The sequence below is a fragment of the Limnohabitans sp. 15K genome (assembly GCF_002778285.1).
Lineage (GTDB): Bacteria > Pseudomonadota > Gammaproteobacteria > Burkholderiales > Burkholderiaceae_C > Limnohabitans_A.
This window is the reverse complement of sequence record NZ_NESM01000001.1, coordinates 169555-227225: the sequence shown is the minus strand read 5'-3', so window position 1 is coordinate 227225 and position 57671 is coordinate 169555. Positions and strand designations below refer to the sequence as shown.

The following is a 57671-nucleotide window of genomic DNA, read 5'->3' as shown; positions in this document are numbered from 1 at the left end:
CAGCTTCGACGAAGCCATTTCACGCAACTTGGGCATCATGGACGCCACAGCTTTTGCCTTGTGCCGCGACCAAAAATTGCCGATCAAGGTGTTTTCGATCATCAAGAACGGCGCATTGAAGCGTGTGGTCTTGGGTGAAGACGAAGGCACCTTGGTCCATGCTTGAGACTGTTCTGACGAGGAGAACCCCATGACCATTCCAGACATCAAGAAAACCAGCGAAACCAAGATGGAGCAATCCATTGCGGCTTTCAAAAACAACCTGACGCGCATTCGCACAGGGCGGGCCAACCCGGCTTTGCTTGACACCATTCATGTTGATTACTACGGCTCGCTGGTCCCCTTGTCACAGGTGGCCAACGTGTCTTTGATGGACTCGCGCACGATCAGCGTCCAGCCTTGGGAAAAAAGCATGGCCGCCAAGATTGAAAAAGCCATTCGCGAAAGCGAGTTGGGCCTGAACCCTGCTTCTCTGGGTGAGTTGATCCGTGTTCCGATGCCCGCCATGAGTGAAGAGCGCCGCAAGGAAATGACCAAGTTGGCCCGGACCGAAGGCGAGAACGCCAAGATCGCGATCCGCAATTTGCGCCGCGATGCCAACGAATCGGTGAAAAAGCTGGTGAAGGACAAAGAGGCTTCCGAGGACGACCAAAAGCGTGCTGAAGCCGATATCCAAAAATTGACCGACAAACGCATGACAGAGATCGACCAATTGGTGACTGCCAAAGAACAAGAGATCATGGCGGTTTGAGCTTGAATCCCATGCCGTGGCGACCCACGGCCTGACAGGCCGCCCTTGGCGGCCTTTTTTTCTGGAGAAACCATGCTCAAGCAAAGAGTGATCACCGCGCTGATCTTGCTGGCCCTGTTGTTACCGGCTTTGTTTGCCACGAATCCTTGGCCTTTTATGGGTTTGACGGTGGTTTTTATTGCCGCAGGCGCTTGGGAATGGGGGCGCTTGAATGGCTTACCTGCTGGGATGGCTTGGGGCGGAGCCTTGCTGTGTTTGTTGGCTTGCGTTTTGGCCGAGCAACTGGGTTGGGTTCAAAGTACGCCGCCCTTGGTGTGGTTGATGGCCGGTGCTTTCTGGGTACTTCTGGGTGGCTGGATGATTCAGCGGGGGGTATCGGGCTGGGTGCTTTGGCCGCGCATGCTGCGTTGGGTGGGGGGCCTGTTGCTGCTGGCATTGGCGTGGCTGGCCATGGCCCAGGCCCATCAACGGGGCGTCAATTTTCTGCTGTCCGTTCTGGTGCTGGTGTGGGCGGCCGATGTGTTTGCCTATTTTACTGGCAAGGCCGTGGGTGGTCGTTGGATCAAAACCAAACTAGCGGGCAGCATCAGTCCTGGTAAAAGCTGGGAAGGTGTGATGGGTGGCATGCTCGGCGTTGTGCTGGTGGCGCTTGTCTGGGTCGAGGTTGACCGCCGTTGGGCCTTGCCTGAGGTGAGTTTTTACTCGTTGCTGTTCGCCAAAGGTTGGTGGGTCGCCTTGCCTGCTTTGCTGTTCATGTCGGCCATGAGTGTGGTGGGTGACTTGGTGGAGTCTTTGGTCAAGCGAAGTGCCGGCATGAAAGACAGCTCAGGCTTGTTGCCTGGGCATGGCGGCGTGTTGGATCGGGCGGATGCCTTGCTACCGGCCTTGCCTTTGGCGATGATGCTGGTTTTCTGGATTTGAATTGGGAGCGCAAAACATGCAAACACACCAACGCATCACCATCTTGGGTTCCACGGGCTCGATTGGCAAAAGCACTTTGGATGTCTTGGCCCGTCATCCTGAACAGTTCTCAGTTTTTGCCTTGACCGCATCCACCCAAGTGGACTTGATGCTGGCGCAATGCGCGCAGTTCAAACCCGAAGTTGCCGTCATGGTCGACGAAGGTGCCGCCCGAATATTGACAGACAAAATCAAGGCCGAAGGTTTGAAGACCGAGGTTCGCTGGGGTGCTGCCGCTTTGGATGAAGTCGCTTGTGCGCCGCAAGTCGATGCTGTGATGGCCGCCATCGTGGGGGCAGCCGGTTTGGCCTCCTGCTTAGCGGCTGCACTTGCAGGTAAGAAACTGTTGCTGGCCAACAAAGAGGCCTTGGTCGTCGGCGGTGAGGTCTTCTTGGCCGCTGTGCGCCAAGGTGGTGCGGTGGTCTTGCCGATCGACAGTGAGCATTCCGCCATTTTCCAATCGCTTCCGGACAATCCGGCCACTTGGTCTCGTCGGGTCGATAAGATCATTTTGACGGCCTCGGGCGGTCCGTTTCGCAGTCGTGAACCGGCCACGCTGCGAGAGGTCACACCCGATCAAGCCTGCGCCCATCCCAATTGGGTGATGGGGCGAAAAATTTCGGTCGACTCGGCCACCATGATGAACAAAGCCTTGGAAGTGATCGAGGCGCGTTATCTGTTTGGCTTGGAACCCGATCGGCTAGAGGTCGTGATTCACCCACAAAGCGTGATCCATTCCATGGTGCAATACAAAGACAACTCAGTGGTCGCCCAGTTGGGCACGCCCGATATGCGTGTGCCGATCGCCTATGGTCTGAGCTGGCCAGAACGCATGGCGTCCGGCGCCGCGGCGCTCGACTTTCATGCTTTGGCGGCCATGACGTTTGAATCCATGGATGGCCACGGTCATCCAGAGCGGTTTCCGGGTTTGAGCTTGGCTTGGGCGACTTTGAAGGGGGCCCCTGGCAGCTGCGCGGTGCTCAATGCCGCCAACGAAATCGCGGTGGAGGCATTTTTGAATCGGCAAATTCGGTTTGACCAAATTCACCATGTGAACGATGCGACCCTGAACGCAGTGAGTGCGATGAGCCCCCAAAACTTGGCCGACTTGCTGGACATTGACCGCCGCAGCCGCGAGGCTGCAAGGCAGTGGGTAAATGAGTGCAAATGACGCATTTATGGATGAAAGCGCGAACGGGTATACCTGTGATTGACCTGCTTGTGAGGTGTATTATCTTGTCTTTGCATCCGTATCCATTTGACGCGGAGTTTTCTGGCGAACATGCCTTGTGAACCGATCCGATGCGGGCTGAAGGTTGGTTTTTTCAACAGGTCAATGGTGACACTTTGTTTCGGACTTTGAACCGTTGACCTTTAAATGGTTGCTCCATGAATCTTTTAGACATTCGATCGCACCTTCAACCCGCTGCAATGACCTTGGCAGCGACTTTGATGGCGTGCATGCCCGCTTGGGCTGTCGATCCTTTCACTGTGCGTGACATCCGTGTGGAGGGCTTGCAGCGGATCGAATCTGGTACCGTCTTTGCTTCCATGCCTTTGCGAGTGGGTGATCAATACTCCGACGAAAAAGGGGCTGCCGCCATTCGTGCTTTGTTCGCCTTGGGCTTGTTCAAAGATGTGCGCTTGGAAACTCAGGGCGACATCTTGGTGGTGGTGGTGGAAGAGCGTCCATCGGTAGCCGTGGTCGAGTTCATTGGCCTCAAAGAGTTTGACAAAGATGTGTTGATCAAAGCCCTTAGAGAAGTTGGCTTGGCCGAAGGACGGCCCTATGACAAAGCATTGGCCGACAAAGCCGAGCAGGAACTCAAGCGCCAGTACATCAGCCGAAGCCTTTACGGCGCTGAAGTGGTCAGCACCGCCACACCCGTGGACCGTAACCGTGTGAATTTGAGTTTCACCATCACCGAAGGCGGACCCGCCAAAATCAAACAAATTCAGATCGTGGGCAACAAGGCCTTTACCGAATCGGATTTGCGTGACCAATTCAATTTGGACACAGGTGGCTGGATGAGTTGGTACACCAAGTCTGACCGCTATGCCCGCACCAAGCTCAACGCCGATTTAGAAGCGCTGCGTTCCTACTACCTGTCTCGTGGCTTTTTGGAGTTCCGGATTGACTCTACCCAAGTGGCCATTTCGCCAGACAAGCAGGAGATGGCGATCACGATCAACGTCTTTGAGGGTGAGCGATTCGTGGTTTCAGGGGTCAAGTTGGAAGGCAACTACCTGAACAAAGACGATGAGTTCAGGGCATTGGTCAAAATTGGGCTAGGCCAACCTTACAACGCTGAAACCGTTGCAGAGACCACCAAAGCTTTCACGGATTACTTTGGCACCTTTGGTTTTGCTTTTGCCCGTGTGGAAGTCAAGCCTGAAATCGACCGTGCAAGCAACCGTGTGCAGTTCGTACTGCAAGCGGAACCTTCGCGCCGAGCTTACGTCAGGCGCATTTTGGTGTCAGGCAACAACCGAACCCGTGACGAGGTGATTCGTCGAGAATTCCGTCAGTTTGAGTCCGCTTGGTACGACGGTGACAAGATCCGTTTGTCGCGCGACCGGGTCGACCGTTTGGGCTTTTTCACCAGCGTCAATGTGGAAACCGTTGAAATTCCAGGGGCGCCCGACCAAGTGGACTTGGCCTTCACCGTGACTGAAAAGCCCACGGGCAGTATTTCTTTGGGCGCTGGATTCTCGTCTGCAGAAAAAGTGACTTTGAGCTTCGGTATCCGTCAAGAAAACGCTTTTGGTTCGGGCAACTATTTGGCTGTTGAAGTCAACACCAGCAAATACAACCGAAATTTGGTGTTGAGTACCACCGACCCTTACTTCACGCAAAACGGCATTTCAAGGACCTTTGACGTGTTCAGTCGGACCACGCGGCCTTACCTCACCACCGATTTGAGCAGCTACAGCCTGGTCAACACCGGCGCAGGTATTCGTTTTGGTGTGCCTGTCACTGAACGTGACACGGTCTTTTTGGGTGTCACCGCAGAGCAGACCACCGTTAACAAAGGCACGGCGGGCAACTTGCCTTATGAATATGACCAATATGGTCAAGTGTTTGGTTTCCGGAGCACGGCTTTGCCCTTCACCTTGGGTTGGGCCAGGGACGGCCGTGACAGCGCCTTGGTTCCCTCAAAAGGCCAATTCCAGCGTGTTAACGCTGACCTCAGCTTGGCAGGTGATGTCCGTTATGTACGGACCAATTACCAGCACCAGTACTATTACCCTTTGAGCAAAAAATACACCCTTGCGCTCAACGCGGATCTGGGATGGGGCCAAGGCTTGAATGGCCAGCCATACCCGCTGTTCAAGAATTTTTACGTGGGTGGTTTGGGCAGTGTTCGTGGTTTTCAACAATCCACGCTTGGACCCGCTTCACAAACCGCAGGCATCTATCTTGGTGGCTCGAAGAAGATCGTCTTGAATGCCGAGTTCATGGTGCCCTTTCCTGGTGCGGGCAATGACAGAACATTGCGTCTATTTGGCTTTACTGACGTTGGCAGCGCTTTTGGTGATTCGGAAAAGGTATCGATGAGCGCATTGCGAGCCTCTGCCGGTATTGGCCTGAGCTGGATTTCACCCATGGGACCTCTGCGCTTTTCTTATGCAACGCCGATTCGCCAACAGACTGGCGATAAAATCCAGAAACTCCAATTCCAGATCGGAACCTCCTTCTAATGAAAACGATTCGCAAGAACCTTCTCGTCGCTTTGCTGGCGGGAACATCGGCTTTGACGGGTTTCGTGCAAGCCCAAGATTTTAAAATTGGCATTGTCAACACGGATCGCATTCTGCGTGACTCCAACGTCGCCAAAACCGCTCAAGGCAAGCTGGAATCTGAGTTTTTGAAGCGTGAAAAAGACCTCAACGATGCCATCAACGCATTCAAGAGCGCCGCTGATAAGTTTGAGCGTGACGCGCCTACCTTGTCCGAAGCGCAGCGGGTGTCCAAACAAAAGCAGTTGGTTGAACAAGACCGTGATTTGAAGCGCCGCCAGCGCGAATTTCAAGAAGATTTGGGCGCGCGAAAGAACGAAGAGAACCAAATGCTTTTTGAAAAAGCAGGCCGTGCCGTCAAACAAGTGGCTGAGTCCGAAAAGTACGACCTGGTCTTGCAAGACGCGGCCTACTTCAACCCGAAGCACGACATCACTGAAAAAGTCATCAAGGTGCTCAACGCCTCGGTGGGCAAATAACAGGCTTGAGCCTGTTTGAGACCGTGCCGCTGACCCTGGGTGCAATCGTTGAGGCTTTGGGCGGCCGCTTGTTGGGTTCGCCTGACACACAGGTGTCTGGATTGGCACCGTTGCAGACGGCTAATTCTGGACAAGTCAGTTTTTTAAGCCAAGCGCGGTATCAACACCAGTTGAGCGGCAGCCTCGCCGGCTGCGTGATTGTGGCCCCTGCCTTGGAGGCCCAAGTGGCGCATCGTTCGGCGGCGATCATCACCGACGATCCTTATTTGTATTTTGCCCGCTTGACCCGGTTATGGAAGCACCACCACCGTCAGCCAACAGGGCCAAGGATTCACCCCAGTGCGGTGATCGATGTCGACGCCGTGATTGCCGACGACGCCGTGATTGGCCCTTTGTGCGTCGTTGAACGGGGTGCGCAGGTGGGTTCTGGCACTTGGCTGAAGTCCCGTGTCACGGTGGGTGAGGACTGCAAAATTGGCGCGCGTTGTTTGATTCACTCTGGCGTTGTGATCGGTGCCGATGGTTTTGGCTTTGCCCCTCATCAAGGTCAGTGGGAAAAGATTGAACAACTGGGGGCTGTGCGCATCGGTGACGATGTGGAAATCGGTGCCAACACCTGCATCGACCGTGGTGCCTTGGACGACACGGTGATTGAAGATGGCGTCAAACTCGACAACCTGATTCAGATTGGGCACAACGTGCAGATCGGCAAACACACCGCCATGGCCGGATGTGTGGGTGTGGCAGGCAGTGCCCGTATCGGCGCTCATTGCACCGTAGGTGGTGGTGCGGTGGTGCTCGGGCATTTGAGTTTGGCAGACCATGTCCACATCTCTGCAGCTTCGGTTGTGACGCGCTCGATTTCTCAACCCGGAAACTACACCGGCATGTTCCCCTTGGATACCAATGCGAACTGGGAAAAAAATGCGGCCAGCCTCAAACAATTGTTCCGCTTGCGTGAACGCATCAAAGCCCTCGAGGCGGACATTCAGAACAACAAGGAAACCTGAACATGATGGACATTCATAAAATTCTCAAGCAATTGCCGCACCGTTACCCTTTCTTGTTGGTGGACCGGGTGCTGGAAATTGAAAAAGGCGTTCGCATCAAAGCTTTGAAAAACGTCACCATCAACGAGCCTTTTTTTACCGGTCATTTCCCGCACCGTCCGGTCATGCCAGGGGTGTTGATGTTGGAAGCGCTGGCCCAAGCTGCGGCCTTGTTGTCTTTTGACACTTTGGATGCGGCGCCGGACGACAACACGATTTATTACTTCGCAGGCATCGATGGTGCGCGTTTCAAGCGCCCGGTGGAGCCTGGCGATCAGTTGACCTTGGAAGTGCAGCTTGACCGCATGAAAGCCGGCATTTTCAAGTTCAAAGCCCAAGCCAAAGTGGGTGACGAGTTGGCTTGTGAAGCCGAATTGATGTGCACGATGCGCAAAATTGCGTGAGGAATTATGGCGACTATTCACTCTACCGCTTTGGTCGATCCGGCCGCCCAACTTGACGCTTCCGTGACCGTCGGCCCTTTCACCATCATTGGCCCGAACGTGGTGATCGGTGCAGGCTCTACGGTGGGCTCGCATTGCACGATTGAGGGTCACACCAGCATCGGGCAGAACAACCACATCCACAGCTACACCTCTTTGGGCGCTGCGCCACAGGACAAAAAGTACGCCGGTGAACCCACCCGCTTGGTGATCGGCAATGGCAACACCATTCGGGAGTTTTGCACTTTCAATGCTGGAACCGTGAACGGTGGCGGTGTGACCCGAGTGGGTGATGACAACTTGTTCATGGCTTATGTCCATTTGGCGCACGATTGCCAAGTAGGCAGCCACACGATTTTTGCCAATAACTCACAGCTGGCGGGGCATGTTGTGGTGGGTGATTGGGTCATCTTGGGTGGTTTTACGGTGGTGCGTCAGTTCTTGAGACTGGGGGCGCACAGCTTCACGGCCATGTGCACGTTATTGTTTGCCGACCTGCCGCCTTATGTGACTTGCCAGGGCCAGCCGGCTTCTGCCCGAACGGTGAACGCCGAAGGATTGCGTCGGCGTGGTTATTCGCCTGCCCGAATCACTGCAGTACGGGCCATGCACAAAGCGCTGTACCGCGAAAACCTTACATTGGAAGCATCCAAAGAGCGCATCTTGCAAATCGCCAAGGACAAACCTGAAGTTCAGGCAGATGTGGACATGATGCTGGACTTTTTATCCGGCGTTTCGCCCAAAGTGGGCATCGTTCGTTCGCGTCGCCGCTCGGTCGATTGAGCAAACCCTGGGCCAGGTCTTGCCTGGCCCGAGCATGAAAGGAGGGCCCCATGGCCCTGTTGCGTTGCGCCGTGATTGGCGTTGGTTATCTGGGCAAATTCCATGCTCAAAAGTACGCCAAAATTCCTGAGTGTCAACTCGTCGCGGTCGTGGACAGTCGGCAGGAACAGGCAGAGGCTGTCGCCGGCCCCTTGGGCTGTGCGGCTCTGACGGATTACCGTGCATTGATTGGTCAAGTCGATGCGGTCAGTATTGTGGTGCCCACACAAGGTCATTACGAGGTGTGTGCCGAATTTCTTCGGGCGGGTGTGCACGTTTTGGTCGAAAAGCCCATGACCACCACCTTGGATCAGGCCGACGAACTGATCCGCTTGGCCAAAGAGAATAAATGTGTCTTGGCTGTGGGCCATTTGGAGCGCTTCAACCCAGCCGCTTTGGCCTTGGAGCCCTTGTTGTCCAATCCCCGGTTCATCGACAGCTCACGCCTGGCGCCGTTCAAGCCACGCGCCACCGATGTGAGTGTGCTGCTCGATTTGATGATCCACGATGTGGATTTGATTTTGTCGCTGGTCGACAGCGAGCTTGAAAGTGTGGAGTGTTCGGGTGCACGCGTGTTGACATCCGACATTGACATTGCCAATGCCCGCATTCGCTTTGCCAATGGCTGTGTGGCCAATGTGACCGCCAGCCGCGTGAGCGCCAAGAGCGAGCGCAAAATGCGCGTTTTCCAAGAGAAAGCCTGTCACTCTTTGGATTTTCAGGCCCGCACATTGACCACTTACAAGGGCTCCAGCTTGCCCGTGGCCGATACCGAGTTGGCCATTGAGCGCCAAGAACAGTCGTTTGGCGAGGCCGACCCCCTGTTTTCCGAAATCCTCGACTTTGTAGAGAGCATTCGAGATGGCCGCCCACCCAAGGTGAGTGGTGAGGCCGGACGCCGTGCCCTGGAGGCTGTTCAGCGCATCACCGAAGCCACCCGTCTGATTTCCTGATTTTTTTGAACATTTGAAAGGACCGCCATGCCCATCCCTATGGTCGATCTGGTCGCTCAGTACCGCGATCTCCAACCCCAGTTGGAACCCGCATTTTTGAAAGCCTTGACGGCTGCCCAGTTCATTTTGGGTCCCAACGTTCAAGCCTTTGAGAAAGAGGCGGCCGAGTACCTCGGTGTGGCCCATGCCATCACTTGTGCCAATGGCACCGATGCCTTGCACTTGGCCTTGCTGGCAGCGGGCATTGGGCCTGGCGACGAAGTGATCACCACGCCGTTCACATTCATCGCCACCGCAGAGGCGATTGCTTATGTGGGGGCCAAAGCCGTATTTGTTGACATCGATCCCTGCACCTTCAATATCGACGTGGCGCAGGCCCAGCGCGCCATCACCGCCAAGACCAAGGCCTTGTTACCGGTGCATTTGTTTGGACAGCCCGCCAATATGGCGCCTTTGATGGCGCTGGCCAAAGAACACCAGCTTCAATTGGTGGAAGACTGCGCCCAATCTTTTGGTGCCAACATCGGTGGCATCCAGACTGGCGCGATGGGTGATGTGGCCGCTTTCAGCTTTTTCCCCAGTAAAAATTTGGGCTGTTTTGGCGATGGCGGCATGATCACAACGCAGTCGGACGAGATGGCGGAAACCCTGCGCATGCTTCGCAACCACGGCAGCAAGGTGCGTTATTACCACGACATCGTGGGTTACAACAGCCGACTGGATGAACTGCAGGCCGTGGTGCTGCGGGCCAAGCTGCCGTTGATTGACCATTACAACCAAGAGCGTCGCCGTGTGGCTCACCGGTACAACGCTGTCTTGTGTTTGCTGAACTTGCAAACGCCTTGCGAAGATGGCGTGGGCTTGCATGTGTTCCACCAGTACACCTTGCTGACCGATCACCGCGAGGCCATTCAGCAGGCTTTGGCTGAGCACAAAATTGCCAGCGCTGTTTATTACCCCGTGCCTTTGCACCAACAAAAGGTGTTTGCCGACATTTCCGCAGGGACCCATTTCCCAGTCACCGAATCGGTGGCGCAGCGTTGCTTGTCGCTCCCAATCTATCCAGAGTTGAGCAACGAAGCCGTTGACGAGGTGTGCGGTGTGATTCGTCAGGCTTTGAAGGCGTGATGGATTTGTCAGGCCCAGAGCCTTCATTGCTTGTGGCCAAGCCAGACTTGCGCCTGAGCATGGTGGCGGCAGAGCGTTCGGGCGACATGCTCGCAGCCTTGCTCTTGAAAGGCCTGCAAAAAGCTTGGCCCGGCTTGCAAGCTTCTGGCATTGGCGGGCCGCAGATGTCGGCCACCGGTTTTGTGTCGCGCTGGTCCTGTGACGAGTTGTCCGTCAGGGGCTTGGTGGAAGCGCTTTGGCGTTACCGCCACATCAACGGCATCCGCCAGACCTTGATCCAGGATTTGTTGGCTGCGCCCCCAGACTTGTATGTGGGTGTCGATGCGTCCGACTTCAACTTGCCCGTGGAGCGTTTGTTGCGTCAAAAAGGCGTTCCCACGGTTCAACTGGTGTGTCCCTCCATTTGGGCCTGGCGGCCTGAGCGAGTGCAAAAAATCCGCGACAGCGTTGACCATGTGCTGTGCATTTACCCTTTCGAGCCTGACTTGTTGGCCCAGCACGGCATCGAGGGCACTTTTGTGGGCCACCCCGTCGCTGATGTCATCCCCCTTGAACCTGATCGCTTGAAGGCGAGACTATCCCTGGGTTTGCATGCAGAGGCCCCCATCGTGGCCTTGTTGCCTGGCAGCAGACCCTCGGAGGTGAAAGCTTTGGCTTTGCCGTTTTTGCAAGCGGCTCAGTTGATGCGCCAGCAAAGGCCTGAATTGAAATTTGTGTTGCCCACGCTTGAACTCTTGAAGCCTGTGATCGATGCAGCCATGGCCCAGACGGGTATGCAATCACATGTGCAGGTGGTGATGGGCCGTTCGCACGAGGTTCAGTCGGCTTGTGATGTGGCGCTGGTGGCCAGTGGTACGGCCACTTTAGAAACCGCTTTGCACAAACGCCCCATGGTCATCGCTTACAAAATGCAATGGTTGTCTTGGCAGATCGCCAACCGCCAGCGTTTGTTGCCTTGGGTCGGTTTGCCCAATATTTTGTGCAACGAAAGCTTGGTACCCGAATTTTTGCAAGAGCAGGTTCAGCCCAAAGCCCTGGCCCAGGCGGTCATGGGGTGGCTGGACGATCCTGGCGCAGTGACCCGAATACAAGCGCGATTCACCGATCTTCACCACCAACTGCGTCAGGACATGCCGGCGCTGGCGACCCATGCAATCCAAAAAGTCTTGGCCGCTTGAGCAATCCAAGTTGAATTGGGATACCGATGGCCTGACGGCTGGGGTGGACGAGGCTGGGCGTGGCCCCTTGGCTGGCCCTGTGGTCGCGGCCGCCGTCATCTTGGATGAGCTGAACCCGATTCACGGATTGAACGATTCCAAAAAACTCACGGCCAAGCGACGCGAGGCCCTATTTGACGAAATACGCGCGCGTGCCCTGTGTTTTGCCATCGCTGAAGCAAGCGTGCAGGAAATCGATGAGATCAACATCTTGCAAGCCACCCTGTTGGCCATGAAGCGTGCAGTGGAGGCCTTGCGCTTGCCTCCTAAATTGGTGCTGGTGGACGGTAACCGCCTGCCCACCTTGTCCATTCGGGCTGAAGCCATTGTGCAGGGTGATGCTTTGGTTCCAGCCATCTCGGCCGCCTCCATTTTGGCCAAGGTGCACCGCGACCGCCTTTGCGAGGCGATGCACCAACGCTATCCCGTGTATGGATTTGACCAGCACAAAGGCTATGGCACGGCTCAACACATGGCTGCATTGCAAGCCCATGGCCCGGCAGATTGCCACAGAATGACATTTGCCCCAGTGGCCAGGAGTGTGCGGTGCATCTGATCACGTCCCGAGATAACCCCCAGGTCAAAGCCTGGCGTCGTTTGGCCCAAGAAACCACCGCTTACCGCAAAGCCGGGCAATTTTGGTTGGAGGGCGATCACTTGTGTCGTGCTGCGCTTGAGCGCGGTGTAAGACCGCAGCAGGTGGTGTTGACCGAGTCGTTTCACACCGAGCAGGGCGAGCAATGGGTGGGTTTGACGGATCAGACCTTTGTTTTGCCCGATGCCTTGTTTGCCAGCCTGAGCGGCTTGGAGTCGCCTGCCCGCATGGGTTTTGTTGTGGCTTGGGCGGCTGAAAAACAGGTCTTGCCCGATGTGTCGACCATGGTTTTGGACCGTCTACAAGATGCAGGCAATGTGGGGGCTATTTTGAGATGCGCTTCTGCTTTCGGTTACCGCCAAGTCTTGGCAGTCAAGGGTACGGCGGCGCTGTGGTCTCCTAAAGTGCTCAGAGCGGGCATGGGGGCGCATTTCGGTTTGAAGCTGGTGGAGTCTGTCAGCGAAGCGGATGTGGCGGCTTTGCAGGTGCCTGTTTTGACCACCAGTTCGCATGAAGGGCCTTTTTTGCACGAACTGTTGCAACGCAAGGAATTGCCTTCAAGGTGCGCCTGGGTTTTCGGCCACGAAGGGCAGGGCGTCAGCGAGAGCTTGATGGCTTTGGCGCAACAAAAAGTCAGAATTGCCCAGCCCGGTGGGGAAGAGTCCTTGAATGTGGCGACTGCGGCGGCCATTTGCCTGCATGCCAGCGCTACCGCCGCCTTTTGACCTTGAGCAGGCGTTTTTCAGGTCGTTTTACGCTGCATTTGTCAGGGTTTTCGAGCAGTCCTCGGCTACAATGGTGGGCTTTCCCGCATCAACCTGTACGCCACAGTCCATCCCAGGCCCAATCCTCGAACAAGCAGCCAAAAAGAGATCACATCTCTGGTGAGTGCTGAGGCGTACCCGAACTATTCCGGAGAACCCAGTGCTTTTGTCTCTTCAGGGAACCTTCCCGCCCGCCATCTTGGCGCTCGCAGACGGCACGGTCTTTATCGGCAACTCGATTGGAGCTACAGGCTCCACTGTCGGCGAAGTGGTGTTCAACACCTCTCTCACCGGCTACCAAGAAATCCTCACCGACCCCAGCTACTGCCAGCAGATCGTCACCTTGACGTACCCGCACATCGGTAACTACGGCGTCAACGTGGAAGACATCGAAGCTGACAAAGTCCATGCCGCTGGCTTGATCATCAAAGACCTGCCTTTGATCGCCAGCAACTTCCGATCCAGCCAAACCTTGTCGGCCTATTTGGCGGATGCAGGTACCGTGGCCATTGCCAACATCGACACACGCCAACTCACACGCATTTTGCGCACCAAGGGCGCGCAAAATGGCGCGATCGTGGGCTTGGCCAAAGGCCAAGAAGTCACACAAGCGGTGATCGACCAAGCGGTGGCAGCCGCCAAAGGCGCGCCCAATATGGCTGGCCTCGATTTGGCGCAAAAAGTCACCGTGTCGCAGCCCTATGAGTGGACACAAACCGAGTGGACATTGGGCGAAGGCTACGGCAACTTGGCCGCGCCTCAATTCCATGTGGTCGCGTATGACTTCGGCGTGAAGAAAAACATCTTGCGCATGTTGGCCGAGCGGGGCTGCAAAGTCACCGTGGTGCCTGCCAAGACACCCGCAGCTGAGGTGCTCAAGCACAAGCCCGACGGCATCTTCTTGTCCAACGGCCCTGGCGACCCTCAGCCTTGCGACTACGCGATTGCAGCGGCTGCAGAGTTGATTGAAACCGGTATTCCGACCTTCGGCATTTGCCTGGGTCACCAGATCATGGCCTTGGCCAGCGGTGCCAAGACTTTCAAGATGAAGTTTGGCCACCATGGCGCGAACCACCCTGTGAAAGACCTCGACTCAGGTCGTGTGTCCATCACCAGCCAAAACCACGGTTTTGCGGTGGACGAGAAGTCATTGCCCGCCAACTTGCGTGCCACACACGTTTCTTTGTTCGACGGCACCTTGCAGGGTTTGGCCCGCACCGACAAGCCCGCGTTTTGCTTCCAGGGTCACCCCGAAGCATCGCCTGGCCCCCACGACATTGCTTACCTCTTTGACCGCTTCATCCACCTGATGGAGGCGAAATAACATGCCAAAGCGCACCGACCTCAAAAGTATCCTCATCATTGGCGCCGGCCCGATCATCATTGGTCAGGCCTGCGAGTTCGACTACTCTGGCGTGCAGGCTTGCAAAGCCTTGCGTGAAGAGGGCTACAAAGTCATCTTGATCAACAGCAACCCTGCCACGATCATGACCGACCCGGCCACGGCCGACGTCACCTACATCGAGCCCATCACTTGGCAAACGGTCGAAAAAATCATTGCCAAAGAGCGTCCTGATGCCATCTTGCCCACCATGGGTGGCCAAACAGCGCTCAACTGCGCTCTGGACTTGTGGCACAACGGCGTGCTTGAAAAGTACAAGGTCGAGTTGATTGGCGCGACGCCTGAGGCGATCGACAAAGCCGAAGACCGCCTGAAGTTCAAGGACGCCATGACCAAGATTGGTTTGGGTTCGGCCCGTTCCGGGATTGCCCACAGCATGGAAGAAGCCTGGGACGTGCAAAAGACTTTGGGCTTTCCCACCGTCATTCGCCCCAGCTTCACACTGGGCGGTACGGGCGGTGGCATTGCCTACAACCCCGAAGAATTCGAAGTCATTTGCAAGCGCGGCTTGGAAGCTTCGCCCACCACCGAGTTGTTGATTGAAGAATCGCTGCTCGGTTGGAAAGAGTACGAGATGGAAGTGGTGCGCGACAAAGCGGACAACTGCATCATCGTCTGCTCGATCGAAAACCTGGACCCTATGGGCGTGCACACGGGTGACTCCATCACCGTGGCCCCAGCTCAGACGCTGACCGACAAGGAATACCAAATTTTGCGCAACGCCTCTTTGGCCGTTTTGCGCGAGATCGGTGTGGACACGGGCGGCTCCAACGTGCAGTTCTCGATCAACCCCAAAGACGGCCGCATGGTCGTCATTGAGATGAACCCACGCGTGTCGCGTTCATCTGCGTTGGCTTCCAAAGCCACTGGTTTCCCGATCGCCAAAGTGGCTGCCAAGTTGGCTGTGGGCTACACGCTTGATGAGCTGCGCAACGACATCACAGGCGGTGCCACGCCTGCTTCGTTCGAGCCATCGATCGATTACGTGGTCACTAAGATCCCACGTTTCGCATTTGAGAAGTTTCCGACAGCCGACAGCCGCTTGACCACCCAAATGAAATCGGTGGGCGAGGTGATGGCCATGGGCCGTACCTTCCAAGAGTCCTTCCAGAAAGCCCTGCGCGGTCTGGAAGTCGGCGTGGACGGCATGAACGAAAAAACCCAAGACCGCGAAGTGCTCGAAAAAGAACTGGGCGAGCCCGGTCCTGAGCGCATCTGGTACGTGGGCGATGCATTCGCCATGGGCCTGAGCGTGGACGAGGTGTTTGCCTTGACCAAGATCGACCCTTGGTTCTTGGTGCAGATCGAAGAGATCGTCAAGATCGAGCTGGAATTGGAAACCACCACGCTGGAAGCCATCACGGCAGACGAGTTGCGTGCGCTCAAAAAGAAGGGCTTCTCCGACCGTCGCTTGGCCAAGCTTCTCAAGACCACAGAGCATGTGGTTCGCGCCCGTCGCCATGCCCTGAATATCCGTCCTGTCTACAAACGCGTGGATACCTGCGCGGCCGAGTTCTCGACCGATACCGCTTACATGTACTCTTGTTATGAAGGTAACGGTGACACCTTTGGCGTGGGCGACGCCGAGTGCGAAGCCGAACCCACGACCAACAAGAAAATCATGGTACTGGGTGGTGGTCCTAACCGCATTGGCCAAGGCATTGAGTTCGACTACTGCTGCGTTCACGCGGCTCTCGCCATGCGCGAAGACGGTTACGAAACCATCATGGTCAATTGCAACCCTGAGACCGTGTCGACCGACTACGACACCTCAGACCGTTTGTATTTCGAGCCCGTCACGCTCGAAGACGTGCTCGAAATCGTCGACAAAGAAAAGCCGACCGGCGTCATCGTGCAATACGGCGGTCAGACACCTTTGAAATTGGCGCTGGACTTGGAAGCCGCTGGCGTGCCCATCATCGGCACCAGCCCCGACATGATCGACGCGGCCGAAGACCGTGAGCGTTTCCAGAAATTGCTGCAAGACCTTGGCCTGCGCCAGCCCCCCAACGCCACCGCTCGCACCGAGCCAGAAGCTTTGGAAAAAGCCGCTGCGCTGGGTTACCCCTTGGTGGTGCGCCCCAGCTATGTGCTGGGTGGCCGCGCCATGGAAATCGTGCACGAGCAACGTGACCTCGAGCGCTACATGCGTGAAGCGGTCAAGGTGTCGCACGATTCGCCTGTACTGCTGGACCGCTTCTTGAACGATGCCATCGAGTGCGATGTCGATTGCCTGCGTGACCCTGAAGGCCAAACCTTCATCGGTGGCGTGATGGAGCACATCGAACAAGCGGGTGTGCACAGCGGTGACTCGGCTTGCTCGTTGCCACCTTATTCTTTGTCGGCTGAAACCGTCAATGAACTCAAGCGCCAATCGGCTGCCATGGCCGGTGCTTTGAACGTGGTCGGTTTGATGAACGTGCAGTTTGCGATCCAAAACATCGATGGCCAAGACGTCATCTATGTGCTGGAAGTGAACCCCCGCGCTTCACGCACCGTGCCTTACGTGTCTAAAGCCACCGGCATTCAGTTGGCCAAGGTGGCTGCGCGCTGCATGGCTGGCCAGACTTTGGCATCACAAGGCATCACCAAAGAAGTCACGCCGCCTTATTTCAGCGTGAAAGAAGCGGTGTTCCCATTCGTGAAGTTCCCAGGCGTGGACACCATTCTGGGCCCCGAGATGAAGTCAACCGGTGAAGTCATGGGCGTGGGCAAGACCTTCGGTGAAGCCTTCGTGAAGAGCCAACTGGGCGCAGGCACCAAGTTGCCACGTCCGACCAAGGCCGATGGCACGCCTTCTGGCAAAGTGTTCATCTCGGTGAAGAACAACGACAAAGCGCGTGTCATTGAGGTGGCGCGTCAATTGGCAGCTCAAGGTTTTGCGTTGATTGCCACCAAAGGGACAGCCAATGCGATCACGGCTGCAGGTGTGGCTTGTGCCATCGTGAACAAGGTTACCGAAGGTCGTCCCCACATCGTGGACATGATCAAGAACAACGAGATTGTTCTGGTCATCAACACGGTCGAAGAGCGGCGCAATGCGATTGCCGATTCGCGCCACATCCGGACATCGGCTTTGCTCAACCGCGTCACGACCTTCACAACCATCGCTGGTGCAGAAGCGGCTGTGGAGGGCATGAAGTACATGGACCAGTTGGATGTGATTTCTGTGCAGGAGATGCACGCACAGCTGTTGGCCTGAACCTGCTTTTAGCCTAGCCCCGCCTCTCAGGCAGGGCATAATGCACTGAAAGACCGCCGAGTTCCAACACTCGGCGGTTTGTTTTTGGAGAACCCCACATGTCCACCATCCCGATCACCAAACGCGGTGCTGAAAAGCTCAAAGAAGAGTTGCATCGCCTCAAAACCGTCGACCGTCCTGGCGTGATTCAGGCTATTGCCGAGGCGCGAGCTCAAGGCGATTTGAGCGAAAACGCCGAATATGATGCAGCCAAAGACCGTCAAGGGTTCGTGGAAGGCCGTATTCAGGAAATTGAAGGCAAGTTGTCGGCTGCGCAAATCATCGACCCCGCATCGGTTGATGCTGGAGGCCGTGTGGTGTTTGGCACCACCGTAGAGTTGGAAGACGAAAGCTCTGGCGAAGCGGTTACATACCAGATCGTTGGAGAGGATGAGGCCGATTTGAAACTGGGCTTGATCAACATCAGCAGTCCGATCGCCCGCGCCTTGATTGGCAAAGAAGAGGGCGATGTGGCGGAAGTGCAAGCCCCCGGTGGTGTACGCCGTTACGAAATCGTGGGCGTTTCGTACATTTGAGACATGAAAAAGGCCGTTGAAAAACGGCCTTTAAACAATTGCAAAGGCCTGTGATGGGCCCATGTCTTGTCAGTCGTGGCGGCCCTTTTTGACCGATTTTTGCTTGGGCTTGGCCCGCTTGATCTGTCCGCCCGCAGCCAAGCGCTGGTTGCCCAGCACGCGCACGGTTTTGACTTCAGGGCGCTGACCGCCGCGTGAGCTGTATTTCAGAATTTTGAAATCGCGAGGACCCGCTTTGCGGTCTTCGTCGGTTTCTTTGATCTTCTCGGGCTGTGGACGCCAAAGGATCAGCAATTTGCCGATGTGCTGGATGGGGGCTGCATTCAATTGGTCAGCCAATTGGGCAAACATGGCTTCTCGTGCGGCGCGGTCGTCGCCGAGCACGCGGATCTTGATCAGGCCATGGGCGTTCAAGGCGGCTTCGGTTTCCTTGACGACGGCGGGGGTCAGGCCATCGCCGCCGATCATGACGACCGGATCAAGGTGATGGGCATCGGCGCGAAAAACTTTGCGCTCGGCAGGTGTAAGTTGTATTTGGGGCATCCCCGTATTATCCCCGCAAGGACGCGAAAGAATGAAAGTCAAAACCAAAAGTAAAAAAGTCAACAAAGCATGGTTGAACGACCATGTGAATGACACCTACGTGAAACTGGCCTTGAGAGAGGGGTATCGCTCACGCGCGGCTTACAAGCTGAAGGAAATTGATGAGACCTTGGGGCTGATCCGTCCTGGGGACTTGGTGGTTGATTTGGGCTCTGCCCCAGGGGCTTGGAGCCAGTATTTGCGTCGCCGCTTATCGCCCGAGGGCGCGGCAGTGGGTGAGCTCAATGGCCGGATCATCGCCCTGGACCTCTTGCCCATGACGCCGGTCGAGGGCGTGGAGTTCATTCAAGGCGATTTCCGTGAAAACGAGGTGGCTGCCTTGCTGGAAGCGGCCTTACAAGGTCGGCAGGCTGATGTGGTGGTCTCTGACATGGCCCCCAATTTGTCGGGCATCGAATCGTCGGATGCGGCTCGGGTCCAGCATCTGATCGAGCTGGCGGTGGAATTCGCCCAAAGTCACATGAAGCCCCAGGGCGCTTTGGTGGTCAAGGTCTTCCATGGCAGTGGCTACAGCCAGATTGTGAAAATGTTCAAAGAAACGTTCAAAGTGGTCAAACCCATCAAGCCCAAGGCCTCGCGCGACAAGTCTTCGGAGACTTTTTTGATAGGCATGGGTCTGATCTCAGGCCTTTGACCCCCTAATTCCTCCATTTTTGAGGGCCAAGACCCTTTTGTGCTCCCCAAGGGCCTTGAGCAGGCCTAAAATAAGTTCAGTCATTTTTTTCGATTGGAGCCCCTCTTGAATAACCCCTGGTTTTCCAAAATTGCCGTCTGGATGGTGATTGCCATGGTGCTGTTCACCTTGTTCAAGCAATTTGATAACCGTGGCGTCGCAGGTGCGAATGCCGTTGGTTATTCCGATTTCCTGGAAGAGGTTCGCAGTAACCGGATCAAGAGCGCCACCATTTCCGAAAGCCCTGGTGGCACCGAAATTCTGGCCATCACGCACGACGAACGCCGCATCAAAACGACAGCCACTTACCTCGACCGGGGTTTGGTGGGCGACCTGATCAACAGCGGTGTCAAGTTTGATGTGAAGCCCCGTGAAGAAGCTTCCTTGCTCATGACCCTGTTGGTCAGCTGGGGTCCCATGCTTTTGTTGATTGGTGTGTGGGTTTACTTCATGCGACAGATGCAAGGCGGTGGCAAAGGCGGTGCTTTCAGTTTTGGCAAGTCCAAGGCCCGCATGATGGACGAAAACAACAACAACACCACTTTTGCGGATGTGGCCGGTTGTGACGAAGCCAAAGAAGAAGTTAAAGAGGTGGTGGATTTCCTGAAGGATCCTCAACGCTTTCAGAAATTGGGCGGTCGTATTCCCCGCGGTTTGCTGTTGGTGGGACCGCCTGGAACCGGTAAGACCTTGCTGGCCAAAAGCATCGCTGGTGAAGCCAAAGTGCCATTTTTCAGCATCTCGGGTTCTGATTTTGTCGAGATGTTTGTCGGTGTGGGTGCTTCCCGTGTTCGCGACATGTTTGAAAACGCCAAAAAGAACGCACCTTGCATCATTTTCATTGACGAAATTGATGCGGTTGGCCGTCAACGTGGCGCTGGCTTGGGCGGCGGTAACGACGAGCGCGAGCAGACCCTCAACCAGATGCTGGTCGAGATGGACGGCTTTGAAACCAATCTGGGTGTGATCGTCGTGGCGGCCACCAACCGTCCAGACATTCTGGACGCAGCCTTGCTGCGCCCCGGCCGTTTTGACCGTCAGGTTTATGTGACCTTGCCCGACATCCGTGGTCGTGAGCAAATCCTGAACGTGCACATGCGAAAGGTGCCGATCGCTCAAGACGTGAACGCAGCCGTCATCGCCCGTGGCACGCCCGGCATGAGTGGTGCCGATCTGGCCAACCTTTGCAACGAAGCGGCCTTGATGGCTGCACGCCGAAATGCCCGTGTGGTCGAGATGGTCGATTTCGAGAAGGCCAAGGACAAGATCCTGATGGGCCCCGAGCGCAAGAGCATGGTCATGCCTGAGGAAGAGCGCCGAAACACGGCTTACCACGAAGCAGGGCATGCCCTCATCGGTAATTTGCTGCCCAAGTGCGATCCGGTCCACAAGGTCACCATCATTCCCCGTGGCCGAGCCCTGGGTGTGACCATGAGCTTGCCCGAGAAGGACCGCTACAGCTACGACAAAGAGTTCATGCTCAACCAGATCAGCATGCTGTTTGGTGGGCGCATTGCCGAAGAGGTCTTCATGAACCAGATGACCACGGGTGCCAGCAATGACTTCGAGCGTGCCACCTCCATTGCCCGCGACATGGTCATGCGTTATGGCATGACCGATGCTCTGGGCCCGATGGTCTATGCCGAAAATGAAGGTGAAGTGTTCCTGGGCCGCTCGGTCACCAAGACCACGAACATGAGCGAATCCACCATGCAAAAGGTGGATCTGGAGGTGCGCCGCATCATCGACGAGCAGTACAGCCTGGCCCGTCGTTTGATTGAGGAACACAGCGCCCAAATGCACGCCATGGCCAAGGCCTTACTGGAATGGGAAACCATCGACAAAGACCAGATTGCCGAAATCATGGCGGGCCGTGAGCCTTTGCCTCCAAAGGACTGGACGCCCCGAACGCCCCCAACGGGTGGCGGCAGCGGTGGTGGCACCCCGGCTGTACAGCCGGAGCCAGCGACCACAGCGGCTTGATTCTTCAAGTTCGTTGTTCGAAAGAGCGGGGCCCTGGGCCCCGTTTTTCATGGAAAAATTCATGCCCATCACACCCTTGCCACCACCGTCCGTCAAGCATTGGCAAACCTCGCGCTTTGACTTGGATCTGAGCCAACCTTTGGTGATGGGCATTGTGAACGTCACGCCGGACTCTTTTTCCGATGGCGGTTCCCATGCAGAGACCTCGCAGGCGCTGCGGCACGCCGAGAAACTGCTGCAAGAGGGCGCTGATATTTTGGACATCGGCGCGGAATCGACCCGACCAGGCGCTGAGGCGGTGCCCTTGGCCCAAGAGTTGGCGCGGCTTGAGCCCTTGCTGCGCGAAGCGCTGCGCTGGCATGTGCCCATTTCTGTCGACACGTACAAACCGGAGGTGATGCAGGCCTGCCTCGACTGGGGTGTCGACATCGTCAATGACATTTGGGCTCTTCGCCAGCCCGGGGCCCTGCAAGTTGTGGCGGCCCACCCCAGATGCGGCGTTTGTTTGATGCACATGCACCGTGACCCCCAAACCATGCAAACCGAGCCCATGACTGGCGATGTGTTGTCCGAAGTGGGTGCGTTTTTGCAAGGCCGTCTGAACAGCTTGCTGGATTTGGGTGTGGCGGCATCGCGAGTGGTACTGGACCCTGGCATTGGATTTGGCAAAACCGTGGCACAGAACTTTCAGCTTTTGGCGAGGCAGTCCGAGTTGTTGCACTTGGGATTTCCTTTGTTGGCCGGATGGTCTCGCAAATCTGCTTTAGGGGCTGCACTGGCTGAGGAAGGCCAAGTGCCAGAGCCCGCCCAAAGGCAAGCGGCCAGCGTGGCCGCCGCCTTGATGGCGGTGGAGCGGGGCGCTTCCGTGGTCCGTGTGCACGACGTGAAAGACACGGTGGATGCCCTCAAAATTTGGCATGCCATGGAGCAGCCATACAGCATCCTTTGATGCCTCGATTCAACGTGGCTGTCAGTTTTTGAGCTGTGTTGATTCGCTAAAATTCTTTCAACCATTCATAACAAAAATCAGGAACAACCCCATGGCACGCCAATATTTCGGCACAGACGGCATTCGCGGCACGGTGGGCCAAAGTCCGATCACACCCGACTTCATCTTGCGTTTGGCGCATGCTGTGGGCCGCGTGCTGAAGGCCCAAGAGGCGCATCCCGTTGTATTGATCGGCAAAGACACCCGCATTTCTGGTTACATGCTGGAAAGTGCCTTGGAATCGGGTTTCAATTCTGCGGGCGTCGATGTGGTGTTGTTGGGGCCTGTCCCGACGCCCGCCGTGGCTTATCTGACCCGTGCCCAACGTGCCTCTTTGGGCGTGGTGATCAGCGCCAGCCACAACCCGTTTGCCGACAATGGCATCAAGTTTTTCAGTGCGCAAGGTAAAAAGTTGTCGGACGCCTGGGAAGAGGCTGTTGAAGCCACCCTGCTGGAAGACCCTGTCTGGGTGGACTCTGCCGCTCTCGGGAAAACCCGCCGTTTGGACGATGCTGCTGGCCGGTACATTGAATTTTGCAAGAGCACTTTTTCGAACGACTTGACCCTGAAGGGCCTGAAGATCGTGGTGGACGCCGCGCACGGCGCGGCCTACCAAATTGCCCCCAAAGTTTTTCATGAGCTGGGTGCTGAGGTGGTGGCCATCGGTTGCTCACCCGATGGCCTGAACATCAACAAGGATGTGGGTGCCACGCATCCGGCGGCATTGGTTCAGGCGGTCAAAGACCAACGTGCCGATTACGGCATTGCTTTGGATGGGGATGCCGATCGCCTGCAATTTGTGGACGCGACCGGTCGCTTGTTCAATGGGGATGAACTGTTGTACTTGATGGTGGCCGACCGCTTGGCCCGCGACGAAGCCGTGCCGGGTGCTGTCGGCACCTTGATGACCAACTTGGCTGTCGAAGTCGCTCTGAAGGCGCGTGGCGTTCAATTTGTGCGGGCCAAAGTGGGTGACCGTTATGTACTCGAGGTTTTGCACGACAAAGGCTGGTTGCTGGGGGGCGAGGGCTCTGGCCATTTGTTGGCGCTGGACAAACACACCACGGGCGATGGTCTGGTCAGTGCCTTGCAGGTGCTGCAAGCTTGCGTGGGCAGCGGCAAGACCATGGCGCAATTACTGGACGGGATCACGCTGTTCCCGCAAACCCTCATCAATGTCAGGTTGACGCCGGGCTTCGACTGGCAAGCCCACCAGCCTTTGTGGGACGCCACACGCATGGCCGAAGCTGAGCTGGGCGACTCGGGCCGCGTCTTGATCCGCGCCAGCGGCACCGAACCTCTGGTGCGCGTCATGGTCGAGGCGCGAGACGCTGTGCAATCGCGCGAATGCGCCGAACGCATTGCAGCAACTTTGCGCTGAAAGTGTTGATTCAGGCGCTGAATCCCGCCAAGCGCTTGATGCGGGCCCGAAACATGTCTTCAGTAAATCAGCCGATCCGGCTTGATCTCCTGCAAGATGGTGGTGGCAATTTCTTCGATCGATTTGGTGGTGGTGGACAGCCAGCGGATGCCCGAGCGGCGCATCATGGCCTCGGCCTCTGAGACCTCCATGCGGCAATTTTCAATGCTGGCATAGCGCGAGTTGGGGCGTCGCTCCGCACGGATTTCGGCCAGACGATCAGGTTGAATGCTCAGACCAAAAATCTTCTTCAGGTGGGGCAGCAAAGCCGGCGGCAACTGGCGGCGGTCAAAGTCTTCTGGAATCAAGGGGTAGTTGGCGGCTTTGAGGCCGTGCTGCATGGCCAAGTACAGGCTGGTCGGGGTTTTGCCGCTGCGGCTCACGCCGACCAAAATTACCTCGGCAGACTCCAAGTCGCGGTTTGATTGTCCATCGTCGTGTGCCAGCGAGAAGTTGATGGCCTCGATCCGGTCGTGGTATTCCTTGCTTTTGCTCACATCCGAAAAACGCCCCACCCGGTGGTGCGATTTGATGCCAAGTTCTGCCTCCAAAGGGTTCACAAAGGTGCCGAACATGTCGAGCAGCATGCCCTGGCAATTCTCTTGCAAGACCTTGAGGACATCCATGTTCACCAAAGTGGTGAAAACGATGGGTTTGGTCCCTTCGGTCTCTGCGGTGTGGTTGATTTGCCGGACCGCTTGGTGTGCCTTGTCGATGGTGTCGGTGAAGGGCAACCGCACATGGCGTGACTTCATGTCGAACTGAGCCAGGATGGCGTTGCCAAAAGTCTCGGCCGTGATGCCCGTGCCGTCGGAGACGAAAAAAACAGTGCGTTTTGACATACTTGGAATTAATTTCAAATGCCGGGATCAACAAGACCCCTAAAATCAGTCGATTATCCATCGCTGTCCAATTGGGGTTCCATTCAAAGAACAACAAAAACCCCGACCTGCGCACTGGAGCCCGGTTTTAACTTTGGAGCTTTGCATGTCTGATCTTTTCAGTGAGACCGCCCTGGTCGTTCCCTTCGAGTTGTTGCGCATGACCGACGTCGAGTCGGTCGGTGGCAAAAATGCCAGCTTGGGCGAGATGATTTCCCAATTGCCCTCGGGCGTGAGGGTGCCCACGGGTTTTGCCACCACCGCCCACGCTTTCAGGCAATTCCTGGCCTTTGGTGGTTTGACCGACCGCATCAACGCCCGTTTGGACGCTTTGGACACCGAAGATGTGCGCGCCTTGGCCGCAGCCGGTGCCGAAATCCGCGCCATGGTCGAAGCCCAACCTTTCCCCGACGATTTGGCCCAAGCCATTCGTGAAGAATTTGTGCGCCTGCAGGGCAGCAACCCCGAGGCTTCTTTTGCCGTGCGCTCCTCTGCCACCGCCGAAGACTTGCCCGACGCCTCTTTTGCAGGCCAACAAGAAACCTTTTTGAACGTGGTCGGCATTGAAGACGTGCTGCACAAAATGAAAGAGGTGTTCGCCTCTTTGTACAACGACCGCGCCATCAGCTACCGTGTGCACAAGGGCTTTGCCCACGCCGATGTGGCCTTGTCTGCAGGCGTTCAGCGCATGGTGCGGTCCGATCTGGGCGCTGCAGGCGTCATGTTCACCATCGACACCGAGTCAGGCTTTGAAGACGTGGTCTTCATCACCTCCAGCTATGGCTTGGGCGAGACGGTGGTGCAGGGCGCCGTGAACCCTGACGAGTTTTATGTGCACAAGCCCATGTTGGCTGCGGGCAAGCGCTGCGTGATTCGTCGCAACTTGGGCTCTAAACTCATTGAGATGGTGTTTGCCACGCCAGAAGAAAAAGCGGCTTCAGGCAAATTGGTCAAAACCACCGATGTGCCCACAGAGTTGCGTAACCGCTACAGCCTGACCGACGACGACGTCGAGCAATTGGCCCGCTATGCGGTGGTGATCGAGCAGCATTACGGCCGCCCCATGGACATTGAGTGGGGCAAAGACGGGACCGATGGCTTGTTGTACATCTTGCAAGCGCGACCTGAAACGGTGAAGAGCCAAGCCAAAGGCACCCCAGAGCTGCGTTACAAGCTCAAAGGCAAAAGCACCATCTTGGCCGAGGGCAGGGCGATTGGCCAAAAAATCGGCACGGGCCCGGTGCGCTTGGTGCACAACATCAGTGAGATGGACCAAGTCCAGCCCGGTGATGTTTTGGTGACCGACATGACCGACCCGAACTGGGAGCCGGTCATGAAGCGTGCCAGCGCCATCGTGACCAACCGGGGCGGACGCACCTGCCACGCGGCCATCATTGCCCGCGAGCTGGGCATTCCTGCCGTGGTGGGTTGCGGCAATGCCACAGAGCAATTGACCCAAGGCACTTTGGTGACCGTCAGCTGCGCCGAGGGCGACACTGGCCACATTTACGATGGCTTGCTGGAAACTGAGATCAGCGAGATCCAGCGTGGCGTGTTGCCCGAGATCAAGACCAAGATCATGATGAACGTGGGCAATCCCCAACTGGCTTTTGATTTTGCACAACTGCCCAATGCAGGTGTGGGCTTGGCCCGTTTGGAATTCATCATCAACAACAACATTGGCGTGCACCCCAAGGCCATCTTGGATTACCCTGCCATCGACGCTGACCTGAAAAAAGCCGTGGAATCGGTGGCCCGTGGCCACGCTTCTCCCCGTGCTTTTTACGTGGACAAAGTCGCCGAAGGCGTGGCCAGCATCGCCGCCGCTTTCTGGCCCAAACCGGTCATCGTTCGTTTGTCGGACTTCAAGAGCAACGAGTACCGCAAGCTCATTGGCGGCAGCCGTTATGAGCCGGAAGAGGAAAACCCGATGTTGGGTTTCCGGGGTGCTGCGCGGTACATCAGCGCTGACTTTGGCGAAGCCTTTGCCATGGAATGCGAAGCCCTCAAACGGGTGCGCGGCGAGATGGGCCTGACCAATGTGCAGATCATGGTGCCCTTCGTTCGCACCTTGGGTCAAGCCGAAAAGGTCACCCAGTTGCTGGCCAGCCAGGGTTTGCGCCGTGGCGAAGAGGGCCTCAAAGTCATCATGATGTGTGAAGTGCCCAGCAACGCCATTTTGGCCGAGCGCTTCCTGGAGTTCTTCGACGGTTTTTCGATCGGTTCAAACGACTTGACCCAGCTCACACTGGGCCTCGACCGCGACTCGGGCTTGGAGCTGTTGGCCGCCGATTTTGACGAACGCGATCCGGCGGTCACCGCCTTGATCTCGCAAGCCATCCAGGCTTGTTTGGCGCAGGGCAAGTACATTGGCATTTGTGGTCAAGGTCCCTCAGACCATCCTGATTTTGCCCATTGGTTGATGGCGCAGGGCATCAGTTCGATTTCGCTGAACCCGGACACGGTCATCGAAACTTGGACCAATCTGGGCAGCTGATTTTTCAGCTCCGGGCCTTGCGATGAATCCTCCCCTGGCGTCCCGTTCCGCAGCGGATTACCGCTGGCGTATTCACCGCAATGTGTTGATCTACATGGCCATTCTCATCAGCTTGATGGGGGCCGTGGCATGGGCTGAACAATGGGGTTTGTCACGCAACTTGATTGGCCCCATTTTTTTGTTCAGCACGGTGATGATTTATGCCTTGATCGGCATTTCCAGTCGCACCACCGACCAAGATGAGTATTACGTGGCCGGACGGCGCATCCCGGCCATGTACAACGGCATGGCCACGGCCGCCGATTGGATGAGTGCGGCGTCTTTCATCAGTTTGGCGGGGGCCCTGTATTTACAAGGCTTCTCTGGCAACGGGCAGCAGCCCGGTGGCTTGGCTTATGTGATGGGCTGGACGGGTGGGTTTTGTCTGGTGGCCTTGTTGATTGCGCCCAAGTTGCGGGCGATGGCGCTTTACACACTGCCGGACTATTTTGACCAGCGTTACGGTGGACGTTGGCCTCGCATCATTGCCGCCTTGGCGTCTGTTTTGTGTTCGTTCACCTATGTGGTGGCACAAATTTATGGCATTGGCTTGATCGCCTCGCGCCTGACGGGCGTGCAGTTTGAAATTGGTATTTTGTTGGGCCTCGGTGGGGTCTTGTTGTGTTCTTTTTTGGGGGGCATGCGCGCCATCACCTGGACGCAGGTGGCTCAATACATCATGCTGTTGTTGGCTTTCATGATTCCAGTGTCATGGTTGGCCTACAAGCAGATGGGCACCCCCTTGGCCCCATTGGCCTACGGGCAACAATTGGCCAAAATTGCGGCCATTGAGCAAAAACTGGTCAACGACCCGGCTGAAATGGAAGTTCGCCAAGTCTTTGCCCGTCGTGCCCAGACGTTTGAAGACCGCCTGAAAAATGTTGATGGCGCGATGGTCGCCCTGCGCCAAGAGTTGGAAGAAAAAATTCGCCTGCTCAAGGCGCAATCGGCCGATTACTCGGCCATTGCGCAAGCTCGGCGTGAGTTGTTGGCCGTTCCGCACGATGCTGCCACCGCCCGTGATCAATGGACGCGTGCCATGCAAGACAACCGGGAGCGGGCCAAGCCTTTGGGTGGCATGCCCCCGCATGCACAAGCTTTTGCCGGTAACCCAGAGGGGAGCCCTGAAGAGGTCAAGTTGTTTGGTGAATCTCGCCTCAATTTTTTGGCCTTGGTTTTTTGCCTCATGGTCGGAACTGCGGGCTTGCCGCATTTGTTGACGCGTTTTTACACGGTGTCCTCGGTGGCGCAGGCCCGCACTTCGGTGGCTTGGTCACTCTTCTTCATTGGTTTGCTTTATTTGAGCGTTCCCGCCTTGGCCGTGATGGTCAAGTTCGAGGTGCTGAACAATTTGGTGGGGAGCCGTTTTGAGGACTTGCCCAACTGGATGGCCCAATGGGCCCGTTTGGACTCGGCGCTTTTGGAGTTCTCTGATGTCAACGGCGATCGGATTTTGCAATTGGGTGAGATCAAACTGGGGGCCGACATGGTCATGCTGGCCACCCCCGAGATGGGCGGCATGCCTTTTGTGGTGTCAGGCCTGGTGGCGGCAGGTGGGTTGGCGGCGGCATTGTCAACGGCCGATGGCTTGCTTTTGACCATCAGCAATGCCCTGGTCCACGACATCGGGCCTGGTCGCGAGAACAAGCCCAAATCATCCGAAGGCCGTGTCATTTTGTCCAAATTTGCGTTGTTGGCGGTGGCCATGTTGGCGGCCGTGGTGGCCGCTTTCAAGCCAGCTGAATTTTTGGCCTTGGTCTCTGCATCGTTTTCGTTGGCTGCGGCTGCGTTTTTCCCTGGCATGGTTTTGGGCATGGTCTGGCACAAAGTGCATCGCCCAGCGGTGGTGGCTGGCATGCTGGCGGGTTTGGGTGTGACGCTGTATTACATGGTGATCAACGCGCCTGGTTTCCGTCACTTTTGGAATTTGGCACCCAGTGAGGGCTTGTGGTTTGGCATTCAGCCGCTGTCGGCGGGTGTATTCGGCGTGCCTGCTGGGTTTTTGGTGATGCTTGTCTTGACTGGCTTGATGCCCAGCGCCTGGGTCACCCCACGCGTGCCACTGGCAACTTCATCAAGGGTCAACAGCGACTATCCAGGGCTCTGAAACCACGCTATAATTTGAGGCTTCGCCTTGCCGCACCCCGACCAGACGCTGGGGGCGGCTTTTCCAACCTTTTGGGTTAACCGCAAGGAGTCTCAATGCGTCATTACGAAATCATTTTGCTGATCCATCCCGATCAGTCCGAACAAGTTCCAGCCATGCTGGAGCGTTACAAAGGCATGATCGTTGCCGGCGGTGGTGCTATCCACCGTGTTGAAGACTGGGGCCGCCGCCAGCTGGCATACCAGATCAACAAGTTGGGCAAGGCCCATTACCTGTGCGTGAACATTGAAGCCGATCAGGCTGTGATGGCCGAACTCGAGCACGCGTTCAAGTTCAACGATGCTGTTCTGCGTCACCTGACTGTGCTGAAGAAAAAAGCCGACGCCGGTCCTTCGTCCATGATGAAGACGGTCGAGCGCGAAGAAGCCCGCAAGTCACAACAAGCCGAATTCGCCGCTTGACACGTGCCTGTTGAGGAGTGAACCGTACCGAACTGAATGCCTGTATTGCCGAGCAAGCCGCTTTGCGATACACCCCCGCTGGTTTGCCTGCTCTCGATTTGATTTTGGAGCACGCCTCTGAAATCGAAGAGGCTGGGCAAATGCGCAAAGTCCAGTTGAAACTTCGTGCCTTGGCCTTTGGGTCACAGGCTGAAAGACTGGTGAAGCAAACGGTAGGCAGTGTTTGGACGTTCAAAGGCTTTTTGGCCACCCCTCGACAAGGCAAAAGTGTCGTGTTGCACATTCAAGAGTTTCAGCAAGATTAATTTCAGGAGGCCCCATGGCCACGTTCAAAAAATTCAACAAAGACAAGCGCCCTAAGCGCAACACCCAGTCACTGCTGTTCAAGCGCAAGCGTTTCTGCCGCTTCACAGTCACTGGCGTCGAAGAAATCGACTACAAAGATGTCGACACATTGCGTGACTTCATCGCCGAAAACGGCAAGATCATTCCTGCTCGCCTGACTGGTACCCGTGCCATTTTCCAGCGCCAGCTCAACACAGCCATCAAGCGTGCTCGCTTCCTGGCCATGTTGCCCTACACCGACCAGCACAAAGTCTAAGGAGTCCAACCATGCAAATCATTCTGCTCGAAAAGGTTGTGAACCTGGGTAATCTGGGCGATATCGTCAAAGTCAAAGACGGCTACGCTCGCAACTTCCTGATCCCACAAGGCCGCGCCCGTCGCGCCACCGAGACCAACAAGGCCGAGTTCGAAGCTCGCCGTGTTGAACTCGAAAAAGCAGCCGCTGCCAAATTGGCCGAAGCCCAAGCCCAAGGCGAAAAGCTGGCCGGCTTGGTCGTTAAGTTGTCTCAAAAAGCCGGTGTGGATGGCCGTTTGTTTGGTTCCGTGACCAACAACGACATCGCCGAAGCGCTGAACAAGCAAGGCTACAAACTGCTCAAGTCGCAGATCCGTATGCCTCTGGGTCCCATCAAGACCGTCAGCGAATCGACTGTGGCTGTGGCTTTGCACACCGACGTTGTGGTTGACGTGACGGTTGCAGTTCTCGGCGAAAGCGCCTGATCCTGCCTGACTTCGTCAGAAGCATCCAAAACCGCCGGGTTGATCCCCGGCGGTTTTTTTTCGTCTGAAATCAACGGCGTCGGCTTGATCCCAGCAAGCCACCCAGCACGCCGCGCACGATTTCACGGCCAATGGCCGATCCGACGGTCCTGACAGCACTTTTGACCACCATCTGGGCCACACCATCGCGTTGCCCACCACGCGGGCCCGTGCTGCCAAAGAGCAGGTCTGACAACCCGCCCATCAGGCCACCGCTGGCATGCTCGGCCGCAGCGGGTGACTGCCCAGGCAAGGGGGTAGTGGCGCTGCCTGGGCCGGTTGCAGGGGTTTGGCCTTTGATTTTTTCGTAAGCCGACTCTCGGTCCAGGGTTTGCTCATAAACCCCGGCCACCAAAGAGCCTTGAATGATCGCCTGGCGCTGCTCAGAAGTGATGGGCCCGAGTTGGCTGCCTGGCGGCAGCACAAACACGCGCTCGGTCTCACAGGGGCGCCCTTTGCTGTCCAGAAAACTCACCAAAGCTTCTCCTACCGCCAGCTCGGTGATGGCCGCCTCGATGTTCAAGCCCGACTTGGGGCGCATGGTTTGCGCAGTGGCCGCCACAGCTTTTTGGTCGCGTGGTGTGTAGGCCCGCAAGGCGTGCTGTACCCGGTTGCCCAATTGGCCCAGCACGCTGTCGGGAATGTCCAGCGGATTTTGGGTGACAAAGTAGACCCCCACACCTTTGGATCGCACCAAGCGCACCACCAACTCGATGCGTTCCACCAAAGCCGCAGGCGCGTCTTTGAAAAGCAAGTGCGCCTCATCAAAGAAAAACACCAGCTTGGGTTTTTCCGGGTCGCCGATCTCGGGCAAAACCTCAAACAACTCAGACAGCAGCCAGAGCAAGAAAGTGGCGTACAAGCGTGGTGAGTTCATGAGCTTGTCGGCCGCGAGGATGTTCACGACGCCCTGACCCTGCGGGTCGGTCTGCATGAAATCTGCGATGTTGAGCATGGGCTCACCAAAGAATTTGTCGCCGCCTTGGCTTTCAATTTGCAGCAGACCGCGTTGAATTGCGCCAATGCTGGCAGCGCTGATGTTGCCGTACTCGGTGGTGAACTGCTTGGCGTTGTCCCCCACGAATTGCAGCATGGCCCGCAGGTCTTTCATGTCCAGCAGCAGCAAGCCGTTGTCGTCGGCGATCTTGAACACCAAATTCAGCACCCCGGCTTGTGTGTCGTTCAAGCCCAGCATGCGGGTCAGCAGCAACGGCCCCATCTCCGAGATGGTGGCACGCACCGGGTGCCCCTGTTCGCCAAACACGTCCCACACCGTGGTGGGGCAAGCCAGCGACTCTGGCAGGGCCAAGCCGCGTTCTTTGATGACACCCGCCAGTTTTTCGCCGATCTTGCCGCGCTGGCTGATGCCGGTCAGATCGCCTTTCACGTCGGCCATAAAAACCGGCACCCCCAAGCGGGAAAAACTTTCTGCCAAGGTTTGCAAGGTCACGGTTTTGCCCGTACCGGTCGCGCCGGTGATCAGGCCATGGCGGTTGGCCAGACCCGGCAGCAATTGGCATTGGGCCTGGGAATTGAGTGCAATCAGCATCGGATCGGCCATGTTGTGATTTCTCCTGTCGGTGAAAAGTAAAATCCAAGCTCTAGGTTAAATCAACATTCAAGGAATTCCCGATGGCTGGCCACAGTAAATGGGCAAATATTCAGCACCGCAAGGGGCGACAAGACGAAAAACGCCAGCGCATCTGGACCCGGGTTGTCCGTGAAATCATGGTGGCGGCCCGCACAGGGGGCGGTGATGTCAACGCCAACCCCAGGTTGCGGTTGGCCATCGAAAAAGCCAAAGCGGCCAACATGCCGGCCGACACCATCAAGCGCAATGTGGACAAAGCGACAGGCAACCTTGAAGGCGTGAGCTACGAAGAAATCCGATACGAAGGCTACGGCATTGGCGGCGCGGCCATCATTTTGGACACCATGACCGACAACCGCGTGCGCACGGTGGCCGAAGTGCGACACGCTTTGAGCAAGCACGGTGGCAATTTGGGCACCGAAGGATCGGTGGCTTTCCAGTTCAAGCACTGTGGGCAGCTGATCTTTGCCCCTGGCACCAACGAAGACCAAGTCATGACCGTGGCACTGGAAGCGGGCGCGGAGGACGTGATCATGGACGATGACGGTGCCATCGAGGTGTTGACCGCTTATACCGATTTTGAATCCGTGAAAAATGCACTGGAGGCTGCTGGCTTGGTTGCTGAGATGGCCGAAGTGACCATGCGGCCTGAAAACAGTGTGACTTTGTCCGGTGAAGATGCTGCCAAAATGCAAAAATTACTGGATGTGTTGGAAGATTTGGACGACGTTCAAAACGTGTTCCATAACGCTGAAATTGAAGACTAAGGAAGTTGGATGAAAGTATTGGTAGTCGGCAGTGGTGGCCGTGAACACGCCATGGCGTGGAAATTGGCGCAGTCACCCAAAATCCAACAGGTTTATGTGGCACCTGGCAACGGCGGCACAGCCAAAGACGCACAGCTGATCAATGTGCCCATGACTGACCTGGTTCAGCTGCGGCAGTGGGCCATCGACAACCACATTGGCCTCACGCTGGTGGGCCCCGAAGCGCCCCTAGCCGCAGGCATCGTGGACGATTTTCGGGCGCATGGTTTGCGCATTTTTGGCCCCACACAAGCGGCGGCACAGTTGGAAAGCTCCAAAGCCTTTTCCAAAGCCTTCATGGAGCGCCACGGCATTCCTACCGCCGAATTTGAGACCTTCACCGATGCTGCGCTGGCCCATGCCTATGTGGACCGCAAAGGCGCCCCTATTGTGGTCAAGGCGGATGGCCTGGCAGCAGGCAAAGGCGTGGTCGTGGCCATGAGCTTGACTGAAGCTCACGAGGCGATTGATTTCATGTTGCTCGACAACACCCTAGGCGTCGCCCACAACGTGGGCGGTGCAAGGGTGGTGATCGAAGAATTTTTGATGGGCGAAGAAGCCAGTTTCATGGTGCTGTGTGATGGCAAGAACGTGGCGGCTTTGGCCACCAGCCAGGACCACAAACGATTGCTGAACGGCGATGAAGGCCCCAATACAGGCGGTATGGGCGCTTATTCTCCTGCGCCTGTGGTGACGGCCGAAGTGCATGCCCGCGCGCTGCGCGAAGTCATCTTGCCCACCATCCGTGGCATGGACAAAGACGGCATCAACTACACCGGATTTTTGTACGCAGGCTTGATGATCGACCCGCAAGGGCGCATCAAGACGCTGGAGTTCAATTGCCGCATGGGCGACCCCGAAACCCAGCCCATTTTGATGCGCTTGAAGTCGGACTTGCTGGAAGTGCTCTTGGCAGCCACCTCCGAAGGTCTGGACCAGCTGGAGATGGAATGGGACCGCCGTGTTGCTTTGGGCGTGGTCATGGCCGCAGCCGGTTACCCGATGAACCCACGCAAGGGCGACCCGATCACGGGCCTGCCCAAGGACCAGGACGACGCCATGGTGTTCCATGCGGGCACCACCGAAAAAGACGGTCAAATTTTGACTTCGGGTGGGCGTGTCTTGTGCGTCACGGCGCTGGCCGATTCGGTCAAACAAGCGCAGCAAAAAGCCTACCAAACCGCCCGTCCGATTGCCTTTGACGGCATGCAGATGCGCGAGGACATTGGTTACCGCGCCATCAAAAACTGAAACCCCGAACGTTCATGAGTACCTTGATCCGTAATCCAGTGACCTTCAAGGGCTCCCGTTTGGCACTTTGGATTTTGAAAATGCTGGGTTGGCGCGTGAACTTTGACGGCTTTCCCGCCCGACAAGGCGTGGCCATTGTTTACCCCCACACCAGCAACTGGGATTTTCCGATCGGCATGCTGGCCAAATGGGCGATGGGGATTCCGGCCCACTTTTGGGGCAAGGACTCGCTGTTCAAGTTTCCTTTGATCGGCGCTTGGATGCGCTGGGTGGGCGGTATCCCGATTGACCGCAGCTCGTCTCGCGGTGTGGTGGGCCAGATGGTGCATGTGTTCGAGCAGCACAAGCAAAATGACGAGTTGCTCTGGCTGGCCCTGGCCCCTGAGGGCACGCGCAGCCTCACGCCAGGCTGGCGCAGCGGTTTTTACCAATTGGCCTTGGGGGCGCAGGTGCCCTTGGCGCTGGTCAAGCTCGACTGGGGGCAACGCTGCTTCAGTGTGGTCGACTTTTACGACCTGACCGGACAAGTGGAACAGGATTACGCCCACATGGCACAGGTCTTTGAGGGGGTCAAAGGCTTCCACGAAGACCAGATGGGACCCATACTTCCTTGGAGCAAGGCCCAGGCCGTCGACTCCACCCGCCTGAAACCCTGAAGATTTACGGAACCTTTTTAACGGTCAAATCCACCATGAGCTCCAACTTTGAAATCGGCACCGTCAAAAACTATCTGTTGGGTTTGCAGTCCCGCATCACAGGCGCCTTGACCGAGCTGGATGGCACCCCATTCCTCACCGATGCGTGGCAAAAAGACCCAGGTGAAAAACTCCAAGGCAACGGCGTCACGCAGATCTTGGAAGGTGGCCCTATTTTTGAGCGGGCTGGTTGCGGTTTTTCCCATGTCACGGGACCGCAGTTGCCGCCCTCGGCCACCCAACACCGCCCAGAATTGGCCGGTTCGGCCTTCGAGGCCATGGGCGTGTCTTTGGTGTTTCATCCCCGCAACCCTTATGTGCCCACGGTTCACATGAATGTGCGCATGATCGCGGCCAAGCCTGAGGGCAGGGCACCCGTGGCCTGGTTCGGTGGCGGTATGGACCTGACGCCTTATTACGGCTTTGACGAAGACGCGGTGCATTTTCACCAAACGTGCAAAGACGCATTGGCCCCTTTTGGCGAGGCTTTGCACCCGCGTTTCAAAACTTGGTGCGACGATTACTTTTGCAACAAACACCGTCACGAGCAGCGTGGTGTGGGCGGCATTTTCTTTGATGACTTTTCTGAGCTGGGCATGGACCGGAGCTTTGCCATGATGCAAAGCGTGGGCGATGCCTTGCTGAGCGCCTACATGCCCATCGTGCAGCGCCGCATGGACACACCTTACGGTGAAAGCGAGCGCGATTTTCAGCTGTACCGCCGGGGCCGTTATGTCGAGTTCAACTTGGTCTGGGACCGAGGCACGCACTTCGGTCTGCAGTCGGGTGGCCGCACCGAGTCGATTTTGTTGTCCATGCCGCCTGAGGTGCGCTGGTCGTACCAGCGCAAAGACGAGGCTGGCTCGCCGGAGGAACGCTTGCTCAGCCACTTTTTGGTGCCCAAGGACTGGGTTTGAGTCTGCCGCCCAACGCATCCGCTGAAAACGCAGACGTCCGCCGTCTGGGGGTTTTCGGCGGCGCGTTTGACCCGCCACACCCGGCCCATGTGGCGCTGGTTGAGTCGGCCATTGGCCAATTGCACTTGGACCGTGTGCACGTTGTGCCGACTGGGCAGGCCTGGCACAAAACACGCGCTTTGACCGATGCCCACCATCGCGTGGCCATGGCCCGTTTGGCTTTTGAGCCACTGCCCCAAGTGGTGGTCGACGAACGCGAAGTTCTCCGTGCGGGTCCTAGCTACACGGTGGACACTTTGCAAGCGCTGCAAACCGAATTTCCGCAGGCGCAGCTGTATTTGTTGTTGGGTGACGACCAACGCCGGTCGTTGCCTTCATGGCACCAAATCGCTGAAATCGGTCGCATCGCTATAATCTGCGCCGCAGGCCGTGATATGGCCGTGCGAGCCTGGAATGAAGATTTGGACTCGCCCGCGTCACCAGCAAAGCTTTCTGACACGTTGCAAGCGCGCATTCTCAACTTGGACATGCCGCTGATGCCCCACAGTGCCACGGACATCCGTGTGCTGGCGGCCCAAGAGCAGACCTTGACCGGTCTGGTCACCCCCGCCATTGCGCGCTATATTCACGACCACCACCTTTACAGGCCCCATTGATGACCGAAAACGCAGCCAAAAAAGACATTCAAAAACTCCAGCGGGCCATTGTGGATGCCCTGGAGGACGTCAAGGCCCAAGAAATTCAGGTGTTTGACACCGAGCACCTGTCCTCGTTGTTTGAACGGGTCATCATCGCTTCGGGCACTTCGAACCGCCAGACCAAAGCGTTGGCCGCCAGTGTGCGAGACAAAGTGCGCAACGCAGGTTTTGGCAAGCCTCGCATGGAAGGCGAAGACAACGGCGAATGGATCATTGTGGACTGCGGCCCAGCTGTGGTGCACATCATGCAGCCGACCATTCGCACCTACTACAACCTGGAAGAAATCTGGGGCGGCACACCCGTGCGTTTGAAGTTTGGTGCGCCCAAGCCCTTGGCCACGGCCGAGGTCAAAGGCCACATCAAAAACTCGGTAGCCAAAAAAGCCACCGCTAAAACCGGCACGGCCAAAACTGGCACGGTCAAAACTGTGCCGGCTAAGACTGCTGCGGCCAAGCCGGCTGCTAAAGCCAAGCCTGCTTTGAAAGCCCCGGCCAAAACAGCCAAGCCAGCGGCCAAATCAACGGCCAAACCAGCAGTGAAGACCGCAGCCAAAACTGCGGCCAAGACCAGCAAACCCGCCGTGAAAACTGTGGGCAAACCTGCAAGCAAGCCTGCAGCCAAATCGGCCGCCAAGCCCGCAGCCAAAACTTCGGCAAAACCTGCTGCCAAGAAGGCTCCAGCGCGCAAGGCCGTGCAAGCCTCGACACGTCGCAAAGCCGATTGATCCTGCATGAAGCTGCTGATCGTGGCGGTCGGCCTGAGGGTGCCGGACTGGGCGCAAATCGCTTGGGACGACTACGCCAAACGCTTTCCACCTGAGCTCAAGGTCGAGCTCAAGGCGGTCAAAACCGAGCCCCGGGGCTCCAAAACTTTGCCCAACCTGTACGCGGCCGAGCGCCAGCGGATCGAAGCGGCTATCCCGCGTGGCACCCGTGTCGTTGCTTTGGACGAGCGCGGCACCAACCTCACGACCCAGGCCTTGGCCACCCGGCTGACCAGCTGGCAGCTGGGCGGTGACGATGTGGCCCTGGTCATTGGCGGCCCTGATGGGCTGGAGCCCGAGTTCCGGCAAGCAGCGCATGAACGCATCCGCCTGTCCGACATGACTTTGCCCCACGCGATGGCCCGAGTTTTGCTGATCGAGCAGCTCTACCGCGCATGGTCCATCAACGCCAACCACCCTTATCACCGCGAATGAGTGACTTCATTTACCTCGCGTCCCAAAGCCCTCGGCGCAGCCAGCTCCTTGACCAAATCGGTGTGGCCCATAAGCTGCTGCTGGCCTCGCCAGAAGAGGATGCCGAGTCTCTGGAAGAGGTGCGTGGCGCGGAAGCGCCCGCACGCTATGTGGCGCGGGTGACCGGGCTCAAACTCGATGCTGCGGTGCAGCGCTTGAAGCGCCAAGACCTGCCTGCAGCCCCGGTGCTGTGCGCCGACACCACCGTGTGTATGGGCCGCGAAATTCTGGGCAAACCAGCGAATGAGGTCGATGCGGTGCGCATGCTCCAGCGTCTGGCAGGCGAAAACCACCGCGTTTTGACGGCTGTGGCGGTGCAAAAGGGAAGCAAGCGGGTGTCGGCGGTGTGCGAATCCTGGGTGCGCTTTGCGCCCATGACGCCCGCGCAAATCAAGGCCTACGTCGCCACGGGCGAACCCATGGGCAAAGCTGGCGCTTACGGCGTACAGGGCAGGGCAGCTGCCCACATTGAACAGATCCGTGGCAGTTATTCAGGCATCATGGGTTTGCCGCTGTTCGAGACAGCAGCTTTGCTGCGCTCACTGGGTGTGCGCTGCTGAGGTTTTGCGCGCAGTACGCCTTTGACGGCGCTTTGCCCTGACCCGATTTGTTTTCACTTTCTACCCACTGATGCCCTCCATGCAACAAGATATTTTGGTCAATTGGTCGCCCCAGGAAACCCGCGTGGCGGTGGTGGAGTTTGCCGCGGTGCAAGAGTTGCATGTGGAACGCACCCTTGAGCGTGGTCTGGTGGGCAATGTTTATCTGGGCAAAGTGGCGCGGGTCTTGCCAGGCATGCAATCGGCCTTCATCGACATTGGCTTGGACAAAGCCGCTTTTTTGCATGTCGCCGACGTGTGGCAAAAGCATGCCGAAGGGGAGGCTGCGACCGCCCGCACGGGTCAGCCGCTGGTGCCGATTGAAAAACAAGTGTTTGAAGGCCGTGCCATCATGGTGCAGGTCATCAAGGACCCGATGGGCACCAAGGGCGCTCGTTTGTCTACGCAAATCAGCATTGCGGGCCGACACCTGGTCTTCTTGCCGCAAGACGACCACATTGGTGTGTCACAAAAAATCCCGGCAGACCAGCGCGACGCCTTGCGTCAAAGGCTGCAGGCCCTGGTGGGCCCGGCTGGAGGCGGTTTTATTTTGCGCACCAATGCCGAAGACTCCAGCGACGAAGAGCTGCAAGACGATATCGCTTACCTGCGCAAAACCTGGGCTCGCATCAAAGAGGCCTCGATGCGCCTGCCTCCCGCGTCGATTCTTCACCAAGATTTGACATTGCTGCAACGTGTTTTGCGTGATTTGGTGGGAGAGGCCACACAAAGCATCCGCATCGACTCGCAGGAACAGTTTGCCCAGTTGCAGGCTTTTGGCCAGGAGTTCATGCCCAAAGCGGCCGAGCGCTTGCAGCATTACAAGGGTGAGCGTCCGATTTTTGACCTGTATGCCATCGACGAGGAAATCGCCAAAGCACTGGGCAGAAGGGTGGACCTGAAATCGGGCGGCTACTTGATCATCGACCAAACCGAAGCGCTCACGACTGTGGACGTGAACACGGGCGGTTATGTGGGATCTCGTAATTTTGAGGACACGATCTTCAAGACCAATTTGGAAGCCGCCCAGGCCATCGCCCGCCAATTGCGTTTGCGTAATTTGGGCGGTATCGTGATCGCCGATTTCATCGACATGTCTCGTACCGAGCACCAAGATGCGGTGCTCGCCGAATTTCGCAAGCAGTTGGCGCGTGACCGCGTCAAGACCATGGCCGGTGGCTTTTCATCGCTGGGTTTGCTGGAGATGACGCGAAAACGCACCCGTGAGTCTTTGGCGCACATGCTGTGCGAGCCTTGTCCCAGCTGCCAAGGCAAGGGCATTGTCAAGACGCCGCGTTCGGTGGTCTACGACATCTTGCGCGAGATCCTGCGCGAAGCGCGGCAGTTCAACCCGCGTGAGTTCCGTATCGTCGCGGCCACAGCGGTCATTGACTTGCTGCTGGACGATGAAAGCCAACATCTGGCTGGTTTGTCCGACTTCATCGCCAAGCCCATTTCCTTGCAGGTCGAAACCGCCATGGGTCCTGAGCAATACGACATCGTTTTGCTCTGACAAGTCGCACGTTTTCAGCCTGGCTTGCGGGCGATCTTTCTCAGGTTTGTCCACACCTGCGGCCTACAGCTTGAATACTTTAAAGAGATCAAGCCTTTGAGGTCGTTGTTTCGCTGGTCCATTCGCCGCGGTGGTGCAGCCGCGCATAGGCACCACCTTGGGCCAGCAAGGCAGCGGGAGCGCCTTCCTCCACAATCCGGCCACCCTCCATCACCACCACGCGGTCAGCATGTTCGATGGTGGACAGGCGGTGCGCCACGATCAAGGTGGTGCGCCCTTGCATGAGTTGTTGCAATGCGTCTTGTACCAACCGCTCCGACTCGTTGTCCAATGCAGAGGTGGCCTCGTCCAGGATCAGGATGGGCGCGTCTTTGTACAAAGCCCTGGCGATCGCCAAGCGCTGGCGCTGCCCGCCAGACAGCTGGCTGGCGTTGTGGCCCAGCAGCGTGTCCATGCCTTGGGGCATTTGCGACACATGGGCCCAAAGGTTGGCCGCTTCCAAACTGGCCTGAATGCGCTGGCGATCGGCCTCATGTCCCAGGCAGACGTTGGCCGCCACGGTGTCATTGAGCATCACCACATCCTGGCTGACCATGGCGATCTGCCGGCGCAAGTTGTCCAAGTTCCAGGTTTGAAGGGGGACGCCATCGATGCAGACTTCGCCCGAGCTGTTCTGTACAAAGCGGGGCAGCAACTGGATCAGGGTGGTCTTTCCCGCCCCCGATGTGCCGACCAAAGCCACGGTTTCACCGGGGTTGACCTTCAGCGAAACGTCCGACAAAGCAGGCGGACCATCTGGGGAAAATTGCAAGTGCACATGGCGCCATTCAACCGATCCTTGGGCGCGGGTGCTGGTGTGAGTGCCCTGTGTTTCCTCATGCGCCTCGTGCAAAAGGGACAGACCTCGCTCGAGTGCAGCGAGTCCCCGGGTGATGGGGCTGGAAATTTCGGTCAAGCGTTTGATGGGTGCCACCAGCATCAGCATGGCGGTGATGAAGGCCACAAATCCGCCCACCGTGGCCCCTGAAGCACCATTTTGGCTTTGGTAAAGGGCGATCACCAGCACCATGGACAAGGACAAAGCCGCCATGATTTGGGTCAACGGTGACATGGCGGCCGAGGCGATGGTGGTTTTCAGGGCCAGGCGGCGCAGCACGTTGGCCAGTTGCCCAAAACGGTCTATTTGATGGTCCTGGCCGCCTTGTAACCGCACAACCCGGTGGGCCAGCACGTTTTCTTCGACCACATAGGCCAGATCGTCGGTCGCACTTTGGCTTTCCTTGGTCAACTTGTAAAGCCGCCGCGAAAGTGCTTTCATGATCCAGCTCAACCCAGGGGCCACGGTAAAGACCACCAAAGTGAGCTTCCAGTTGAGCCACATCAAGTAGCTGAGCAAGGCCATCAGGGTGAAGCCATCACGCGCCAGTGCGATGACCGCTGACACCAATTGAGAGGCCCCGTTTTGCACCTCGTACACGATGGTGTTGGACAAAGCGCTGGCCGATTGTTTGGAAAACAAGGACAAATCGGCTTTCATGAGCCGGGCAAACAGCTGGGAGCGCAGTTTTTCCATGCCGTCATTGGTCAGGCGCGACAGCGCGTATTGCGAGAGGAAACTGGCCATCCCACGCACTGTGAACAGGCCCACCACGACCACCGGAATGACCCACAGGGGCAGCTTGTTTTCGGCAAAACCCTTGTCCAAAAGGGGCTGGAACAAGGCGGGGATCATCGGCTCGGTCAAAGCGCCCATCAAGGTGGCCAAAACTGCCACAGCCCAGATTCCCTTTTGGTGGCCAAAATAAGGTGCCAGCTTGCGCAATCTGCTGGGAATGCTGTGGGGCGATGGGGAAGGCGGGGGCGTCTGACTCATGGGCTTGATTGTAAGTAAGACCGCTGTTGAACCGCCTTAAAATGCATTTTTTACGTGTACGATCACGGCTTTCGCACAACCAACGACCTTTTGACCTTCATGAAGCTTGTTTTTTTGCGCAACGTTTTGCTGTCCAGCTTCACTCAACTGCTGCTGTTGAGTTTCATGGCTTTGCCTGCCTGGGCGCAGTTTCGCGTTGAAGTCACGGGCGTCGGCATGACCCAGTTGCCTGTGGTGATGGTCCCTTTCAAAGGCGAGTCGGCTGCACCGCAAAAGCTGGCCAGCATCGTCCAAGCTGACTTGGAGCGCAGTGGTCAGTTCAAGGGCTTGGCTGCGGGCACAGCCGTGATGGACGAATCAAGTCGTCCCGATTGGTCGCCTTGGCGGCAACTGTCGGCCGAGGCGCTGTTGGCCGGGTCGGTCACGCGTTTGGCCGATGGCCGTTATGACGTGCGTGCCCGTTTGTGGGATGTGGTCAAAGGCCAAGACAAAGGCGATTTCAAGGACACCGTCAGTGCCGCTGAACTGCGCTTGTCGGCACACCGGATTGCGGATTGGGTTTATCTGCAATTGACCGGTACGCCTGGCGCGTTTGCTTCGCGCATCAGCTATGTGACCAAGTCGGGCGAACGCTATTCTTTGTGGATTGCCGATTCGGACGGCGAAAATGCCCAATCGGCCCTCACCAGCCCTGAGCCCATCATTTCGCCTTCTTGGTCTCCCAGCGGCAGTCAGCTGGCCTATGTGTCTTTTGAGCAGCGCAAACCCGTGGTGTATGTTCACGAGTTGGCGACAGGCCAACGCCGTGCTGTGGCGAATTTCAAAGGCTCCAACAGTGCCCCAGCGTGGAATGCAGACGGTAAATCCTTGGCGGCCACACTCAGCCGAGATGGCGGCTCACAACTGTTTCGCATTGACTTGCAAGGCGGCGAGCCGCGCCGCTTGACCCAATCGGGCAGCATCAACACAGAACCCGCTTTTTCGCCCGACGGCAGTGCGCTGTTTTTTGTCAGCGACCGGGGCGGCAGCCCTCAAATTTACCGCATGCCTGCGCAAGGTGGACCGGCTGAGCGCGTCACATTTTCTGGCACGTACAACATTTCGCCTGCATTGAGTCCAGACGGCCGTTGGTTGGCGTACGTCTCTAGAATGGGCGCAGGCTTTCGCCTTCACCTGATGGAATTGGCCTCTGGTCAAGTCACGGCGCTCACCGACACATCGGCCGATGAGCGCCCCAGTTTTGCACCCAACAGCCGCCTGTTGGTCTATGCGTCGATTGTCCAAGGCCGTGAGTCCTTGATGACCACCACCCTGGATGGCCGTGTCAAAGCCCGTTTGGCTGGACAGGGCGGTGACATTCGGGAACCCCATTGGGGCCCGGTACGCAAATGATTTTTGAATAGATGCTTTTTTAATTAACGAGGTAAATCATGAAGACTCAATTTTTGGCCAGCGCTTTGTTGGTGGCTCTTTTGGCAGGTTGCGCATCGGGCGTGAAGTTGGACGATGTGCCTGTGGAAGACAAATCGGCCACATCCTCTGGCGTGTCGACACAAGGCATTGGCAACAACCAAAGCGGTGCACAAACTGGCGTGGCCAGCGTGGTGGTGGACAAGGCCGGAGTCGGTATCGGCCCTGTGGGCATCGCGCATGTGGTCTTCTTTGATTACGACAGCTTTGTGGTGCGCGCTGAAGCCCGCCCGGTCATTGAAAGCCATGCCCGTTTCTTGCAGGCCAACAAACAGCGCAAAGCCAATCTGGAAGGCCACACCGACGAGCGCGGCGGCCGTGAATACAACCTGGCCTTGGGTCAAAAGCGTGCCGAAGCCGTGCGTCAAGCCCTGAGCTTGATGGGCGTGCCAGAAAGCCAGTTGGAAGCCGTGAGCTACGGCAAAGAAAAACCTGCAGCCCAAGGTTCTGCCGAAGTCGATTTGGCCAAGAACCGCCGCGTTGAAATCCGGTATTGAACATCATGAACTTGCGCACCTTGTCTCTTTTGGCTGGTTCGAAATGGCTGGTGGTGTGGGGCCTGTCCGCTTGGATAGGCATCGCCCAAGCGGCGCTGTTTGAAGACAATGAGGCCCGCAAAGCCATTTTGGATTTGCGCCAGCGCGTCGAGCAATCGAATGCAGCCATCAAAAGCCTGACAGACGAAAACGCGCAACTGCGCCGAGCCTTGCTTGATTTTCAAGGCCAGATCGACGGTCTGAAAGCCGAGTTGTCGCAAAGCCGTGGTGCCCAAGAACAAGCGACGCGGACTCAGGCTGAATTGGCCCGAGCCGTGTCCGATTTTCAAATTCGTCAAAAAGACTTGGCGGTGGGTGTAGAAGATCGCTTGCGCCGCTTCGACCCTGTGAAGGTCACTTTGGATGGTCTTGAGTTCATGGCCGAACCGGCTGAAAAGCGGGACTACGATGCGGCGATGGAGACCTTTCGCAAAGGTGATTTTGCGACAGCGCAATTGGCCTTGGCGGCTTTTGTGCAGCGGTACCGCACCAGCGGCTACGCCGCTTCATCCCTTTTTTGGTTGGGCAATGCGCAATACGCCAACAAGGACTACAAAGAGTCGATGGCGAATTTCCAGCTCATGTTGAAATCTGCACCGACCCATCCTCGTGCACCTGAGGCCATGCTGGCCGTGTCCAACGTGCAAATCGAATTGAAGGACCTCAAGGGGGCCCGCAAAACGATGGAGGAGTTGGTCAAAGCCTATCCCGCCTCTGAAACCGCGGCCACCGCTCGCGAACGCTTGCTGCGTTTGCGTTGAAGTTCGGGGTCATCGGTGATCAGCCTTGAGCAGTTGCAGTTTCAAACGTATGGGGTTTTGGGGCTGACTTTTTTGTTGGCCACACTCATCGGAGCGCTTTTTCACCGCAGCCACTTTTGCACCATGGGTGCCATTGGTGACTGGGTCATCATGGGCGAGAGCACCCGCGCCAAGCAATGGGCCACGGCGATCGCGGTGGCTGCTTTGGGCTTCGGTCTTCTGACCTGGCGTGGTCAGATCAGCCCCCTCAACACCATTTATGCCAGTCCGCAGTTGAGTTGGCTTTCGCTGCTGCTGGGGGGCTTTTTGTTTGGACTGGGCATGGTGTTGGGTTCAGGTTGTGCCAGCAAGTCTTTGGTGCGTCTGGGCGGTGGCAATTTGAAATCCTTGGTGGTTTTGATGGCCATGGGCATTGCAGCCCTTGCCACCTTGCGTGGTCTCACGGCGGTTTGGCGCGTCAACACACTGGACAAAGTGACCATCGGCACAGGCCCTGGCCCTTTTGCTGGCCAATGGTTGGCCAGTGCCACGGATTGGGGACTGCCTTTGGCTTGTTTCATTGCCGCTGCTGTGGTGGCGGGTTTGACTTTCATTTGGGTTTTCAAGGATCGCCCATCCATCTCTTGGCCCCATGCCTTGTCGGGCGCTGCCGTCGGCGCATTGGTGGTGGGGCTGTGGTGGGTCAGTGGTGTCATGGGCTTTGTGCCTGAGCACCCTGAGACGCTGGAGCCTGTCTTTTTGGCCTCGGCCAGCGGCCGGATGGAATCCATGAGTTTGACGGCGCCCGTGGCTTATTGGTGGGACGCCTTGATGTACTTCAGCGATGGCAGCAAAAAGCTGACCTTGGGCATGGTCACCGCCTTGGGTTTGCTGCTGGGGGCTTGGGCACATGCCTCTTGGCAGGGTGATTTCCGATGGGAAGGTTTCAAACAAACTGAGGATTTGGTGCTGCACTTGCTCGGTGGCACTTTGATGGGCATGGGCGGTGTTTTGGCGATGGGTTGCACCATCGGGCAAGGTCTGTCGGGTCTTTCCACCTTGAGTTTCGGCAGCTTTATCGCTATGTTTGGAATTATCGGGGGGGCAGTTGTCGCCTTGAACTGGCAGCTGCGCCGAGCAGAGGCTTCTGTATGAGCGATGCCTTGGAGCAGCAGTCTGCCGATGCCCGCCGTTTTGGAGGGCTAGAGCGCTTGTATGGCGTTGAAGGCGCCAGCCGCATTCGCCGAGCCCATGTCGCTGTGGTGGGCATTGGCGGTGTGGGGTCTTGGGTGGCCGAAGCACTGGCTCGAAGTGGTGTGGCCCGTTTGAGTTTGATCGACATGGACCACATTGCCGAGTCCAACATCAACCGCCAGATCCACGCCTTGAGCACCACCACAGGTCAGGCCAAAGTGCAGGCCATGCGTGAGCGCATTGCTTTGATCCATGCCGATTGCCAAGTCGATGTGATCGACGATTTCGTCACCCCAGACAACTGGCCAGCGCTGTTGCCTTGCCAGCCAGACGCCCTCATTGACGCTTGCGACCAGGTCAGTGCCAAAGTGGCCATGGCCCATTGGGCCTTGCAACATCATGTGGGTTTCATCACCGTGGGGGCCGCTGGGGGCAAGCGCCTGGCGCACAAGGTGGACGTGGACGATCTGTCCAAAATCACACACGACCCCTTGTTGGCGCAGTTGCGTTACCGTCTGCGCAAACACCACGGCGCGGCCCGCGGTGACAAGCGCATGGGGATCCAAGGCGTATTTAGCCGTGAAGCCGTTGCACCGCCGGACGCTTCATGTGCACTCGAGGGGGATGGTTCACTCAACTGCCATGGCTACGGATCGGTGGTCAGTGTCACCGCAACATTTGGCATGTGCGCGGCCTCAGAAATTTTGAACTTTTTGGCCGCTGGCGATCTGAAGCCTAAAAAATAACGCTATAATTCAAGGCTTGCTACAGTGTCACAACGCTGAAGCAAAGGGACCATAGCTCAGTTGGTAGAGCAGCGGACTTTTAATCCGTTTGTCGTGGGTTCGACCCCCGCTGGTCCCACCAGAAAAAGCAAAAAAGCACTTTGTACCTCGGTACAAAGTGCTTTTTTCATGGGCGCGTTCAGCGTGGCCCCAACCCACTGCGAAAGACGCTTTCTGATGAACGATTCCAACCACGCCCACGACCTGAAACCACTGGCCTTGTGCGAGCCCTGTGCCGGCATTCAGCGCAACTGGCGCCGTGCGCCGGGCCATGCAGAATTGGTGCAGGGCGCCAACCGCAAAGAACAGCGAGAGTCGGGCCAAGCCACCATCACTTCCTACCGTTGTGACCGCTGTGGCACCGCTTGGGAATACGAAAACAACAAAGCCAACCAGCACGTTGGCTGGTCGGTTGTGGGTGCCGCCAAGGGCTGAGTCAAACCTTAAGCGCTTGCTTCCAGCTGCTGGGTCAGCTCTAACCAACGCTCTTCAAGCCGAGCCACTTCGTCGGCCAAAGCTTTCAAGCGTCGACCCGCGTCTGCCATTTCAGCTGGGGGGATAGGCGTTGTCAAAAGCTGTTCCAAGGTGGTCTTTTCGGCTTCGATGCTGGACATGCGCTGCTCGTTTTGCTCCAGCTCACGCTTCAAAGGTCGGGTTTGGGCAGCCAGTTGCTGGCGTTTTTGGGCATCGAGTTTGCGCTGCTCTGCGCTGCTGACGTTTGAAGTGTTGGCGGATGCCACAGGGGCCGGCACAGCAGCGGTGACCGGTTTGGCCAGCTCGACTTCAGGCACTTGCGCAGTCACGGACGAATCACGGGCTGCATTTTTAGCCACTTCGCGCAAGCGCTTGGACTCTTCCAGCAAGTACTTCTGGTAGTCGTCCAAGTCGCCATCAAACGGCTCGACCTTGCCTCGGCCCACCATCCAAAACTCGTCGCACACCGCACGCAGCAAGGCGCGGTCGTGGCTGACCAGCATGACGGTGCCTTCAAACTCGTTGAGCGCCATGGACAGCGCCTCTCGCGTGGCCAAGTCCAAGTGGTTGGTAGGCTCGTCCAGCAGCAACAGGTTGGGGCGTTGCCACACGATCATGGCCAGCACCAAACGGGCTTTTTCGCCGCCGCTCATGGTGCCCACGGCCTGCTTGACCATGTCGCCCGTGAAGTTGAAAGTGCCCAGGTAGTTGCGCAGGTCTTGCTCGCGGCTGGGCTCACCACTGTTCGGGCCCAGTTCTTTGGCCAGGCGGATCATGTGCTCCAGCGGGTTGTCTTGCGGGTGCAGCACATCGAGTTCTTGTTGGGCAAAGTAGCCAATGTTCAGGCCCTTGCCCTCGGTCAAGGTACCGGCCAGCAGCGGCATGGTGCGGGCAATGGTCTTGACGAGGGTCGACTTGCCCTGACCGTTGGCGCCCAAGATGCCGATGCGTTGCCCGGCCAGAACCGATTTGCTCACGCCTTGCAAAATGGATTTGGGCTCTTCATCCACCACATAGCCAAAACTCGCCTCGCTGATGGCCAGCATCGGGTTGGGCAGGTTGTTGGGTTCTTTGAAGCCGAAGGTGAACTCGGCATCGGCCAGCAATGGGGCCACTTTTTCCATGCGCTCGAGGGCCTTGACCCGGCTTTGGGCTTGTTTGGCTTTGCTGGCTTGGGCTTTGAAGCGGGTGATGAACTTTTGCAGGTGGGCGATTTTGTCTTGCTGCTTTGAAAATGAAGCTTGTTGCAGCTCCATTTGTTGGGCGCGCAAAATTTCAAACGCGCTGTAGTTGCCGCCGTAACGGGTCAGTTTGGCGTGGTCAATGTGCAGCGTGACATTCGTCACTGCGTCCAAAAATTCGCGATCGTGGCTGATCACGATCATGGTGCCCGCATAGCGCTGCAGCCAGGCTTCCAGCCAGACCAAGGCATCCAAGTCCAGGTGGTTGGTGGGTTCGTCCAAGATCAGGATGTCAGAGGGGCACATCAGTGCGCGGGCCAGCTGCAATCGCATGCGCCAGCCGCCAGAAAAGCTGTTAACGGGGTTGTTCAGTTCGTCCACCCGAAAGCCCAGTCCCAGAATCAAGGCCTCGGCGCGGGGCATGGCGTCGTGGTCACCCGCATCAGCGAGGTCGGTGTAAATGTGGGCCATCTCCATGCCGTCCCCACTGGCTTCGGCCGCCACCAAACGCTGGCGCAAATCGGCCAATCGGGTGTCACCTTCGAGCACGAAGTCAGCGGCGGGCTGGTCGGTTTCGGGCATGTTTTGTGCCACTTGGCCCATGCGCCACTGGCGGGGCATCTCAAAATCACCGCCGTCTTCGGTCAGGGTGCCGTTGAACAGCGCAAACAAAGTGGATTTGCCTGCCCCGTTGCGCCCCACCAATCCGACCTTTTCTCCAGGGTTGAGGGTGACGGAGGCTTTGTCCAGCAGCACCTTGGTGCCTCGGCGGAGGGTAACGTTTTTGAGGTTGATCATGAAAAAGCAGTGACCGGACAGATTCCGGGATAAGGGGCCGCGTCAGCGAAACGGCTGAAGATGCGAATGCATAACCCGCCATTTTCGCCGATGTGCGTGTCGGTGCGATGGCGGGTTGGAAGTTTTGCGCTTTCCCCAAGGTGTGGGGAAGGTATTTAAAGGCCGAGCAGGGCTTCGCGGGTGATCAGCAGCACCTGATCGTCGCCCGCGCTGGTGTCCAGCCAAGCGACTTCGAGTTCGGGGAACGCGGCGATGAAGTGTTCCACCTCGTTGCCGATCTCCAGCACCAGCACAGCGTGTTCGCTCATGCGCGCAGGCGCATCCTTGAACAGTTGCCGCACAAAGTCCATGCCGTCTGTGCCGCCTGCCAGCGCCAGCTCGGGTTCTGCCCGGTATTCGGCGGGCAGGGCATCCATGCTGGCTTGGCACACATAGGGCGGGTTGCACAGGATCAAATCAAACGGACCAGGCAATGCCGACAGGCCATCGCTGTGAATCAGTTGGACACGCTCTTGCAGGTCGTGGCGCTCAACGTTGATGGCGGCCACGGCCAGCGCGTCGTCGGAAATGTCTGCCCCAGTTACCTGCACCTCAGGCCAGGCCAATGCGGCCAGCACGGCCAGGCTGCCGTTGCCGGTGCACAGGTCCAGCACCTGTCGGGTTTGATCTGACAGCCAGGCGTCGATGGTCCCGTCGGCCAGCACTTCCGCGATCAGGCTCCTGGGCACGATGGCCCGTTCGTCGATGTAAAAAGAGACCCCTTGCAACCAGGCTTCTTGTGTCAAGTAGGCGGCGGGTTTGCGGGTGGCGATGCGTTCTTCGATCAGCGCGGCGCAAGTCGCTTGCTGTTCTGGCGTCAAGGCTTTGTCGGCGACTTCGTCCAAGTCGGTATCGAGCGGGAGGCCCAGGCGCCAGAGCACCAGCCAAACGGCTTCGTCAAAGGCGCTCTGGGTGCCGTGGCCAAAGGCCACGCCCGCTTGTGTGAGCCGCTCTGCAGATGACGCGATCAGCCCTGAGAGTGTCAAGGCGCTCATGCGGGCAAGCTCATGTTGAGCTGTTCCAGCGTCCGTCGGTAAATGGCCTTGAGCGGCGCGATGTCGCTCAGCGCCACATGCTCGTTGACCTTGTGGATGGTCGCATTGGGCGGGCCAAACTCGATGACCTGGGGGCAGATCTGCGCGATGAAACGGCCATCGCTGGTACCGCCTGTCGTCGACAGCTCGGTGGTCAAGCCGGTTTCGTCGGTGATGGCTTGTTGGATGGCTTTGACCAAGGTGCCCGGTGTGGTCAAAAACGGCAGGCCACCCAGGGTCCACTTCAATTCGTACTGCAGACCCTGTTGGTCCAGCACGGCGGTCAGGCGCTGCTGCAGGCTTTCAGGTGTGGATTCGGTGCAAAAGCGGAAGTTGAAGTCCACCACACAGTCACCCGGGATGACGTTGCTTGCACCCGTGCCCGCGTGGATGTTGCTGACCTGCCAACTGGTGGGCTGAAAAAAAGCATTGCCCTCATCCCAACGCATGCCGACCAATTCGGACAAAGCCGGTGCCAGGCGGTGGATGGGGTTGTCGGCCAGGTGCGGGTAGGCGATGTGGCCTTGCACGCCTTTGACGGTGAGCTTGCCGCTCAGGGTGCCACGTCGGCCGTTTTTGATCATGTCGCCGGTTTGCTGCACCGAAGTGGGCTCACCCACGATGCAAAACTGTGGCGTTTCACCTCTGGCCACCAAGGCCCTGCAGACCACCACCGTGCCGTCGAGCGCCGGTCCTTCTTCGTCGCTGGTCAGCAAAAAGGCGATGCCCAGCTTCGGATCTGGGTTGGCGGCTAGAAACTCCTGAACCGCCACGACCATGGCCGCCAGCGAGGTTTTCATGTCGCTTGCGCCCCGGCCAAACAACTTGCCGTCTTTGTGGGTTGGCGTGAAGGGGTCGCTGTCCCATTGCGCGAGCGGCCCGGTGGGCACCACGTCGGTGTGGCCCGCAAATGCCAGGGTCTGGCCTGAGGTGCCTGAGCGCTTGGCCCAGAGGTTGCGCACGCGAAAGGTGTCGGGGCCCGAATCCATGAATTCACAGACAAAGCCCAGCGGCTTCAGGGCATCGGCGATCAAGTCGAGGCAACCTGCATCGTTGGGCGTGACCGAGGGTTTAGAGATGAGCTGCTCGGCCAGGCGCAGGGTGTTGTGGCAGGTGTTGGCGTTCATGTTGTTCACGATTCAGGCTTTGCTGGGGTTGGCGCGCACAAAGCGGGCGATCCGCTCGGCCGCTTCCAGGCATTCGGCCGTTTCAGCGACTAAGGCCATGCGGATGCGACCTTGGCCAGGGTTGCTGCCGTTGAAGTCGCGCGCTAAATAGCTGCCCGGCAGCACCGTCACGTTCTCGGCGGCGTACAAGGCCTTGGCAAACGCGGCGTCGTCACCTTGCCAGCCCGCAGGTACGCCGGCCCAAAGGTAAAAGCTGGCATCCGGCAGTTGCACGTCCAGCACTTGGGCCAGCACGGGCGTGACTTGGGCGAACTTGGTGCGGTATTGGTTGCGGTTGTCCACCACATGGGCTTCGTCGCCCCAAGCGGCCACGCTGGCCGCTTGCACCACGGGGCTCATGGCGCTGCCGTGGTAAGTGCGGTAGAGCAAGAACTGCTTGATGATGGCGGCGTCACCCGCCACAAAACCGCTGCGCAGGCCCGGCACATTGCTGCGCTTGCTGAGGCTGGTGAAGGCGATCAGGCGTTTGAAGTCGGTGCGGCCCAGCTGGTGCGCGGCTTCCAGTCCCCCCAAAGGCGCTTCTTCGCGGAAATAAATCTCGCTGTAGCACTCGTCGGACGCGATCACAAAACCGTGCTGGTCGGACAGCGCGAACAATTTGGCCCATTCGTCCAGTGGCATGACCGCGCCCGTGGGGTTGCCGGGTGAGCAGACAAACAACAGCTGCGTGCGCGCCCAGACCTCTGCGGGCACGCTGTCCCAGTCGTTGGCAAAGTTGCGCGCCGGGTCGCTGGGCACATAGTGCAGTTCGGCCCCGGCCAGCAGCGCCGCGCCTTCGTAGATTTGATAGAACGGGTTGGGGCTGACCACCGTGGCGCCTGGGCGGGTCGGGTCGATGATGGTTTGTGTCAGGGCAAACAAGGCCTCGCGCGACCCGTTCACCGGCAGCACTTGGGTGGCCGCATCCAAGGTCAGGCTGTAACGGGTTTGGAGCCACGAAGCGCAAGCTTTGCGAAGGGAAGGTTCACCCGCCGTGGCCGGGTAAGCCGAAAGGCCGGTAGTGACGGAGGCCTTGAGCGCTTCCTGAATGAATGCGGGTGTGGCGTGTTTGGGTTCGCCAATGCCCAGACTGATGGGTTTCAAGCCTGAATGGGGCGTGACGCTGGCGAACAACTGTTTGAGCCGTTCAAAGGGGTAGGGTTGCAGCTTGGCGAGAAGGGGATTCATCCTTGGATTATCCGGGATGCGGGGGCTGAATTCAGGGGGGCGGCTTTTGCGCTTGCGAACACTGTGCAAGGGACTTTTTGCCATTCCGGTCAGTTAACATTGACGTTTTCCTTGGTTCTGGCCGTTTCGGCTGGCCCATTGAGCTGACCCCCAACCGATCTGATACCGATTCGACACCGCCGTGCGCCTCAATTCCATCAAGCTTTCCGGCTTCAAATCGTTTGCTGAACCGACCAACTTCTTGCTCCCCGGGCAGTTGGTGGGGGTGGTCGGTCCCAACGGGTGCGGCAAATCCAACATCATGGACGCGGTGCGCTGGGTGTTGGGCGAGTCGAAGGCGTCCGAGTTGCGTGGCGAGTCCATGCAAGACGTCATCTTCAACGGCACCACCACCCGCAAGCCCGCCAGCCGCGCCAGCGTGGAGCTGGTGTTCAGCAACGAAGACCACCGCGCCGGTGGCCAATGGGGCCAGTTTGCCGAAATTGCCGTCAAGCGCGTGCTGACCCGCGACGGCAACAGCAGTTACTACATCAACAACCAGCCGGTGCGCCGCCGCGATGTGCAGGACGTGTTTTTGGGCACGGGCCTCGGCCCACGCGCTTACGCCATCATTGGCCAAGGGACGATTAGCCGCATCATCGAGTCGCGCCCCGAAGAACTGCGCTTGTTTCTGGAAGAAGCCGCTGGCGTCTCTAAATACAAAGAGCGACGCCGCGAAACCGAAAACCGCCTGTCGGACACCCGCGAGAACTTGACCCGGGTCGACGACATCCTGCGCGAGCTGAACGCCAATCTGGAAAAGTTGGAGAAGCAGGCCGAAGTGGCCCAGCGCTACAACAACTTGCAGGCCGACAGTACGCTGAAACAGCACCAGCTGTGGTTTTTGAAGCGCCGAGACGCCGAGGCCGACCAAGGCCGCATGAAGTCGGACGTGGACCAAGCGGTCAATGCACTGGAATCGCGCATGGCCGATTTGCGCCATGTTGAAGCTGACTTGGAGACCATTCGCCAGGCGCATTACGCGGCGGGCGACCAGGTCAACCAAGCACAAGGCGCTTTGTACGAAGCCAGCGCTGAAGTGGGCCGCTTGGAAGCCGAAATCCGCTTTGTGGTCGAAGGCCGCCAACGCGCCGAGCAACGTTTGCAGCAACTGATCGAGCAAACCGCCCAGTGGGGTACCCGCAGCGAAGACGCACATGCCGAGCTGGAAACCCTGTCCGAGCAGGCGGCCATGGCCGAAGACCAGAGCATGACGCTGGCCGCGCAAGTCGAAGACCAAGCCATGGCTTTGCCCGACCTGGAAGAAGCCCTGCGCAAAGCCCAAACCGACGCCACCGCCCAACGCGGCAGCGTGGTTCAGGTGCAGCAGCAAATTGGCGTGCTGGCCGCTGACCAGCGCAACGTCGAAGAACAATCTCGCCAACTGGACACCCGCCGCGAACGCTTGCTCTCCGACCGCAACGCTTTGGCCGCGCCCGACGAGGCGCGTCTGACCCATCTGCAAGAACAGCTGGCCGAGGCCGAAGCCTTATCGGCCGAGTCCGAAGCGCGCTTGCAAGACCTGCAAAGCCAAGTCCCCGCGCTGGACGAGGACCGCCGTACGCGCCAAACGGCCGTCAACCAAGAGTCTTCGAAACTGGCCGATTTGAGCGCCCGCATCGAGGCGCTCAAGGCTTTGCAAGAAAAAGTGCGCACCGACGGCAAACTCAAGCCTTGGTTGGCCAAACACGGCATGGACGGACTGGAAGGTCTGTGGAGCCGCATCCAGATCGAGCCGGGCTGGGAAAACGCTCTGGAATCGGCCCTGCGCGAGCGCTTGTCAGCCCTGGAAGTCTCGCGCTTGGACATGGTGCGTGCTTTTGCCTCCGACGCGCCGCCTGCCAAATTGTCTTTTTTCAGCCCGCCTTTGGCCTCCAAGGCCTTGCCGCGCAGTGGCATGCCCGCAGGCTGCAAGCCCCTGGCAGATCTGCTGCGCGTGCACGATGCGGGTCTTTCGGCGCTGTTGACCGATTGGCTGCAGGGCTGCTACACCGCGCCCAACATCGAAGACGCGTTGGCCTGGCGCAGCCAGTTGCAAGCGGGTGAAACCCTGTTTGTGCAGGCCGGCCATGCGGTCGATTTGAACAGTGTGGTGTTCTATGCCCAAGACTCCGAACAAGCCGGAATGCTTGGCCGCGCTCAAGAGATCGACAACCTCGACAAGCAACAGCGCGCCCAAACCCTGATTGCTGAAGAAAGCCGCAGCGCCCTGGTGCGCGCCGAAGCGGCCTATGCCGACGCCTCGCAGCGCCTGATCAGCGTGCGCCGCGAAGCCAGCGACAGCCAGTCGCGCACGCACGAGCTCCAGGTCGAAACCCTTCGCCTGTCACAGCTGGTGGCGCAAACCCGAGCTCGCAGCGAGCAGATCAACAACGACCTGGCCGAAGTCGAAGCTTTGCTGGACGAGTTGCAAGAACGCCGCGTGACGGCCGAAGCACGCTTTGAAGAGCTGGACATGCAGCTGGCCGATACGCAAGAGCGCCACGCCCAGTTGGACGAGCGCGTGATCGAGGCCGAGCGCAAGCTGGCCGAATGCCGCGAGCAGCAGCGCAGCTTGGAGCGCCGCGCCCAGGAAGCCCAGTTCTCGCAGCGCAGCCTGGACGCCCGCCGCGCCGAACTCAACCGCACCATCGAGACGGCGCAGCAACAAGTGGCCAGCATCGAGGCCGAAACCCAGCGTGCGCGTGACGAACTCAGTCGCCTGACCGATGCCGCGGCCCAAGCGGGTTTGCAAAACGTGCTGGCCCTCAAACTCGAGCGCGAGCAAGCCTTGGGTGCTTGCCGCAGTGCCTACGACGACCTGACGGCCAAATTGCGCGCCAGCGATGAGCGCCGTGTGAGCTTCGAGCGTGAACTCGATCCATTGCGCCAGCGCATCACCGATTTGCAGCTCAAAGAGCAAGCCGCCCGTCTGGGCCTGGAGCAGTACACCCAGCTGCTGGCCGATGCCCAAGCCGATCTGGAGGCCGTGGCCGCCTCGATTGAGGCGGGTCAGGTGCGCGTGACGGGCCTGCAAGGCGAGATCGACCGCATCCACCGCGAAATCACCGCTTTGGGCCCGGTCAACCTGGCCGCTCTGGAAGAGCTGACCACATCGCGTGAGCGCAAGACTTTCCTGGATGCCCAGTGCGCTGACCTGACCGATGCGATGAACACGCTCGAAGACGCGATCCGCAAGATCGATGCCGAAACCCGCGAGCTGCTGGGCGGCACCTTCAAGATCGTCAACGAGCACTTCAGCCGCATGTTCCCTGAGTTGTTTGGGGGCGGTAATGCCCGTTTGGTCATGACGGGCGACGAGATTTTAGACGCGGGCGTGCAGGTGCTGGCGCAGCCTCCAGGCAAGAAGAACCAGACGATCCATTTGCTGTCCGGTGGCGAAAAAGCCCTGACGGCGATCGCGCTGGTTTTCGCGATTTTTCAGCTCAACCCGGCCCCGTTTTGCTTGCTGGACGAGGTGGACGCGCCGCTGGACGACGCCAACACCGAACGTTATGCCAAGCTGGTGGCCGGTATGGGCAAAGAAACCCAGTTCCTGTTCATCAGCCACAACAAGATCGCCATGGAAATGGCCGAGCAGTTGATCGGCGTGACCATGCAGGAGCAGGGCGTTTCACGCATTGTGGCGGTGGACATGGAGTCTGCTGTTTCTATGGCCGACGTGGCCTGAGGTCCTTATGTTGGAATCAATGAGTTCTTTGCAGTTGAGTTTGGCCGCCATCGGCGCACTCACCCTGGGTGCTGTGGTGCTGTTCAATTACTGGACATCGCGCAAAAACGCGCCGAAGCAAGCCGAGCCACAAATTGAACCTTTGGGTGAACCTGCGGGCAACTTGCAAGACCCGATGGAGCAGACCGAACCGGTGTTGACCGACGATTTCGCAACGCTTCCGCAACCCGAGCGCAAGCCCCAGTTGGACGCTTTGATCGATGTGATCGCCACCATCGAGGTGGACCACCCTGTTTCGGGTGATGCCGCGCTGGCTTCTTTGCCCTCGACGCGCCGAGTGGGCACCAAACCCTTCCATGTGGAAGGCTGCAGCGACGAAAGCGGGGAGTGGGAAGCCTTGGCCGCTGGCCGGCGCTATTCCGCTTTTCAGGCAGGTGTGCAACTGGCCAACCGGGTGGGCGCACTGAACAACATCGAATTTTCTGAATTTGTGGTCAAAACCCAAGCGTTTACGGACGCGGTGGGTGGCAGTGCCAATTTCAGCGACATGCTCGAAGAGGTGGCTCGTGCCAAGGAATTGGACCAATTTGCCAGCGCGCACGATGCACAGCTCAGCTTCACGGTGTGCGCCCGTGCTTCGGCTTGGAGCCCTGGCTACATCCAGCAACATGCGGCGCGTTTGGGCTTTGTGGCGGGCGTCATCCCCGGCCGCATGGTGATCCCTGCTGCCGTGGTGGGCTTACCGCCCATTTTGTCCTTGACCTTCGACACGCAAGCGGCCATGGCCGACGACCCGGCCTTGTCCGCCATCCGCGAGTTTTCGCTCAGCTTAGATGTGCCGCAAATTGACCGCGAAGATCAGCCTTTTGAGCGTTTGCGTGAGACGGCACGTTTGCTGGCCGAGCACATGGATGGGGTGGTAACCGACGGCAATGGCCAAATTTTGGGCGACGAGGTCTTGGACCAAATTGCCACAGACCTGCAGCAGCTGTACGACGCACTGTCTGCACGCGAGTTGTCGGCCGGCACGGCCCAGGCCCGCCGTTTGTTTTCTTGATCCGGCTCGTGCACCATGCAGCATCCGGACTTGTTTGGCGAACTGCCACCGGGCGAGTCTGCGGCTGCAGCGCCCCTAAAGCCTCCACCTTCTATTCCTGAACGCTCGCCTGCCGAGCAAGCCGCTGAACTCCGTACCAGCTTGCACCGTTATGCGCACGCCTACTACACGCTCGACGCGCCGGAGGTGCCGGATGCCGAATACGACCGCTTGTTTCGCGAGCTGCAAGCGCTGGAAGCAGCCCACCCCGAGCTGCTGACGGCCGATTCGCCCACGCAGCGT

53 protein-coding genes and 1 tRNA gene (2 of these 54 only partly in view) are annotated in these 57671 nt (G+C 57.9%); 46 read left to right on the top strand and 8 right to left on the bottom strand.

Annotated elements, in window-relative coordinates; genetic code table 11:
- The 17 genes from pyrH to greA form a co-directional block, all read left to right on the top strand.
- On the top strand, positions 1-166 hold the end of the coding sequence (gene pyrH, locus B9Z40_RS01050) for a UMP kinase (protein ID WP_100172844.1). 557 nt of this gene lie to the left of the window's left edge; the window shows 166 of its 723 coding nt (coding positions 558-723); its start codon lies beyond the left edge, outside the window; its stop codon occupies positions 164-166.
- Between the two features lie 24 nt (positions 167-190).
- A complete protein-coding gene (gene frr, locus B9Z40_RS01045; RefSeq protein WP_100171479.1) occupies positions 191-751 on the top strand; it encodes a ribosome recycling factor in 561 nt (186 codons plus the stop codon).
- A gap of 72 nt (positions 752-823) precedes the next feature.
- Complete coding sequence (locus B9Z40_RS01040) at positions 824-1672, top strand: phosphatidate cytidylyltransferase (protein ID WP_100171478.1); 849 nt, start codon at positions 824-826, stop codon at positions 1670-1672.
- A 16-nt stretch (positions 1673-1688) separates the two neighbouring features.
- Positions 1689-2882: a 1-deoxy-D-xylulose-5-phosphate reductoisomerase gene (ispC, locus tag B9Z40_RS01035; RefSeq protein ID WP_100171477.1), complete on the top strand. Its 1194-nt coding sequence runs from the start codon at positions 1689-1691 to the stop codon at positions 2880-2882.
- A gap of 218 nt (positions 2883-3100) precedes the next feature.
- On the top strand, positions 3101-5413 hold the full coding sequence (gene bamA, locus B9Z40_RS01030; protein WP_199172463.1) for an outer membrane protein assembly factor BamA: 2313 nt from the start codon (positions 3101-3103) through the stop codon (positions 5411-5413).
- Positions 5413-5931: an OmpH family outer membrane protein gene (locus B9Z40_RS01025; protein ID WP_100171475.1), complete on the top strand. Its 519-nt coding sequence runs from the start codon at positions 5413-5415 to the stop codon at positions 5929-5931. Before bamA ends, B9Z40_RS01025 begins: the two co-directional genes overlap by 1 nt.
- A gap of 23 nt (positions 5932-5954) precedes the next feature.
- A complete protein-coding gene (gene lpxD, locus B9Z40_RS01020; RefSeq protein WP_100171474.1) occupies positions 5955-6941 on the top strand; it encodes a UDP-3-O-(3-hydroxymyristoyl)glucosamine N-acyltransferase in 987 nt (328 codons plus the stop codon).
- 2 nt (positions 6942-6943) lie between these two features.
- Positions 6944-7384, top strand: a complete 441-nt coding sequence (gene fabZ / locus B9Z40_RS01015; protein ID WP_100171473.1) for a 3-hydroxyacyl-ACP dehydratase FabZ — start codon at positions 6944-6946, stop codon at positions 7382-7384.
- Positions 7385-7390: 6 nt separating this feature from the next.
- Positions 7391-8206 (top strand): acyl-ACP--UDP-N-acetylglucosamine O-acyltransferase, encoded by an 816-nt coding sequence (lpxA, locus tag B9Z40_RS01010; RefSeq protein ID WP_100171472.1) that lies wholly within the window; start codon positions 7391-7393, stop codon positions 8204-8206.
- 50 nt (positions 8207-8256) lie between these two features.
- Entirely contained in the window at positions 8257-9198 is a 942-nt protein-coding gene (locus tag B9Z40_RS01005) for a Gfo/Idh/MocA family protein (protein WP_100171471.1), read from the top strand.
- 27 nt (positions 9199-9225) lie between these two features.
- Positions 9226-10326: a DegT/DnrJ/EryC1/StrS aminotransferase family protein gene (locus tag B9Z40_RS01000; protein WP_100171470.1), complete on the top strand. Its 1101-nt coding sequence runs from the start codon at positions 9226-9228 to the stop codon at positions 10324-10326.
- Positions 10326-11504: a lipid-A-disaccharide synthase gene (lpxB, locus tag B9Z40_RS00995; protein WP_233204745.1), complete on the top strand. Its 1179-nt coding sequence runs from the start codon at positions 10326-10328 to the stop codon at positions 11502-11504. Before B9Z40_RS01000 ends, lpxB begins: the two co-directional genes overlap by 1 nt.
- The gene (gene rnhB, locus B9Z40_RS00990) at positions 11476-12099 is read left to right on the top strand and encodes a ribonuclease HII (protein WP_100171469.1); all 624 of its coding nucleotides are present in this window, start codon (positions 11476-11478) and stop codon (positions 12097-12099) included. The genes lpxB and rnhB overlap by 29 nt, the downstream gene beginning before the upstream one ends.
- On the top strand, positions 12090-12863 hold the full coding sequence (locus B9Z40_RS00985; protein ID WP_100171468.1) for an RNA methyltransferase: 774 nt from the start codon (positions 12090-12092) through the stop codon (positions 12861-12863). Before rnhB ends, B9Z40_RS00985 begins: the two co-directional genes overlap by 10 nt.
- A gap of 199 nt (positions 12864-13062) precedes the next feature.
- Complete coding sequence (carA, locus tag B9Z40_RS00980) at positions 13063-14226, top strand: glutamine-hydrolyzing carbamoyl-phosphate synthase small subunit (protein WP_199172462.1); 1164 nt, start codon at positions 13063-13065, stop codon at positions 14224-14226.
- A gap of 1 nt (position 14227) precedes the next feature.
- On the top strand, positions 14228-17506 hold the full coding sequence (carB, locus tag B9Z40_RS00975; RefSeq protein WP_100171467.1) for a carbamoyl-phosphate synthase large subunit: 3279 nt from the start codon (positions 14228-14230) through the stop codon (positions 17504-17506).
- 98 nt (positions 17507-17604) lie between these two features.
- Entirely contained in the window at positions 17605-18081 is a 477-nt protein-coding gene (greA, locus tag B9Z40_RS00970; RefSeq protein WP_100171466.1) for a transcription elongation factor GreA, read from the top strand.
- 69 nt (positions 18082-18150) lie between these two features.
- On the opposite strand, the gene B9Z40_RS00965 is transcribed toward greA, so the two are convergent.
- Positions 18151-18624: a YhbY family RNA-binding protein gene (locus tag B9Z40_RS00965; RefSeq protein ID WP_100171465.1), complete on the bottom strand. Its 474-nt coding sequence runs from the start codon at positions 18622-18624 to the stop codon at positions 18151-18153.
- A 31-nt stretch (positions 18625-18655) separates the two neighbouring features.
- Here B9Z40_RS00965 and B9Z40_RS00960 point away from each other — a divergent pair, with 31 nt between their 5' ends.
- The 4 genes from B9Z40_RS00960 to glmM all read left to right on the top strand — a co-directional run bounded on the left by B9Z40_RS00960 (position 18656) and on the right by glmM (position 23709).
- A complete protein-coding gene (locus B9Z40_RS00960; protein ID WP_100171464.1) occupies positions 18656-19318 on the top strand; it encodes an RlmE family RNA methyltransferase in 663 nt (220 codons plus the stop codon).
- Between the two features lie 105 nt (positions 19319-19423).
- Complete coding sequence (gene ftsH / locus B9Z40_RS00955; protein WP_100171463.1) at positions 19424-21340, top strand: ATP-dependent zinc metalloprotease FtsH; 1917 nt, start codon at positions 19424-19426, stop codon at positions 21338-21340.
- 61 nt (positions 21341-21401) lie between these two features.
- Complete coding sequence (folP, locus tag B9Z40_RS00950; RefSeq protein WP_100172841.1) at positions 21402-22289, top strand: dihydropteroate synthase; 888 nt, start codon at positions 21402-21404, stop codon at positions 22287-22289.
- 91 nt (positions 22290-22380) lie between these two features.
- Positions 22381-23709 (top strand): phosphoglucosamine mutase, encoded by a 1329-nt coding sequence (glmM, locus tag B9Z40_RS00945; protein WP_100171462.1) that lies wholly within the window; start codon positions 22381-22383, stop codon positions 23707-23709.
- Positions 23710-23768: 59 nt separating this feature from the next.
- On the opposite strand, the gene B9Z40_RS00940 is transcribed toward glmM, so the two are convergent.
- Positions 23769-24590, bottom strand: a complete 822-nt coding sequence (locus B9Z40_RS00940; protein WP_100171461.1) for a pyruvate, water dikinase regulatory protein — start codon at positions 24588-24590, stop codon at positions 23769-23771.
- A gap of 145 nt (positions 24591-24735) precedes the next feature.
- On the opposite strand from B9Z40_RS00940, the gene ppsA reads away from it, so the two are divergent.
- The 6 genes from ppsA (at position 24736) to rplI (ending at position 30798) form a co-directional block, all read left to right on the top strand.
- Positions 24736-27126, top strand: coding sequence for a phosphoenolpyruvate synthase (gene ppsA, locus B9Z40_RS00935; RefSeq protein WP_100171460.1), 2391 nt, complete (start codon positions 24736-24738; stop codon positions 27124-27126).
- A gap of 22 nt (positions 27127-27148) precedes the next feature.
- Positions 27149-29272, top strand: coding sequence for a VC_2705 family sodium/solute symporter (locus B9Z40_RS00930; protein ID WP_100171459.1), 2124 nt, complete (start codon positions 27149-27151; stop codon positions 29270-29272).
- 95 nt (positions 29273-29367) lie between these two features.
- Positions 29368-29733, top strand: a complete 366-nt coding sequence (gene rpsF, locus B9Z40_RS00925) for a 30S ribosomal protein S6 (RefSeq protein ID WP_100171458.1) — start codon at positions 29368-29370, stop codon at positions 29731-29733.
- 17 nt (positions 29734-29750) lie between these two features.
- The gene (gene priB, locus B9Z40_RS00920; protein WP_100171457.1) at positions 29751-30038 is read left to right on the top strand and encodes a primosomal replication protein N; all 288 of its coding nucleotides are present in this window, start codon (positions 29751-29753) and stop codon (positions 30036-30038) included.
- Between the two features lie 14 nt (positions 30039-30052).
- The gene (gene rpsR / locus B9Z40_RS00915; protein ID WP_019427495.1) at positions 30053-30334 is read left to right on the top strand and encodes a 30S ribosomal protein S18; all 282 of its coding nucleotides are present in this window, start codon (positions 30053-30055) and stop codon (positions 30332-30334) included.
- Positions 30335-30345: 11 nt separating this feature from the next.
- A complete protein-coding gene (rplI, locus tag B9Z40_RS00910) occupies positions 30346-30798 on the top strand; it encodes a 50S ribosomal protein L9 (RefSeq protein ID WP_100171456.1) in 453 nt (150 codons plus the stop codon).
- 70 nt (positions 30799-30868) lie between these two features.
- Here the strand turns inward: rplI and B9Z40_RS00905 are convergent, their stop codons facing one another.
- Entirely contained in the window at positions 30869-32398 is a 1530-nt protein-coding gene (locus tag B9Z40_RS00905; RefSeq protein WP_100171455.1) for a helicase HerA-like C-terminal domain-containing protein, read from the bottom strand.
- A 71-nt stretch (positions 32399-32469) separates the two neighbouring features.
- Between B9Z40_RS00905 and B9Z40_RS00900 the strand changes: the two genes are divergently transcribed.
- From B9Z40_RS00900 to rng, 9 genes are all read left to right on the top strand, one after another.
- On the top strand, positions 32470-33195 hold the full coding sequence (locus B9Z40_RS00900) for a YebC/PmpR family DNA-binding transcriptional regulator (protein WP_100171454.1): 726 nt from the start codon (positions 32470-32472) through the stop codon (positions 33193-33195).
- Between the two features lie 9 nt (positions 33196-33204).
- Positions 33205-34485 (top strand): phosphoribosylamine--glycine ligase, encoded by a 1281-nt coding sequence (gene purD, locus B9Z40_RS00895; protein ID WP_100171453.1) that lies wholly within the window; start codon positions 33205-33207, stop codon positions 34483-34485.
- Between the two features lie 14 nt (positions 34486-34499).
- The gene (locus B9Z40_RS00890) at positions 34500-35141 is read left to right on the top strand and encodes a 1-acyl-sn-glycerol-3-phosphate acyltransferase (protein ID WP_100171452.1); all 642 of its coding nucleotides are present in this window, start codon (positions 34500-34502) and stop codon (positions 35139-35141) included.
- A gap of 35 nt (positions 35142-35176) precedes the next feature.
- Entirely contained in the window at positions 35177-36097 is a 921-nt protein-coding gene (gene hemF / locus B9Z40_RS00885; protein ID WP_100171451.1) for an oxygen-dependent coproporphyrinogen oxidase, read from the top strand.
- Positions 36088-36753, top strand: a complete 666-nt coding sequence (nadD, locus tag B9Z40_RS00880; protein WP_369823424.1) for a nicotinate (nicotinamide) nucleotide adenylyltransferase — start codon at positions 36088-36090, stop codon at positions 36751-36753. Before hemF ends, nadD begins: the two co-directional genes overlap by 10 nt.
- The gene (gene rsfS, locus B9Z40_RS00875) at positions 36753-37520 is read left to right on the top strand and encodes a ribosome silencing factor (protein WP_100171450.1); all 768 of its coding nucleotides are present in this window, start codon (positions 36753-36755) and stop codon (positions 37518-37520) included. The genes nadD and rsfS overlap by 1 nt, the downstream gene beginning before the upstream one ends.
- Positions 37521-37526: 6 nt before the next feature.
- The gene (gene rlmH / locus B9Z40_RS00870) at positions 37527-37994 is read left to right on the top strand and encodes a 23S rRNA (pseudouridine(1915)-N(3))-methyltransferase RlmH (RefSeq protein WP_100171449.1); all 468 of its coding nucleotides are present in this window, start codon (positions 37527-37529) and stop codon (positions 37992-37994) included.
- Complete coding sequence (locus B9Z40_RS00865; RefSeq protein ID WP_100171448.1) at positions 37991-38593, top strand: nucleoside triphosphate pyrophosphatase; 603 nt, start codon at positions 37991-37993, stop codon at positions 38591-38593. The genes rlmH and B9Z40_RS00865 overlap by 4 nt, the downstream gene beginning before the upstream one ends.
- Positions 38594-38672: 79 nt before the next feature.
- The gene (rng, locus tag B9Z40_RS00860; RefSeq protein ID WP_100172839.1) at positions 38673-40145 is read left to right on the top strand and encodes a ribonuclease G; all 1473 of its coding nucleotides are present in this window, start codon (positions 38673-38675) and stop codon (positions 40143-40145) included.
- 88 nt (positions 40146-40233) lie between these two features.
- On the opposite strand, the gene msbA is transcribed toward rng, so the two are convergent.
- Positions 40234-42018, bottom strand: coding sequence for a lipid A export permease/ATP-binding protein MsbA (gene msbA, locus B9Z40_RS00855; RefSeq protein ID WP_100171447.1), 1785 nt, complete (start codon positions 42016-42018; stop codon positions 40234-40236).
- Between the two features lie 99 nt (positions 42019-42117).
- Here msbA and tolB point away from each other — a divergent pair, with 99 nt between their 5' ends.
- The 7 genes from tolB (at position 42118) to B9Z40_RS00820 (ending at position 47178) form a co-directional block, all read left to right on the top strand.
- On the top strand, positions 42118-43410 hold the full coding sequence (tolB, locus tag B9Z40_RS00850; RefSeq protein WP_100172838.1) for a Tol-Pal system beta propeller repeat protein TolB: 1293 nt from the start codon (positions 42118-42120) through the stop codon (positions 43408-43410).
- Positions 43411-43448: 38 nt separating this feature from the next.
- Positions 43449-43985, top strand: coding sequence for a peptidoglycan-associated lipoprotein Pal (gene pal / locus B9Z40_RS00845; RefSeq protein ID WP_100171446.1), 537 nt, complete (start codon positions 43449-43451; stop codon positions 43983-43985).
- A gap of 5 nt (positions 43986-43990) precedes the next feature.
- The gene (gene ybgF / locus B9Z40_RS00840; RefSeq protein WP_100172837.1) at positions 43991-44785 is read left to right on the top strand and encodes a tol-pal system protein YbgF; all 795 of its coding nucleotides are present in this window, start codon (positions 43991-43993) and stop codon (positions 44783-44785) included.
- 75 nt (positions 44786-44860) lie between these two features.
- Entirely contained in the window at positions 44861-45919 is a 1059-nt protein-coding gene (locus B9Z40_RS00835) for a YeeE/YedE family protein (protein WP_233204743.1), read from the top strand.
- A complete protein-coding gene (locus B9Z40_RS00830; RefSeq protein ID WP_100171445.1) occupies positions 45916-46704 on the top strand; it encodes a ThiF family adenylyltransferase in 789 nt (262 codons plus the stop codon). Before B9Z40_RS00835 ends, B9Z40_RS00830 begins: the two co-directional genes overlap by 4 nt.
- 45 nt (positions 46705-46749) lie before the next feature.
- Positions 46750-46825, top strand: a tRNA-Lys gene (locus tag B9Z40_RS00825).
- Positions 46826-46920: 95 nt separating this feature from the next.
- Complete coding sequence (locus B9Z40_RS00820) at positions 46921-47178, top strand: hypothetical protein (RefSeq protein WP_143473912.1); 258 nt, start codon at positions 46921-46923, stop codon at positions 47176-47178.
- Positions 47179-47186: 8 nt separating this feature from the next.
- Here B9Z40_RS00820 and B9Z40_RS00815 read toward each other — a convergent pair whose 3' ends face one another.
- From B9Z40_RS00815 to dapC, 4 genes are all read right to left on the bottom strand, one after another.
- Entirely contained in the window at positions 47187-49196 is a 2010-nt protein-coding gene (locus tag B9Z40_RS00815; RefSeq protein WP_100171443.1) for an ABC-F family ATP-binding cassette domain-containing protein, read from the bottom strand.
- A 155-nt stretch (positions 49197-49351) separates the two neighbouring features.
- Positions 49352-50230 carry a 50S ribosomal protein L3 N(5)-glutamine methyltransferase gene (gene prmB / locus B9Z40_RS00810; protein ID WP_100171442.1) on the bottom strand — a complete coding sequence of 293 codons (879 nt, stop codon included), beginning with the start codon at positions 50228-50230 and terminating at the stop codon, positions 49352-49354.
- Positions 50227-51396, bottom strand: coding sequence for a succinyl-diaminopimelate desuccinylase (dapE, locus tag B9Z40_RS00805; RefSeq protein WP_100172835.1), 1170 nt, complete (start codon positions 51394-51396; stop codon positions 50227-50229). Before dapE ends, prmB begins: the two co-directional genes overlap by 4 nt.
- Before the next feature lie 12 nt (positions 51397-51408).
- On the bottom strand, positions 51409-52623 hold the full coding sequence (dapC, locus tag B9Z40_RS00800) for a succinyldiaminopimelate transaminase (RefSeq protein ID WP_100171441.1): 1215 nt from the start codon (positions 52621-52623) through the stop codon (positions 51409-51411).
- 181 nt (positions 52624-52804) lie between these two features.
- Here dapC and smc point away from each other — a divergent pair, with 181 nt between their 5' ends.
- The 3 genes in view from smc to ligA are tightly spaced (at most 19 nt apart) and all read left to right on the top strand, a layout consistent with a single transcriptional unit that may run on beyond the window.
- A complete protein-coding gene (gene smc / locus B9Z40_RS00795; protein ID WP_100171440.1) occupies positions 52805-56332 on the top strand; it encodes a chromosome segregation protein SMC in 3528 nt (1175 codons plus the stop codon).
- Between the two features lie 19 nt (positions 56333-56351).
- Positions 56352-57389: a cell division protein ZipA C-terminal FtsZ-binding domain-containing protein gene (locus B9Z40_RS00790; protein WP_100172834.1), complete on the top strand. Its 1038-nt coding sequence runs from the start codon at positions 56352-56354 to the stop codon at positions 57387-57389.
- A gap of 15 nt (positions 57390-57404) precedes the next feature.
- Positions 57405-57671, top strand: the start of a protein-coding gene (gene ligA, locus B9Z40_RS00785; protein WP_100171439.1) for an NAD-dependent DNA ligase LigA. 1878 nt of this gene lie beyond the right edge of the window; the window shows 267 of its 2145 coding nt (coding positions 1-267); it begins with the start codon at positions 57405-57407; its stop codon lies off the right edge, out of view.

What these genes read in the sequence shown, in the direction of transcription:
- B9Z40_RS00930 (WP_100171459.1), top strand. Translation starts at nt 27,149, where the DNA reads ATGAATCCTCCCCTGGCGTCCCGTTCCGCAGCGGATTACCGCTGGCGT.
- B9Z40_RS00830 (WP_100171445.1), top strand. Translation starts at nt 45,916, where the DNA reads ATGAGCGATGCCTTGGAGCAGCAGTCTGCCGATGCCCGCCGTTTTGGA.
- msbA (WP_100171447.1), bottom strand. Translation starts at nt 42,018, where the DNA reads ATGAGTCAGACGCCCCCGCCTTCCCCATCGCCCCACAGCATTCCCAGC.
- B9Z40_RS00940 (WP_100171461.1), bottom strand. Translation starts at nt 24,590, where the DNA reads ATGTCAAAACGCACTGTTTTTTTCGTCTCCGACGGCACGGGCATCACG.
- rng (WP_100172839.1), top strand. Translation starts at nt 38,673, where the DNA reads ATGCAACAAGATATTTTGGTCAATTGGTCGCCCCAGGAAACCCGCGTG.
- B9Z40_RS00790 (WP_100172834.1), top strand. Translation starts at nt 56,352, where the DNA reads ATGAGTTCTTTGCAGTTGAGTTTGGCCGCCATCGGCGCACTCACCCTG.
- greA (WP_100171466.1), top strand. Translation starts at nt 17,605, where the DNA reads ATGTCCACCATCCCGATCACCAAACGCGGTGCTGAAAAGCTCAAAGAA.
- rpsF (WP_100171458.1), top strand. Translation starts at nt 29,368, where the DNA reads ATGCGTCATTACGAAATCATTTTGCTGATCCATCCCGATCAGTCCGAA.
- hemF (WP_100171451.1), top strand. Translation starts at nt 35,177, where the DNA reads ATGAGCTCCAACTTTGAAATCGGCACCGTCAAAAACTATCTGTTGGGT.
- B9Z40_RS00900 (WP_100171454.1), top strand. Translation starts at nt 32,470, where the DNA reads ATGGCTGGCCACAGTAAATGGGCAAATATTCAGCACCGCAAGGGGCGA.
- B9Z40_RS01000 (WP_100171470.1), top strand. Translation starts at nt 9,226, where the DNA reads ATGCCCATCCCTATGGTCGATCTGGTCGCTCAGTACCGCGATCTCCAA.
- ispC (WP_100171477.1), top strand. Translation starts at nt 1,689, where the DNA reads ATGCAAACACACCAACGCATCACCATCTTGGGTTCCACGGGCTCGATT.
- B9Z40_RS00905 (WP_100171455.1), bottom strand. Translation starts at nt 32,398, where the DNA reads ATGGCCGATCCGATGCTGATTGCACTCAATTCCCAGGCCCAATGCCAA.
- B9Z40_RS00890 (WP_100171452.1), top strand. Translation starts at nt 34,500, where the DNA reads ATGAGTACCTTGATCCGTAATCCAGTGACCTTCAAGGGCTCCCGTTTG.
- B9Z40_RS01005 (WP_100171471.1), top strand. Translation starts at nt 8,257, where the DNA reads ATGGCCCTGTTGCGTTGCGCCGTGATTGGCGTTGGTTATCTGGGCAAA.
- lpxA (WP_100171472.1), top strand. Translation starts at nt 7,391, where the DNA reads ATGGCGACTATTCACTCTACCGCTTTGGTCGATCCGGCCGCCCAACTT.
- B9Z40_RS00865 (WP_100171448.1), top strand. Translation starts at nt 37,991, where the DNA reads ATGAGTGACTTCATTTACCTCGCGTCCCAAAGCCCTCGGCGCAGCCAG.
- B9Z40_RS00820 (WP_143473912.1), top strand. Translation starts at nt 46,921, where the DNA reads ATGAACGATTCCAACCACGCCCACGACCTGAAACCACTGGCCTTGTGC.
- B9Z40_RS00960 (WP_100171464.1), top strand. Translation starts at nt 18,656, where the DNA reads ATGAAAGTCAAAACCAAAAGTAAAAAAGTCAACAAAGCATGGTTGAAC.
- frr (WP_100171479.1), top strand. Translation starts at nt 191, where the DNA reads ATGACCATTCCAGACATCAAGAAAACCAGCGAAACCAAGATGGAGCAA.
- purD (WP_100171453.1), top strand. Translation starts at nt 33,205, where the DNA reads ATGAAAGTATTGGTAGTCGGCAGTGGTGGCCGTGAACACGCCATGGCG.
- rlmH (WP_100171449.1), top strand. Translation starts at nt 37,527, where the DNA reads ATGAAGCTGCTGATCGTGGCGGTCGGCCTGAGGGTGCCGGACTGGGCG.
- tolB (WP_100172838.1), top strand. Translation starts at nt 42,118, where the DNA reads ATGAAGCTTGTTTTTTTGCGCAACGTTTTGCTGTCCAGCTTCACTCAA.
- lpxB (WP_233204745.1), top strand. Translation starts at nt 10,326, where the DNA reads ATGGATTTGTCAGGCCCAGAGCCTTCATTGCTTGTGGCCAAGCCAGAC.
- rplI (WP_100171456.1), top strand. Translation starts at nt 30,346, where the DNA reads ATGCAAATCATTCTGCTCGAAAAGGTTGTGAACCTGGGTAATCTGGGC.
- rnhB (WP_100171469.1), top strand. Translation starts at nt 11,476, where the DNA reads ATGCAATCCAAAAAGTCTTGGCCGCTTGAGCAATCCAAGTTGAATTGG.
- dapE (WP_100172835.1), bottom strand. Translation starts at nt 51,396, where the DNA reads ATGAACGCCAACACCTGCCACAACACCCTGCGCCTGGCCGAGCAGCTC.
- B9Z40_RS01040 (WP_100171478.1), top strand. Translation starts at nt 824, where the DNA reads ATGCTCAAGCAAAGAGTGATCACCGCGCTGATCTTGCTGGCCCTGTTG.
- prmB (WP_100171442.1), bottom strand. Translation starts at nt 50,230, where the DNA reads ATGAGCGCCTTGACACTCTCAGGGCTGATCGCGTCATCTGCAGAGCGG.
- carB (WP_100171467.1), top strand. Translation starts at nt 14,228, where the DNA reads ATGCCAAAGCGCACCGACCTCAAAAGTATCCTCATCATTGGCGCCGGC.
- fabZ (WP_100171473.1), top strand. Translation starts at nt 6,944, where the DNA reads ATGATGGACATTCATAAAATTCTCAAGCAATTGCCGCACCGTTACCCT.
- dapC (WP_100171441.1), bottom strand. Translation starts at nt 52,623, where the DNA reads ATGAATCCCCTTCTCGCCAAGCTGCAACCCTACCCCTTTGAACGGCTC.
- rpsR (WP_019427495.1), top strand. Translation starts at nt 30,053, where the DNA reads ATGGCCACGTTCAAAAAATTCAACAAAGACAAGCGCCCTAAGCGCAAC.
- folP (WP_100172841.1), top strand. Translation starts at nt 21,402, where the DNA reads ATGCCCATCACACCCTTGCCACCACCGTCCGTCAAGCATTGGCAAACC.
- ppsA (WP_100171460.1), top strand. Translation starts at nt 24,736, where the DNA reads ATGTCTGATCTTTTCAGTGAGACCGCCCTGGTCGTTCCCTTCGAGTTG.
- B9Z40_RS00815 (WP_100171443.1), bottom strand. Translation starts at nt 49,196, where the DNA reads ATGATCAACCTCAAAAACGTTACCCTCCGCCGAGGCACCAAGGTGCTG.
- pal (WP_100171446.1), top strand. Translation starts at nt 43,449, where the DNA reads ATGAAGACTCAATTTTTGGCCAGCGCTTTGTTGGTGGCTCTTTTGGCA.
- rsfS (WP_100171450.1), top strand. Translation starts at nt 36,753, where the DNA reads ATGACCGAAAACGCAGCCAAAAAAGACATTCAAAAACTCCAGCGGGCC.
- glmM (WP_100171462.1), top strand. Translation starts at nt 22,381, where the DNA reads ATGGCACGCCAATATTTCGGCACAGACGGCATTCGCGGCACGGTGGGC.
- B9Z40_RS01025 (WP_100171475.1), top strand. Translation starts at nt 5,413, where the DNA reads ATGAAAACGATTCGCAAGAACCTTCTCGTCGCTTTGCTGGCGGGAACA.
- ybgF (WP_100172837.1), top strand. Translation starts at nt 43,991, where the DNA reads ATGAACTTGCGCACCTTGTCTCTTTTGGCTGGTTCGAAATGGCTGGTG.
- bamA (WP_199172463.1), top strand. Translation starts at nt 3,101, where the DNA reads ATGAATCTTTTAGACATTCGATCGCACCTTCAACCCGCTGCAATGACC.
- B9Z40_RS00965 (WP_100171465.1), bottom strand. Translation starts at nt 18,624, where the DNA reads ATGCCCCAAATACAACTTACACCTGCCGAGCGCAAAGTTTTTCGCGCC.